General features: G+C 64.8%; 41 protein-coding genes and 1 pseudogene. 14 read left to right on the forward strand and 28 right to left on the reverse strand.

All coding sequences use genetic code 11. The features are described 5' to 3' along the window. Nucleotides 1–77 precede the first annotated feature (77 nt). The 6 genes from accC to B2790_RS08200 all read right to left on the reverse strand — a co-directional run bounded on the left by accC (nucleotide 78) and on the right by B2790_RS08200 (nucleotide 8,202). Nucleotides 78–1,433: an acetyl-CoA carboxylase biotin carboxylase subunit gene (gene accC, locus B2790_RS08175; RefSeq protein WP_003257054.1), complete on the reverse strand. Its 1,356-nt coding sequence runs from the start codon at nucleotides 1,431–1,433 to the stop codon at nucleotides 78–80. A 17-nt stretch (nucleotides 1,434–1,450) separates the two neighbouring features. After that, complete coding sequence (gene accB / locus B2790_RS08180; RefSeq protein WP_075044486.1) at nucleotides 1,451–1,912, reverse strand: acetyl-CoA carboxylase biotin carboxyl carrier protein; 462 nt, start codon at nucleotides 1,910–1,912, stop codon at nucleotides 1,451–1,453. Nucleotides 1,913–2,011: 99 nt separating this feature from the next. Then, on the reverse strand, nucleotides 2,012–2,467 hold the full coding sequence (aroQ, locus tag B2790_RS08185; RefSeq protein WP_003255330.1) for a type II 3-dehydroquinate dehydratase: 456 nt from the start codon (nucleotides 2,465–2,467) through the stop codon (nucleotides 2,012–2,014). Nucleotides 2,468–2,645: 178 nt separating this feature from the next. After that, entirely contained in the window at nucleotides 2,646–4,418 is a 1,773-nt protein-coding gene (locus B2790_RS08190; RefSeq protein WP_286918594.1) for a protein-disulfide reductase DsbD, read from the reverse strand. A gap of 219 nt (nucleotides 4,419–4,637) precedes the next feature. Beyond that, nucleotides 4,638–6,599, reverse strand: coding sequence for a methyl-accepting chemotaxis protein (locus B2790_RS08195; RefSeq protein WP_025337564.1), 1,962 nt, complete (start codon nucleotides 6,597–6,599; stop codon nucleotides 4,638–4,640). A 244-nt stretch (nucleotides 6,600–6,843) separates the two neighbouring features. Then, on the reverse strand, nucleotides 6,844–8,202 hold the full coding sequence (locus B2790_RS08200) for a diguanylate cyclase (protein WP_137162909.1): 1,359 nt from the start codon (nucleotides 8,200–8,202) through the stop codon (nucleotides 6,844–6,846). 248 nt (nucleotides 8,203–8,450) lie between these two features. Here B2790_RS08200 and B2790_RS08205 point away from each other — a divergent pair, with 248 nt between their 5' ends. From B2790_RS08205 to speA, 4 genes are all read left to right on the forward strand, one after another. After that, on the forward strand, nucleotides 8,451–9,518 hold the full coding sequence (locus B2790_RS08205; RefSeq protein WP_013970713.1) for a DUF2333 family protein: 1,068 nt from the start codon (nucleotides 8,451–8,453) through the stop codon (nucleotides 9,516–9,518). Nucleotides 9,519–9,520: 2 nt separating this feature from the next. Further along, nucleotides 9,521–10,057 (forward strand): NUDIX hydrolase, encoded by a 537-nt coding sequence (locus B2790_RS08210; protein WP_025337566.1) that lies wholly within the window; start codon nucleotides 9,521–9,523, stop codon nucleotides 10,055–10,057. Between the two features lie 297 nt (nucleotides 10,058–10,354). After that, nucleotides 10,355–10,726, forward strand: a complete 372-nt coding sequence (locus B2790_RS08215) for a translation initiation factor Sui1 (protein ID WP_003257057.1) — start codon at nucleotides 10,355–10,357, stop codon at nucleotides 10,724–10,726. Between the two features lie 152 nt (nucleotides 10,727–10,878). Then, nucleotides 10,879–12,792 (forward strand): arginine decarboxylase, encoded by a 1,914-nt coding sequence (gene speA / locus B2790_RS08220; protein WP_025337567.1) that lies wholly within the window; start codon nucleotides 10,879–10,881, stop codon nucleotides 12,790–12,792. Between the two features lie 36 nt (nucleotides 12,793–12,828). On the opposite strand, the gene B2790_RS08225 is transcribed toward speA, so the two are convergent. Beyond that, a complete protein-coding gene (locus B2790_RS08225) occupies nucleotides 12,829–13,308 on the reverse strand; it encodes a hypothetical protein (protein ID WP_286918595.1) in 480 nt (159 codons plus the stop codon). A 115-nt stretch (nucleotides 13,309–13,423) separates the two neighbouring features. Next, nucleotides 13,424–14,758 carry an MATE family efflux transporter gene (locus B2790_RS08230; protein WP_286918596.1) on the reverse strand — a complete coding sequence of 445 codons (1,335 nt, stop codon included), beginning with the start codon at nucleotides 14,756–14,758 and terminating at the stop codon, nucleotides 13,424–13,426. 258 nt (nucleotides 14,759–15,016) lie between these two features. On the opposite strand from B2790_RS08230, the gene B2790_RS08235 reads away from it, so the two are divergent. Then, the gene (locus tag B2790_RS08235) at nucleotides 15,017–19,918 is read left to right on the forward strand and encodes an alpha-2-macroglobulin family protein (protein ID WP_286918597.1); all 4,902 of its coding nucleotides are present in this window, start codon (nucleotides 15,017–15,019) and stop codon (nucleotides 19,916–19,918) included. Between the two features lie 133 nt (nucleotides 19,919–20,051). Here B2790_RS08235 and B2790_RS08240 read toward each other — a convergent pair whose 3' ends face one another. Next, nucleotides 20,052–20,345 (reverse strand): hypothetical protein, encoded by a 294-nt coding sequence (locus tag B2790_RS08240; protein ID WP_013970720.1) that lies wholly within the window; start codon nucleotides 20,343–20,345, stop codon nucleotides 20,052–20,054. 77 nt (nucleotides 20,346–20,422) lie between these two features. Between B2790_RS08240 and pbpC the strand changes: the two genes are divergently transcribed. Beyond that, nucleotides 20,423–22,777, forward strand: a complete 2,355-nt coding sequence (pbpC, locus tag B2790_RS08245; RefSeq protein ID WP_085693325.1) for a peptidoglycan glycosyltransferase PbpC — start codon at nucleotides 20,423–20,425, stop codon at nucleotides 22,775–22,777. 213 nt (nucleotides 22,778–22,990) lie between these two features. Further along, nucleotides 22,991–24,655 (forward strand): ShlB/FhaC/HecB family hemolysin secretion/activation protein, encoded by a 1,665-nt coding sequence (locus tag B2790_RS08250; RefSeq protein WP_286918598.1) that lies wholly within the window; start codon nucleotides 22,991–22,993, stop codon nucleotides 24,653–24,655. Nucleotides 24,656–24,798: 143 nt separating this feature from the next. On the opposite strand, the gene B2790_RS08255 is transcribed toward B2790_RS08250, so the two are convergent. From B2790_RS08255 to B2790_RS08290, 8 genes are all read right to left on the reverse strand, one after another. Then, nucleotides 24,799–25,575, reverse strand: coding sequence for a response regulator transcription factor (locus B2790_RS08255; protein WP_286100977.1), 777 nt, complete (start codon nucleotides 25,573–25,575; stop codon nucleotides 24,799–24,801). A gap of 119 nt (nucleotides 25,576–25,694) precedes the next feature. Then, complete coding sequence (locus B2790_RS08260) at nucleotides 25,695–26,165, reverse strand: prepilin peptidase (protein WP_075044498.1); 471 nt, start codon at nucleotides 26,163–26,165, stop codon at nucleotides 25,695–25,697. Between the two features lie 295 nt (nucleotides 26,166–26,460). Then, complete coding sequence (locus tag B2790_RS08265) at nucleotides 26,461–27,030, reverse strand: DUF4136 domain-containing protein (RefSeq protein WP_286918599.1); 570 nt, start codon at nucleotides 27,028–27,030, stop codon at nucleotides 26,461–26,463. A 19-nt stretch (nucleotides 27,031–27,049) separates the two neighbouring features. Further along, nucleotides 27,050–27,685: a DUF4136 domain-containing protein gene (locus B2790_RS08270; protein ID WP_286918600.1), complete on the reverse strand. Its 636-nt coding sequence runs from the start codon at nucleotides 27,683–27,685 to the stop codon at nucleotides 27,050–27,052. A gap of 21 nt (nucleotides 27,686–27,706) precedes the next feature. Continuing rightward, nucleotides 27,707–28,456: a methyltransferase domain-containing protein gene (locus B2790_RS08275; protein WP_015268825.1), complete on the reverse strand. Its 750-nt coding sequence runs from the start codon at nucleotides 28,454–28,456 to the stop codon at nucleotides 27,707–27,709. Continuing rightward, complete coding sequence (locus B2790_RS08280) at nucleotides 28,453–28,758, reverse strand: MazG-like family protein (protein ID WP_013970728.1); 306 nt, start codon at nucleotides 28,756–28,758, stop codon at nucleotides 28,453–28,455. The genes B2790_RS08275 and B2790_RS08280 overlap by 4 nt, the downstream gene beginning before the upstream one ends. A 157-nt stretch (nucleotides 28,759–28,915) precedes the next feature. Further along, nucleotides 28,916–29,767, reverse strand: a complete 852-nt coding sequence (locus B2790_RS08285) for a MaoC family dehydratase (RefSeq protein ID WP_286918601.1) — start codon at nucleotides 29,765–29,767, stop codon at nucleotides 28,916–28,918. Between the two features lie 2 nt (nucleotides 29,768–29,769). Next, complete coding sequence (locus tag B2790_RS08290) at nucleotides 29,770–31,122, reverse strand: 3-oxoacyl-ACP reductase (RefSeq protein WP_286918602.1); 1,353 nt, start codon at nucleotides 31,120–31,122, stop codon at nucleotides 29,770–29,772. A gap of 118 nt (nucleotides 31,123–31,240) precedes the next feature. Here B2790_RS08290 and B2790_RS08295 point away from each other — a divergent pair, with 118 nt between their 5' ends. Then, a complete protein-coding gene (locus tag B2790_RS08295; RefSeq protein WP_286918603.1) occupies nucleotides 31,241–32,518 on the forward strand; it encodes an acetyl-CoA C-acetyltransferase in 1,278 nt (425 codons plus the stop codon). A 168-nt stretch (nucleotides 32,519–32,686) separates the two neighbouring features. Beyond that, the gene (locus B2790_RS08300; RefSeq protein ID WP_286918604.1) at nucleotides 32,687–33,466 is read left to right on the forward strand and encodes an AraC family transcriptional regulator; all 780 of its coding nucleotides are present in this window, start codon (nucleotides 32,687–32,689) and stop codon (nucleotides 33,464–33,466) included. 126 nt (nucleotides 33,467–33,592) lie between these two features. Here the strand turns inward: B2790_RS08300 and B2790_RS24965 are convergent, their stop codons facing one another. From B2790_RS24965 to B2790_RS08320, 5 genes and pseudogenes are all read right to left on the reverse strand, one after another. After that, nucleotides 33,593–34,360 (reverse strand): methyl-accepting chemotaxis protein, encoded by a 768-nt coding sequence (locus B2790_RS24965; RefSeq protein WP_414708572.1) that lies wholly within the window; start codon nucleotides 34,358–34,360, stop codon nucleotides 33,593–33,595. Between the two features lie 90 nt (nucleotides 34,361–34,450). After that, nucleotides 34,451–35,536, reverse strand: a pseudogene (locus B2790_RS24970) (HAMP domain-containing protein); the annotation flags it as partial. 168 nt (nucleotides 35,537–35,704) lie between these two features. Continuing rightward, the gene (cueR, locus tag B2790_RS08310) at nucleotides 35,705–36,115 is read right to left on the reverse strand and encodes a Cu(I)-responsive transcriptional regulator (protein WP_085593413.1); all 411 of its coding nucleotides are present in this window, start codon (nucleotides 36,113–36,115) and stop codon (nucleotides 35,705–35,707) included. Further along, nucleotides 36,112–38,511, reverse strand: a complete 2,400-nt coding sequence (locus B2790_RS08315) for a heavy metal translocating P-type ATPase (protein ID WP_286918606.1) — start codon at nucleotides 38,509–38,511, stop codon at nucleotides 36,112–36,114. Before B2790_RS08315 ends, cueR begins: the two co-directional genes overlap by 4 nt. 52 nt (nucleotides 38,512–38,563) lie before the next feature. Then, a complete protein-coding gene (locus B2790_RS08320) occupies nucleotides 38,564–38,950 on the reverse strand; it encodes a hypothetical protein (RefSeq protein ID WP_046616857.1) in 387 nt (128 codons plus the stop codon). A 145-nt stretch (nucleotides 38,951–39,095) separates the two neighbouring features. On the opposite strand from B2790_RS08320, the gene B2790_RS08325 reads away from it, so the two are divergent. After that, nucleotides 39,096–39,293, forward strand: a complete 198-nt coding sequence (locus tag B2790_RS08325) for a heavy-metal-associated domain-containing protein (protein ID WP_085626073.1) — start codon at nucleotides 39,096–39,098, stop codon at nucleotides 39,291–39,293. 194 nt (nucleotides 39,294–39,487) lie between these two features. Continuing rightward, nucleotides 39,488–40,669 carry a multidrug effflux MFS transporter gene (locus B2790_RS08330; protein ID WP_075044509.1) on the forward strand — a complete coding sequence of 394 codons (1,182 nt, stop codon included), beginning with the start codon at nucleotides 39,488–39,490 and terminating at the stop codon, nucleotides 40,667–40,669. Here the strand turns inward: B2790_RS08330 and B2790_RS08335 are convergent. Then, nucleotides 40,620–40,817 carry a hypothetical protein gene (locus B2790_RS08335; protein ID WP_075044510.1) on the reverse strand — a complete coding sequence of 66 codons (198 nt, stop codon included), beginning with the start codon at nucleotides 40,815–40,817 and terminating at the stop codon, nucleotides 40,620–40,622. The two genes, B2790_RS08330 and B2790_RS08335, sit on opposite strands and share 50 nt — an antisense overlap. A 488-nt stretch (nucleotides 40,818–41,305) precedes the next feature. Here B2790_RS08335 and B2790_RS08340 point away from each other — a divergent pair, with 488 nt between their 5' ends. Continuing rightward, nucleotides 41,306–42,019: an ArsR/SmtB family transcription factor gene (locus B2790_RS08340; protein WP_013970739.1), complete on the forward strand. Its 714-nt coding sequence runs from the start codon at nucleotides 41,306–41,308 to the stop codon at nucleotides 42,017–42,019. 16 nt (nucleotides 42,020–42,035) lie between these two features. Here the strand turns inward: B2790_RS08340 and B2790_RS08345 are convergent, their stop codons facing one another. From B2790_RS08345 to B2790_RS08365, 5 genes are all read right to left on the reverse strand, one after another. Continuing rightward, nucleotides 42,036–42,983 (reverse strand): adenosine deaminase, encoded by a 948-nt coding sequence (locus B2790_RS08345; RefSeq protein WP_286918607.1) that lies wholly within the window; start codon nucleotides 42,981–42,983, stop codon nucleotides 42,036–42,038. Nucleotides 42,984–43,069: 86 nt separating this feature from the next. Continuing rightward, the gene (locus tag B2790_RS08350) at nucleotides 43,070–43,756 is read right to left on the reverse strand and encodes an SDR family oxidoreductase (RefSeq protein WP_286918608.1); all 687 of its coding nucleotides are present in this window, start codon (nucleotides 43,754–43,756) and stop codon (nucleotides 43,070–43,072) included. Nucleotides 43,757–44,125: 369 nt separating this feature from the next. Next, the gene (locus tag B2790_RS08355) at nucleotides 44,126–44,710 is read right to left on the reverse strand and encodes an IMPACT family protein (protein ID WP_016484768.1); all 585 of its coding nucleotides are present in this window, start codon (nucleotides 44,708–44,710) and stop codon (nucleotides 44,126–44,128) included. Nucleotides 44,711–44,719: 9 nt separating this feature from the next. Continuing rightward, complete coding sequence (locus tag B2790_RS08360; RefSeq protein ID WP_286918609.1) at nucleotides 44,720–45,382, reverse strand: TetR/AcrR family transcriptional regulator; 663 nt, start codon at nucleotides 45,380–45,382, stop codon at nucleotides 44,720–44,722. 90 nt (nucleotides 45,383–45,472) lie between these two features. Then, nucleotides 45,473–46,390 carry a LysR family transcriptional regulator gene (locus B2790_RS08365; RefSeq protein WP_025337589.1) on the reverse strand — a complete coding sequence of 306 codons (918 nt, stop codon included), beginning with the start codon at nucleotides 46,388–46,390 and terminating at the stop codon, nucleotides 45,473–45,475. 118 nt (nucleotides 46,391–46,508) lie between these two features. On the opposite strand from B2790_RS08365, the gene B2790_RS08370 reads away from it, so the two are divergent. Beyond that, the gene (locus B2790_RS08370; RefSeq protein ID WP_046616868.1) at nucleotides 46,509–47,855 is read left to right on the forward strand and encodes an aspartate aminotransferase family protein; all 1,347 of its coding nucleotides are present in this window, start codon (nucleotides 46,509–46,511) and stop codon (nucleotides 47,853–47,855) included. 73 nt (nucleotides 47,856–47,928) lie between these two features. After that, nucleotides 47,929–49,422: a CoA-acylating methylmalonate-semialdehyde dehydrogenase gene (locus B2790_RS08375; RefSeq protein WP_023662877.1), complete on the forward strand. Its 1,494-nt coding sequence runs from the start codon at nucleotides 47,929–47,931 to the stop codon at nucleotides 49,420–49,422. Nucleotides 49,423–49,571: the final 149 nt, after the last annotated feature.

The following is a 49,571-nucleotide window of genomic DNA, read 5'->3' on the forward strand; positions in this document are numbered from 1 at the left end:
TTGCCGGCGATGAGGCCCTGACAGGCAATAAAAAACCCCGGCACAAGTCCGGGGTTTCGGTACATCACACTACGCGATCACTCCTGGCTAGCCAGTTTGTGCTCGAGGTAGTGAATGTTGACGCCGCCTTTGCAGAAACCTTCATCACGCACCAGGTCGCGGTGCAGCGGGATGTTGGTCTTGATGCCGTCGACGACGATCTCGTCCAGGGCATTGCGCATGCGCGCCATGGCTTCGTCGCGGTCCTTGCCGTAGGTGATCAGCTTGCCGATCAGCGAGTCGTAGTTCGGCGGAACCGAGTAACCGCTGTACAGGTGCGAATCCACACGCACGCCGTTGCCGCCCGGGGCGTGGAAGTGCTTCACCTTGCCTGGGCTCGGGATGAACTTCTTCGGGTCTTCGGCGTTGATACGGCATTCCAGCGCATGGCCACGGATGACCACGTCTTCCTGGCGGAACGACAGCTTGTTGCCAGCGGCGATGCTCAGCATCTCCTTGACGATGTCGATACCGGTCACCATCTCCGACACCGGGTGCTCAACCTGCACGCGGGTGTTCATCTCGATGAAGTAGAAGCGGCCGTTCTCGTACAGGAACTCGAAAGTACCCGCACCACGGTAGCCGATCTCGATGCACGCATCGACGCAGCGCTTGAACACTTCCTGACGGGCTTTCTCGTCGATGCCCGGGGCTGGCGCTTCTTCCAGTACCTTCTGGTGACGGCGCTGCAGCGAGCAGTCACGGTCGCCCAGGTGGATGGCATTGCCCTGGCCGTCGGACAGTACCTGTACTTCCACGTGACGTGGGTTGGTCAGGAACTTCTCCAGGTAGACCATCGGGTTGCCGAAGGCTGCACCGGCTTCGGTACGGGTGAGCTTGGCCGAGGAAATCAGGTCCTCTTCCTTGTGCACCACGCGCATGCCGCGACCACCACCGCCACCGGCGGCCTTGATGATCACCGGGTAGCCGACGTCACGGGCAATCGCCAGGGCGACTTCTTCATCTTCCGGCAGCGGGCCATCGGAGCCCGGCACGGTCGGTACGCCCGACTTGATCATCGCGTCCTTGGCCGAAACCTTGTCGCCCATCAGGCGAATGGTGTCGGCTTTCGGGCCGATGAAGGCGAAACCGGATTTTTCCACCTGCTCGGCGAAGTCGGCGTTTTCCGCCAGGAAGCCGTAGCCCGGGTGAATCGCGGTGGCGCCGGTCACTTCGGCGGCAGCGATGATTGCCGGGATATGCAGGTAGGAATCCTTGGACGATGCAGGGCCGATGCAGACCGACTCGTCTGCCAGGCCCAGGTGCATCAGTTCACGGTCGGCAGTGGAGTGCACGGCGACGGTCTTGATGCCCAGCTCTTTGCAGGCACGCAGGATCCGCAGGGCAATTTCCCCGCGGTTGGCGATCAGGACTTTTTCGAGCTTCCCAGACATCGTTGGCTCTCCGCGATTCAAACGACGGTGAACAGCGGCTGGTCGAACTCAACCGGCTGGCCGTCTTCTACCAGGATGGCGTCGATGACACCGCCAACATCGGCTTCGATGTGGTTCATCATCTTCATGGCTTCGACGATGCACAGGGTGTCGCCTTTCTTCACGCTCTGGCCAACTTCAGCGAAGTTCGGCGAGGTCGGCGAAGGCTTGCGGTAGAAGGTACCTACCATCGGCGAGCGGATCACGGTGCCTTTCAGGGCCGGGGCAGCGGCAGCGGCTTCAGCGGCCGGAGCGGCAGCGGCGACCGGGGCAGCAACAGGGGCAGCGGCTACCGGAGCCGGTGCGAAGTACTGCTGGGCAGCTGGGGTCTTGCTGTGACGGCTGATACGGACCGACTCTTCGCCTTCCTTGATCTCCAGTTCGTCGATGCCAGACTCTTCCAGCAGCTCGATCAGTTTCTTGACTTTACGGATATCCATTAATCATCAACTCCCAAAGGTTCGGTCAGGGGGCGAAATACAAAAAACGTATCTGAAACGTTTCTCTCGAACCCTGGCCCACTGAGGCCAGGGTTTTCATCATTTGGGCTGTGCGTTGGCAGCCAGTTGTTCCAGCGCGGACTCCAGGGCCAGGCGATAACCGCTGGCGCCCAGGCCGCAAATCACCCCTACGGCAACATCGGAAAAGTAGGAGTGGTGGCGGAACGGTTCGCGTTTGTGCACGTTGGACAGGTGCACTTCGATGAATGGGATGCTCACCGCAAGCAATGCGTCACGTAATGCGACGCTTGTGTGGGTGAAAGCAGCCGGATTGATCAGGATGAAGTCCACACCCTCGTTGCGTGCGGCGTGAATGCGGTCGATCAGTTCGTATTCGGCGTTGCTCTGCAGGTACTGCAGATGGTGGCCTGCGGCGCGGGCACGTTGCTCCAGGTCCTGGTTGATCTGGGCCAGGGTCACGGCGCCGTAGTGGCCAGGCTCGCGGGTACCGAGCAGGTTGAGGTTGGGGCCGTGGAGCACCAGTAGCGTTGCCATCTGCGATTCCTTGGATTTGTAGGGCAATTCGACACAGCGCGGCGAGTGTGCCGTAAAGCGACGGCAAGTGTCCAGTTCCCGGCAATAGCCAGCACGATGTCCGAGGTTCGCGCGAAGTATGTGACCAAATAATTAAATTTGGTCACTGATTTCAGGATTTTTCACAGCTCGCGGGAAGTTATAGACCGACTTTGCCGCGCACGCGTGTCAGAATTTGCGCGAATTCACCGGCATTTATCTCGCCAATGACCCGATCAGCGGTTATTTCGCTACCGTTCGTGGCAAAGAACAACAGGGCGGGAGGGCCGAACAGCTGGTAGCGGTCGAGCAGGCTGCGTTGTTCGGCATTGCTTTCGGTGATGTCGAAACGCAGCAGCTTGAAGCCAGCCAGTTGCGCTTGCACCTGTGGGGCGGTGAGCACCTCGCGCTCGATCACCTTGCAGCTGATGCACCAGTCGGCGTACCAGTCCAGCAGTACCGGCTGGCCGGCCGCCTTGGCCTGGGCCAGGGCGGCGTCCAGTGCGGCGGGGGTAGTGATGGTCTGCCAGCTATCCGCCTGCACCGCCGGCCCGTTGCCGGTGGCCACAAGGGTTGCCGGCGGCAGCGGGCGCAGCGGGTCGCCGTGGCCGCTGAGGGCGCCGTACCAGCAGGCCAGGGCGTACACCAGCAAGGCCAGGCCGAGCAGTTGGGCCAGGCGCTGGCGCGCGGTCTTGACGACAAATTCGAGGGCACCGAGGAACAGCGCCACGCCAGCGGCGAGGAAACCGACCAGCAGCAAGGTCAGCGGGCCTGGCAGCACACGGCTGAGTAAGCCGATGGCCAAGCCCAGCAGCAGGACGCCGATGGCGTTCTTCACCGTGTTCAGCCAAGGGCCGCTTTTCGGCAGCCAGGCCGCGCCACCGGTAGCTACCAGCAGCAATGGTGCGCCCATGCCCAGGCCCAGGGCGAACAGCTTGAGTGCGCCGCCCAGGGCATCGCCGCTGGCGCTGATGTACAGCAACGCACCGGCCAACGGCGCCGACACACAGGGCGAAACCAGCAGGCTGGAGAGTACGCCCAGTATTGCCGCGCCCAGCAGCGAGCCGCCCCGGGTGTGGCTGGCGACATTGTTCAGGCGGTTGCTCAGGGCTTGCGGCAGTTTCAGTTCGAACAGGCCGAACATGGCCAGGGCGAACACCACGAAGAACAGCGCGAAGGGCACCAGCACCCAGGCCGACTGCAGGCGCGCCTGCAGGTTCAGGCCGGCGCCGAACAACCCCATCAGGGCGCCGAGTACCGCGAAGCTGGCTGCCATCGGCAGCACGTAGGCCAGCGACAGCGCCAGCCCGCGCAGGCCGCCGGCCTGGCCACGCAGCACCACGCCGGAGAGGATCGGCAGCATCGGCAGCACGCAGGGAGTGAACGTCAGGCCCACCCCGGCGAGGAAGAACAGCAGCAGCGACTTCCAGGTCCAGGCGTGTTCACCGCTGGCCGGGGCGCTTGCGCCGCCTTCGCCATCGATGCTCAGGCGTGCGGTTTCCGGGGGGTAGCACAGGCCTTTGTCGGCGCAGCCCTGGTAGCCCACCAGCAGGGTGAAGGCACGCGGGTCGTTGCGCGGCAGTTCGATATCGAGCACGCCGTGGTATACCTCGACATCACCGAAGAACTCATCGTGCTTGGCCTCGCCCTTGGGGATGTTTGGTGTGCCCAGGGCAATGTCGGCCGGTTCGGTGCGGAACTGGAAGCGGTGGCGATAGAGGTAGTAGCCGTCGGTAGCGACGAAGCGCAGCTTGATGGTTTGCGCATCGGCCTGGACCAGGCTGAGCTTGAAGGCCTCGTGTACCGGCAGGAAGTCGGCGTTGTTGGCCAGCGAAGCTGCGCCGAGGGTGGCGCTGGGGCGGTTGTCGAGCAGGCCCGTGGCGAAGGCAGGGCTGGCCAGCAGCAGGAACAGCAGGAAAAACAGGCGGCGCATGGCGGACTCGCGAGGTGGAACGTGCTGGGCATGATAGCGGAGTTGGTGCAGGTTGGGGCCATGCTGGTGGCATGGGCGACACATGGCCGCTGGCTCATGTGCTGCCTGTGCCGGCCTCTTCGCGGGCATGCCCGCTCCCACCTCGACCGCATGAACCTCAAGCCATGCGCTATCCCTGTGGGAGCGGGCATGCCCGCGAAGAGGCCAGCACAGGCCAGCTTAAACTCTGAAGGCCCGCACCGCCCGGTTCAGTTCACCACCCAGGCTCAGCAGCTGCTCGCCTTGCTCGCGCCCCTCGCCAATGCGCTGCAGGTTGTCCTCACCCAGCTCATGAATCCGCTCGCTGTGGTCGCGAATCTCGCTCACGGCACCACTCTGCTGCGCCGTGACATCGGCAATCCGCACCGCAGTGTCCGAAATGGTGCGAATGGCACAGACAATCTCGTCCAGCGCCCCATCCGCCGCCTGCGCCTGGTTGGCCGTGGCCTCGGCATGCTCAAGCTGCGCACGCATCCCGGCCACCGAACTTCTAGCTGCCTGCTGCAAGCGGTCGATCAGTGCCTGAATCTCTCCGGTCGCCCCGGTGGTGCGCTGTGCCAGCGAACGCACCTCATCGGCCACCACGGCGAAACCACGGCCCATCTCACCGGCGCGGGCCGCTTCGATCGCGGCATTCAGCGCCAGCAGGTTGGTCTGCTCGGCAATCGAGCGGATCACCGTCAGCACGCCGCCGATGGTGGCCGACTCCTCCGCCAGTTGTTCGATCATGCGGGCGTTGCCCTGCACCTCGTCGACCAACTCACGCAAGCCTGACAGGCTCTGGCCGATCACCGCCTGGCCCTGCTCCACTGCACGCCCGGCATCGCGGCTGGCGTCGGCTGCGGCACTGGCGTCGCCGGCCACTTGCTGGATGGTCGCTTCCAGCTCACCCAAGGCATCGCGGATCTGCCCGGTGTCGCCGGCCTGGCGTTCGGCGCCGTCATGCAGGGCGGCGCTCATGCCGGCCAGGGCGTGGCTGCTGCCAGCCACCTGCTCGGCGTTGTGGCGGATGGTGCCGACCAGCTCCACCAGGTACTGGCGCAGGCGGTTGAGCGATTCCTGGATGTCGCGCAGTTCGCGGTTGGTCCTGCCCAGGGCGATGGCCTCGGCGAAGTCACCCTCGGCCCAGCGCGACAGGGCCGGGGCCAGGCCGGTCAGGGTGCGCGCCAGGCGGCGTTGCAAGGTGTCGATCAGCAGGGCGATAAGCAGGATCAGGCCGATCATCAGGCCCTGGATGATGCGCACTTCGCCGGCAATTTTCCCATGCTGGGCGCGTACCTCGGGCTCCAGTGCTGCAATGGCCTGCTGCACGGCCTCCAGGCGTTGGCCGGTGCTGGCTGCCAGGGCGACACGGCGCTCGATCTGTTCGCGGGTGCGCTGCAGTTCCGCCGGGTAGCGGCCGAGCAGGCTCTGCAGTTCGCGCTTGAGGCCGACGGCAATGTCTTCCTGCTGGGCGCTGGCCTGGGTTTCCAGGCCCATCATCGCAGCGAAGTCGTCGGCACCGGATTCGGCGCTACGGGTTACGCCCAGCAAGGGCAAGGCGTCGATCGCCTGGGCCTGGGCACGGATCAGTTGCAGCTCGCGCTCCACTTCGTCGGCCAGCTCCGGGCGGCCGCTGCTGACCAGCTTGTCCCGGGCCAGCGACAGGCGACCGAGGTGCACGGTGGCGTCGAGCAGTGGCACTAGATAGCGGTTGGCGTCGGCGCTGCCGCTGTCGCGGGCGTAGCCGGCCAGTTGTTCGAAGTTGGCACCCAGTTCCCGCTCGGCCTGCAGCAGCAGGGCTTGCGGGTCGCCGGCCAGCTTGCCGGCGGCCAGCAGCTCCTCGGCGGTAAAGGCCTGCAGGCTGTCCAGGCTGGGGCGCAGTTTGTCGGCCAGTTCGCTGGGCCACTCGGCCAGCGCGGCCTGCAGTTGCTGGTTGGCCTCCATCGCCGCGGCGTGGCGCAGGGCATCGCCACTGCCCAGGTACGCCTGGATGTTGCGGGCCGCCTGGTTCTGGAACTGCTGGGACAGGCCCAGGTAGCGCTCCATCAACTGGTAGGGGCGCTCAAGGGCCCGCTGCGACCACCAAAGGGTGGCGCCCAGGGCGATACACACGGTTACCAGCAACAGGGTGTTGAAATTGGTCAGCCACTTCAGGCGCATAGCCGCGAGCTTCCTGCGGGGAGGGGGAGGTCGGTGGCTGAAGTTATTGCGATTTTGTGACGTGGTGATGACGACAAGGGGGTGATGCCATAAAAAAGTGGCACAGTGCCTGTATCTGTATTGCCTGTACTGGCCTATTCGCGGGCTCGCCCGCTCCCACAGGATATCTACCAGACCTGAATGCAGCGTAATCCCTGTGGGAGCGGGCAAGCCCGCGAAGAGGCCGGTACAGGCGATGAAGAACTCAGGGCTCTACACGCACCACGCAATTACGCCCGGCATGCTTGGCCCGATACAGCGCCTCGTCCGCCGCACTGGCCATGGTCAGCGCATCCAACCCCTCATCCATTTGCACCACCCCGGCACTGAAGGTGCACTGCAAGTCCCGTGGCTGCGCCGGGTAGAGAATCTCGGCAAAGCGCCGGCGGATTTCGTCCAGCACCTTGTGCGCCGCGTCCAGCGCGGTATTGGGCATGACAATGGCGAACTCTTCACCACCGTAACGGCCAATGAAATCGGTCTTGCGCAAGCGCTGCTTGAGAAACAGCGCCAGGCTCTTGATCACCCGGTCGCCCATGGGGTGGCCGTGGCGGTCGTTGATCTTCTTGAAGTGGTCGATGTCGAGCATGGCAAAGCTCAACGGCTGCTGCTCGCGACGGGCGCGGAAGCTGCAGTCTTCCAGCAGTTGCAGGATGTGGGTGTGGTTGTACAACCCGGTCAGGCTGTCGCGCACCATGCGCGCCTTCAGGTGCCGGGCGCGGGCGGCGCGGTTGCGCACGGTGGTGATCAGGTGGCGTGAGCGAAACGGCTTGGTCAGGAAGTCATCACCGCCTTCGCTCATGGCATCCAGCTGCTTGTCCAGGTCGTCCTCGGCAGACAGGTAGATGATCGGCACGCTCACATAACGGTCGCTGTGGCGGATCACCTTGGCCAGCTCAGGGCCGGTGCAGGCCGGCATGTACAGGTCGAGGATGATCAGGTCTGGCTGGAAGTCGGCCAGCTCGGCCATGGTGCGGATCGGGTCGGTCAGGCTGCGGGTGATCATGCCGGCACTGGCCAGCACGCGCTCGGTGTACAACGCCTGGGTGCGCGAGTCGTCGATGATCAGCACGCGCAACGGGTCGTGCTGGGTGGCATTGGTCAGCAGTTCGACCTTTTCCAGCAGACTGGAGGCTTCCAGGGTGCCGGTGAGGAAGTCCTGGCCACCGGCGCGCACGGCGGCCAGGCGGGTCGGGGTGTCGGTTTCGTGGTGGCTGAAGAACAGCAGCGGTATATGCCGGGCCAGCCCCTGCTGCACCTGGGCAGCCAGCAGCAGGCCTTGGCCGGCACCGTTGAAGTCGACATCCAGGATGATGGCCGAGGGCGGGTATTCGCCGATCGAGGCCTGAAACGCCGCGGCGCTGGGCAGCGCCTGCACCACCAGGCCAAAGAATTCCAGTTGCTGGGCCAGGCGCTGGGCACGTTCGTGGTCCTGCAGCAGGATATACACCGGCTTGCGCAGGGGCGGCAGCAGCACCTGGTCGAGCGGGTCGTCCTTGCGCAGGCCGCTACGCGTCAGCTGTTGGGCGGGGCACAGCGGGCTCGGCTCGGCTGCTTGGCTCATGTCCTGGCTACTTGTAGGTTGGGGTGTGCAGGGGCAATGATGGCTCTATGCTAGCAGTTCTTTTCAGGTGCGTGAGTGCGCTGCATCAACAAAGCGGTCAGAACGAATATTCAGTTGCTGACCGATTGGTCGCTTATGCGTAAGGCGGTGTCTGCTTTATAGTGCTGCCACGCGGGCTTGCCGTGGCACCCTGGCGCAGGCCTGTGGTCCAAGCCCCTGAACCGTCGTGACTGATTAAGGACAAAGCCATGCTGGACTGGAAAAACCGCGAGGCCAAAGCCGAGCCCCGCGAGCGTGTCGACGGCCGTGGCGCCGCCGCCCGTAGCTACCTTGGCGGCCTCTGGAGCCGTGCCCTGGGGACCCTGATCGGGTTGTACCTGCTGGTGTGTATCGGCCTGGGCTGGTACTGGAGCCAGGAGCCGGAGCTGTTCCCGGTGCAGCAGAACGCCCAGGCCGCAGCCGAGCGTACCGGCCAGCAGATGGTGGTGGGCTACACCACTATCGAAACCCTCAAGACCGTGGCCGGCACCTTGCTGAACAAGCCCGGTGGCTACATTTCCAACGACCGCTTCCCGCCAGGGCTGTGGATGGACAACATGCCGAGCTGGGAATATGGCGTGCTGGTCCAGGTGCGCGACCTGTCCCGTGCCCTGCGTAAGGACTTCGCCCGTTCGCAGTCGCAGTCGACCGAAGACGCCGACCTGGCCAAGGCCGAGCCGCGTTTCAACTTCGACAACAAGAGCTGGATCCTGCCGTCGAGCGAGTCGGAGTTCGAAGAGGGCATCAAGTCGCTGACCCGCTACCAGACCCGTCTGGCTGCCGGCGACAAGGGCGCAATCTTCTACACCCGTGCCGACAACCTGAACAACTGGCTGGGTGACGTGGCCACCCGCCTGGGCTCGCTGTCGCAGCGCCTGTCGGCCAGCGTTGGCCGGGTCAAGCTCAATACCACGCTGAAGACCGAGTCGCTGGTTGCCGGCCAGGCGCCGCAGGTGGACGAGGAGCTGGTAGAAACCCCATGGCTGCAGATCGACAACGTGTTCTACGAAGCCCGTGGCCAGGCCTGGGCGCTGTCGCACCTGCTGCGCGCCATCGAAGTGGACTTTGCCGACGTGCTGGCGAAGAAGAACGCCACGGTCAGCGTGCGCCAGATCATCCGTGAGCTGGAAGCCTCGCAGGAAGCCCTGTGGAGCCCGATGGTGCTTAACGGCAGCGGCTTCGGCATGTGGGCCAACCACTCGCTGGTCATGGCCAACTACATTTCCCGGGCCAACGCGGCGGTCATCGACCTGCGTCAGCTGCTGTCGCAGGGTTGACGATGGCGATCAGCCCGAACGAAGCCGCCCACCGGGCGGCTTCCGACCGAGAACTGGTCACCTGGGTGGACGAAGCCGACCAGGTGCTGGGGGCCTTGCCCCGCGCCGAACTGCGCGAGCGCGGCCTGATCGGGCGTTGCACGTTCATTCTGCTGTTCAACAGTGCCGGTGAGCTGTGCGTGCACCGGCGCACCCTGAGCAAGGCGCTGTACCCGGGGTACTGGGATGTGGCGGCAGGCGGCATGGTGACGGCCGGGGAGGCGTATGCCGATTCGGCGGCGCGGGAGCTGGCCGAGGAGCTGGGGATCGACGGTGTGGAGCTGCGTTTTCATGAGCGGTTCTACTTTGACCAGCCAGATAACCACTTATGGTGTGCGGTGTATTCGGCGGTGTCGGATGCGCCGTTGCGGTTACAGCCGGAAGAGGTGATCGAGGCGCGCTTCATTGGCCTGGAGCAGGCTGAGCAAGAAAGCCTGACCAAGCCGTATTGCCCGGACTCGTTGGCGGCGTTGCAGCGCTACAAAGCCAGCCTGGGATAGTTGTTTTGGCAGTGCCGGCCCTTTCGCGGGCACGCCCGCTCCCACAGGGACTGTGCAGTGTTCGAGAGCGGCGCCGTACCTGTGGGAGCGGGCGTGCCCGCGAATAGTCGCAAAACATTCGCAAAATGCCGCATTCCAGTACTTAGCAACAGCCGGATTTATCGTTACACTGCGCGCCCTTTTCGGGCTGCCGCAGGTCTTGCGGTGGTAGCGCCGCCCCTGCCAGAGTGGGGCTTCGCGGTCGGGCTCAACCCCCTGGGGCCGACCAGTTTTTGTCCTCAGCACAGAGGAACAAAAGTGGCCAAGAAAGCTTCTTCCTTCGCCGCCCTTGGCGGTCTCGTTTACTCCACCGACACCGGTCGGCACTGCCCCGACTGTAGCCAGCCGGTGGATGCCTGTACCTGCAAGCAGCAGGTCATCCCCGAAGGCGATGGCATTGCCCGTGTGCGCCGCGAAAGCAAGGGCCGCGGCGGCAAGACCGTGACCACCGTCACCGGCGTGCCGCTGCCGCTCGATCAGCTCAAGGAGCTGGCCTCTACCCTCAAGCGCCGCTGCGGTACCGGTGGCGCTCTGAAGGATGGGGTCATCGAAATCCAGGGCGACCATGTCGAACTGCTGATCGGTGAGCTGACCAAGCAGGGCTTCAAGGCGAAAAAGTCCGGCGGCTGATGCGGCCACGCGATTTTTTGCCCAGTGCTTTCTAAACTCGTTGCCGTGACCAGGGTCTACCCCAGGGCACGGACGAATCGTCATTTTTGGCTTTTACACTGCGCCCGCCTCCTTGCGGGGCAGTGTCTTCGACTTATCTATAGGGGACTTGAATGTCCGTACGACGCACACGCAAAGACGATGGTAGCCAATGGACCGTGGCCGACAGCCGCAGTGTTTATGGTATCCGCCATTGGGGCGCTGGTTATTTCGCCATCAATGAAGCCGGGCGCGTCGAAGTACGCCCCAACGGCCCCAAAAGCGCACCGATCGACCTGTTCGAACAGGTTGACGAATTGCGCCAGAGCGGCCTGTCGCTGCCATTGCTGGTGCGCTTCCCCGACATTCTGCAGGACCGCGTGCGCCAGCTGACCGGCGCCTTCGATGCCAACATCGCGCGCCTGGAATACCAGAGCAAGTACACCGCGCTGTACCCGATCAAGGTCAACCAGCAGGAAGCGGTGGTGGAAAACATCATCGCCACGCAGAACGTCTCCATTGGCCTGGAAGCCGGCTCCAAGCCCGAGCTGCTGGCAGTACTGGCGTTGGCGCCGAAGGGCGGCACCATCGTCTGCAACGGCTACAAGGACCGCGAGTTCATCCGCCTGGCGCTGATGGGCCAGAAGCTCGGCCACAACGTGTTCATCGTCATCGAGAAAGAGTCGGAAGTGGCCCTGGTGATCGATGAGGCTGCCGAGCTCAAGGTCAAGCCGCAGGTCGGCCTGCGCGTGCGCCTGTCGTCGCTGGCCTCGAGCAAGTGGGCCGACACCGGTGGCGAGAAGTCCAAGTTCGGCTTGTCCGCCGCCCAGCTGATCTCGGTGGTGCAGCGCTTCCGCGATGCCGGCCTGGACCAGGGTATCCGCCTGCTGCACTTCCACATGGGTTCGCAGATCGCCAACCTGGCCGACTACCAGCACGGCTTCAAGGAAGCCATCCGTTACTACGGTGAGCTGCGTGCGCTGGGCCTGCCAGTCGACCATATCGACGTTGGCGGTGGTTTGGGCGTGGACTACGACGGTACCCACTCGCGCAATGCCAGCTCGATCAATTACGACATGGACGACTACGCCGGCGTGGTGGTGGGCATGCTCAAGGAGTTCTGCGACGCGCAGGGCCTGCCGCACCCGCACATCTTCTCCGAGAGCGGCCGTTCGCTGACCGCGCACCACGCCATGCTGGTGATCCAGGTGACCGACGTCGAGAAGCACAACGACGACGTGCCGACCATCGAGAACAAGGAAGCCCTGCCCGAGACCGTGCAGTGGCTGGTCGACCTGCTCGGTCCGACCGACATCGAGATGGTGACCGAGACCTACTGGCGCGCCACCCACTACATGGGTGACGTGGCCGCGCAGTATGCCGATGGCAAGATCAGCCTGGCCGAGAAGGCCCTGGCCGAGCAGTGCTACTTTGCTGTGTGCCGCCGCCTGCACAACTCGCTGAAAGCCCGCCAGCGCTCGCACCGCCAGGTGCTGGACGAGCTGAACGACAAGCTGGCCGACAAGTACATCTGCAACTTCTCGGTGTTCCAGAGCCTGCCGGACACCTGGGCCATCGGCCAGGTACTGCCGATCATCCCGCTGCACCGACTGGACGAAGAGCCGATGCGTCGTGCCGTGCTGCAGGACCTGACCTGCGACTCCGACGGCAAGATCAACCAGTACGTCGACGAGCAGAGCATCGAGACCAGCATGCCGGTGCATGCGGTGAAGGAGGGCGAGGACTACCTGCTGGGTGTGTTCCTGGTCGGTGCCTACCAGGAAATCCTCGGTGACATGCACAACCTGTTCGGTGACACCGACTCGGTGAACATCTACCAGAACGCCGACGGTAGCGTGTACCACGCCGGTATCGAGACCCACGACACCATCGAAGACATGCTGCGCTACGTGCACCTGTCGCCGGAGGAGTTGATGACGCACTACCGTGACAAGGTGGCCAGCGCCAAGATCACTGCGCGGGAGCGGACACAGTTCCTGGATGCGTTGCGGCTTGGGTTGACGCGGTCTTCGTACTTGTCTTCCTGACAAACCAAGGGGTCGCTATGCGGCCCCTTTTGTTTTTTACTTTTGTCGAGCCGTTGCGGTGAGCTCGATTGTAACAGGCAAGACTGCGCCATCTTCTCTGAGGACTGAGTTGCTTGAATAACTGTAGACCTGTTCCTCTGTGCGAGCCGCTATTCTCAAGCCCTCAACGTACTTTACCGCTCCCGATTGCCGAGTGACGAGGAAGGGCGTAAGCCTCCGAAGGCTCTGCAATGCCTGATCATCTGGCTGTGTTTTTTCAGCTACAAAGTACAGGTAGGTCAGCGGCACCGTGGCACCGCCAGCATCGCTGAGCACTTCATAAACGGCACTTTTTTTTCCAATTGGCATTACAGATACGATCTTGGTCAGTGCTGGAGTCGAATCTGCGGAAAAAATCCATAGGGCTTGCCCAAGGGTGAGTACAAACAACCCTCCTATCAGCCATCTAGTAGCCGTGTGACTTGGCATATTCAATACCTTTCCTGATCCATTCCTGGTCTTCAGGATCATCACCATAAGGAGACTCACCCCACCATGACCCAGTTAAGGCACGCCCCCTCCATGGGTACTGCATTTATCGGCCTGAGACTTGGAGAGAGTCAACCCAACATATCTTTCATATTGTGTGTCCTTATCCACCGATCCACTCATCGTTTAGCTTCCATCCGATCCATCCCAGCGTTACTGCCCGCAACCCCATGAACCCGAGAAACGCCAACCACAACCCATGGTTGCCGAACCCCCTCATGGCCACCGCCAGTGGCAGCGCAATCACCACCGACACCAACATCGCATTACGCATCTCCCGCGCCCGTGTCGCGCCAATGAACAAGCCATCCAGCAAATAACTCCACACCGCAATCAACGGCAGCAATGCCAGGTACGGCAGGTACGGATAAGCCGCTGCCCGCACACTCTCGATGTCGGTCTGCAAATCGATGAACAGGTGCCCGCCCAGCAGGAACAACCCGGCAAACCCCAGGCTGGTGATCAGCGACCAGCCACAGGCCACCACCAGCGAGCGGCGCAATGTGTCGCGGTCGCGGGCGCCAATGGCATGGCCGCACAGGGCCTCCACCGCATGCGCCAACCCGTCGAGCGCATAGGCAGTCAGCAGCAGGCCGTTGAGCAGCAGGGCATTGGCCGCCACGGTAGCTTCGCCCAGGCGAGCGCCCTGCACGGTTATCAGCAGGAACACCAGTTGCAGCGCCAGGCTGCGCAGGAAGATGTCGCGGTTCACCGCCAGCAGCGGCCGCCAGGCCTGCCAGCGCTTGAGCGCCGCCCACACGATCTGCCCCGGGTAGGCGCGCAGGGCCGGGCGGGTCAGGGCCAGGCCGAGCAGGGCGGCGCTCCACTCGGCAATCACCGACGCCCGCGCCGAACCTAGCACGCCCCAGCCCAGGCCAAGCACGAACCACAGGTTCAAGGCGATGTTCAGCAGGTTGGTGGTCAGCAGGATGGCCAGCGGCGCCCGCGCGTTCTGGGTGCCGAGGAACCAGCCGACCAGGGCGTAGCTGGCCAGTGCCGCGGGCAGGCCGAGCAGGCGGGTATGGAAGAAGTCTTCGGTGGCTTGCTGCAGGGCCGCGCTGGGTTCCATCGCGTGCAGCGCCAACTGGCTGAAGGGCAGGGCCAGCAGGCCGATCAGCAGGGCGAAGCCTACCGCCAGCAGCAGCCCTTGTACCAGCACCTGGCGCAACGCTGCACCGTCGCCACGGCCGGCGGCCTGGGCGGCGAAGCCGGTGGAACCCATGCGCAGGAAGCCCATCAGGCCGACCATGAAGGTGAACAGCGTGGCGCCCACGGCTACGGCACCCAACTGGTGGGCGTGGGGGAGGTGGCCGATGACCGTGCTGTCGACCAGGGCTACCAGCGGCACGGAGATGTTGGACAGGATCATCGGCGCGGCCAGGGCCCAGACCTTGTGGTGGGTGGGGCGGTGCTGCCAGTCGGTGGAGAGTTGGGACATTTGCATTCCATGGGACCCTGGGGGCCGCAGCGCGCCCCTTCGCGGGCACGCCCGCTCCCACAGGATAGTGTTGTTCTTGCGGCCGGCGCCGAACCTGTGGGAGCGGGCAAGCCCGCGAAGGGGCGCGAAGCGGCCCTCCTTTTAACAAATGGCACAGTGTAACGGCCTGGCAACCAATGCGCGCAACGCCAGGTACTGCACCCGCTATTGCGCTATAGTTGCTGCCCTCACGTACACGCTGCCTAAGAGTTCTACTCCATGTTCAACAAAGGATTGTTGCTGGCCTGCGCGCTGGCTTTGCTCAGTGCTTGTGACTCTTCGACGCCGGACAAGCCGGCGCCATCCGAAAAGCCGGCGGCCACAGCGCCCGCCGCCACCGCGGCACCCCAACGCGAAGACCCGGCCGTACTCGCCAAACGCTACGAGGGCCGCGAGCTGACGGTGCTGGATGTTTCCGAAGTGCAGCTCGATGGCGCCGCGACGCTGTCGATCAGCTTCTCCGCGCCGCTGGATGCCAAGCAGGACTTCGCCAGCAAAGTGCACCTGGTCGACACCGTCAAAGGCAAGCTCGACGGCGCCTGGGAGCTCTCCGACAACCAGATGGAGCTGCGCCTGCGCCACCTGGAGCCGCAGCGCAAGCTGGTGCTGACCGTCGACAAGGGCCTGCTGGCGGTCAATGGCAAGCAACTGGACAGCGAGTCGATCAGCCGCCTGGAAACCCGCGACATGCAGCCGACCATCGGCTTCGCCAGCCGCGGTTCGCTGCTGCCCACGCGCCTGGCCGAGGGCCTGCCGGTGATCGCCCTCAACGTCGACAAGGTCGATGTCGAGTTCTTCCGCGTGAAGCCCGACATGCTCTCGACCTTCCTGGTCAACTGGGGGCGCAACAGCAGCCTGTACTACTACCAGTCCAAGGAAACCCTGGACATGGCCGAGCTTGTCTACAGCGGCCGCTTCGACCTCAACCCCGCACGCAACACCCGCGAGACCGTGCTGCTGCCGATCGCCGGCATCAAGCCGCTGCAGGAGCCAGGCGTGTACCTGGCGGTGATGCGAGCCTCGGGCACCTACGACTACTCGCAACCAGCGACGCTGTTCACTCTTAGCGACATCGGTGTGTCCGCGCATCGCTACCGCGACCGCCTCGATGTGTTCGCCCAGGCCCTGGAAGGTGGCAAGGCGATGAACGGCGTCAACCTTGAAATCCATGACGACAAGGGCAAGCTGCTGGCTCAGGCCAGCACCGATAGCGATGGCCACGCCCAGCTGCCGATCACGCCCAAGGCCGACACCCTGATCGCCACCCAGGGTGTGCACACCACCCTGCTGCGCCTGAGCAGCGCGGCGCTGGACCTGGCCGAGTTCGACATCACCGGCCCGCAGGCCAACCCGCTGCAGTTCTTCATCTTCGGCCCGCGTGACCTGTATCGCCCCGGTGAAACGGTGTTGCTCAACGGCCTGCTGCGCGACCAGGACGGCAAGCCGGTCAAGGCGCAGCCAGTGAGCGTGGAAGTGCGTCGCCCGGATGAGCAGGTCAGCCGCAAGTTCGTCTGGGAAGCCGACGGCAATGGCCTGTACCAGTACCAGCTGCAGCTGGCCAGCGAGGCCCCGACCGGCCGCTGGCAACTGCTGCTCGACCTGGGCGGCGGGCGCAAGCAGGTGTATGAATTCCTCGTCGAAGACTTCCTGCCCGAGCGCCTGGCGCTGGAACTCAAGGGCAGCAGCAAACCGTTGTCTCCGGATCAGGATGCGCGCATCCAGGTCAATGGCCGTTACCTCTACGGCGCCCCGGCTGCCGGCAACCGCCTGAGCGGCCAGGCCTATGTTCGCCCGCTGCGCGAGGCGGTACCGGCGCTGCCTGGCTACCAGTTCGGCTCGGTCACCGAAACCGAGCTGAACCAGGACCTGGAGCTGGACGAAGTCAACCTCGACCAGGCCGGCAAGGCCGTGGTCGATATCGAAAGCCGCTGGGCCGAAGCCCGCTCGCCGCTGCAACTGACCGTGCAGGCCAGCCTGCAGGAGTCCGGTGGCCGGCCGATCACCCGGCGCCTGGAACAACCCATCTGGCCGGCCGAGCGCCTGCCAGGCCTGCGTGGCCTGTTCGACGGCGAGGAAACCGACAGTGACGGGCCGGTGGAGTTCGAGTTCCTGGTGGCCGACCGCAACGGCAAGAAGCTGGCGGCCAACGACCTCAAGGTGCGGCTGGTACGCGAGCGCCGCGACTACTACTGGAACTACTCGCAGAGCGATGGCTGGAGCTACGCCTACAACGAGAAATTCCTGACCCAGAGCGAAGAGACCGTCAGCGTCAAGGCCGGCTCCACCGCCAAGCTGAGCTTCCAGGTGGAATGGGGCCCGTACCGTGTCGAGGTGGAGGATCCGGAGACGGGCCTGGTGTCCAGCGCGCGCTTCTGGGCTGGCTACCGCGCCCAGGACAACGCCGAAGGCGGCGCGGTGCGGCCGGACCAGGTCAAGCTGGCGCTGGACAAACCGGCCTACGCCGACGGTGCTACCGCCAAGGTCACCGTCACCCCGCCCGCAGCCGGCAGTGGCTACCTGATGATCGAGTCCAGCGATGGCCCGCTGTGGTGGCAGGAGATCGACGTGCCCGCCGAGGGCAAGACGTTCGACGTGCAGCTGGACAAGCAGTGGGCCCGCCACGACCTGTACATCAGCGCGCTGGTGATCCGCCCGGGTGAGCGCAAGGCCAACGCCACGCCGAAACGCGCGGTGGGCGTGCTGCACCTGCCGCTGAACCGCGCCGAGCGCAAGCTGGCGGTGAGCCTGCAGGCGCCGGAGAAAATGCGCCCGAAACAGCCGCTGACCGTGAAGGTCAAGGCTGCAAATGCCGATGGCAGCGTGCCGAAACAGGTGCATGTGCTGTTGTCGGCGGTGGACGTGGGCATCCTCAACATCACCGACTTCAAGACCCCCGACCCGTTCGCCAGCCTGTTCGGGCGCAAGGCTTACGGTGCTGACCAGCTGGATATCTACGGCCAGTTGATCGAAGCCGGCCAGGGCCGCCTGGCCAGCCTGGCATTTGGTGGTGACGCGGCGATGGCCAAGGGTGGCAAGCGCCCCAACACGACGGTGACCATCGTCGCCCAGCAGAGCCTGCCGGTGACCCTGGACGACAAGGGCGAGGGCCAGGCCACGGTCGATATCCCCGACTTCAATGGCGAACTGCGGCTGATGGCCCAGGCCTGGACCGAGGAACAGTTCGGCATGGCCGAAGGCAAGACCGTGGTCGCCGCGCCGCTGATCGCCGAGCTCTCGGCGCCGCGTTTCCTGGCCGGTGGCGACCGCACCAGCCTGGCGCTGGACCTGGCCAACCTGTCGGGCCGTGCCCAGCAGCTGAACGTTGAAATCAGCACCGAAGGGCAGCTGAGCCTGGTGGCCAACGCCGTGCAGAACGTTGCCCTGGCTGAAGGCCAGCGCTCGACGCTGATGATCCCGGTACAGGCCCAGGGAGGCCTGGGGCAGGGCAAGGTGCATGTGCGGGTCACTGGCCTGCAGTTGCCGAACGAGCCGACCGGCGCGTTCGAACGCGAGTGGACGCTGGGCGTGCGCCCGGCCTACCCGGCGATGCTCAAGCACTACCGCGTGGCCTTGAAGGACCAGCCATGGACCCTGCCTGAAGCAGACCTGGCCGCCTTCGAACCCGCCGGGCTTGAAGCCAGCCTGGCCTTGTCGAGCCGGCCACCGCTGAACCTGGCCGAGCAGATCCGTGCCCTCGAAGCCTACCCCTACGGTTGCCTGGAGCAGACCACCAGCGGCCTGTACCCGTCGCTGTATGCCGATGCCGACAGCCTCAAGCGCCTGGGCATCAAGGGTGAGCCAGCCGATGTGCGCAAGCGCAAGATCGAGATGGGTATCGAGCACCTGCTGGGCATGCAGCGTTACAACGGCAGCTTCGGCCTGTGGAGCTCGGACAGCGAAGAAGAATACTGGCTGACCGCCTATGTCACCGACTTCCTGCTGCGCGCCCGTGACCAAGGCTATGGTGTGCCGGCCGAAGCGCTGAAGAAGGCCAGCGAGCGCCTGCTGCGCTACCTGCAGGAGCGCAACCTGATCGAAGTCGACTACAGCGAGAACGCCGAACACACCCGCTTCGCCGTGCAGGCCTATGCGGCATTGGTGCTGTCGCGCAGCCAGCAGGCGCCGCTGGGTGCCCTGCGTGGCCTGTTCGAACGCCGCGCCGACGCCCGCTCTGGCCTGCCACTGGTGCAACTGGCGGTGGCGCTGGACAAGATGGGCGACAAGCCGCGTGCCGAGCAGGCCCTGCAGGCAGGCCTGGGCATCAGCCGCGGTAAAGGCTGGATGGCCGACTATGGTAGCGCCCTGCGCGACCAGGCACTGATCCTGGCGCTGCTGCAGGAAAGCAACCTGGCCAGCCGCCAGGTCGACCAGCGCCTGTTCGCCCTGTCGGATGAGCTGGCGGCCAACCGCTGGCTGTCGACCCAGGAGCGTAATGCGCTGTTCCTGGCCGGCCGTGGCCTGCTAGGCAAGCCGGAAGGCCAGTGGCAGGCGCGCCTGGACAGCGCGGGCGAAGTGCGCGAGTTCAACAATGCCGAGGCCGGCATGAAGCTCGAAGGCCCGTTGCTGGCTTCGCCATTGAGTGTGCAGAACCAAGGCAGCGAAACGCTGTACCAGCAACTGACCTTGTCGGGTTACCCACGCCAGGCGCCTGCGGCCGGTGGCAACGGCATGCAGATCCGCCGTGAGTACCTGGGCATGAATGGCCAGCCGTTGGACCTGCACAACCTGCGCAGCGGTGACCTGGTGCTGGTGCACCTGGCGCTCAAGGCCGAAGACCGGGTGCCGGATGCGCTGGTGGTGGACTTGCTACCGGCAGGCCTGGAACTGGAGAACCAGAACCTGGCGCAGAGTGCCGCCAGCCTGGACAACGCCAGCAGTGCGGTGAAGGAATGGCGCGAGTCGATGCAGAACGCCAGCGTGGTGCACCAGGAGTATCGCGATGACCGTTACGTCGCTGCGCTCAAGCTGGACAGTTACGGCACCACCCACCTGCTGTACCTGGCACGGGCAGTGACCCCGGGCACCTACCGCGTGCCGCCGCCGCAGGTCGAGTCGATGTACCGGCCAAACCTGCAGGCCGTGGGGGATGGGCAAGGGGAGATGACCGTAAAAGCCCGCTAGAATTGTGTCGCCTTTACCGGCCTCATCGCCGGCAAGCCAGCTCCCACAGGATGGAGCATGGCTTGAGGGCGACGCGGTCGAGGTGGGAGCTGGCTTGCCGGCGATTGGGCCGCAACGCGGCCCCCGGCCTTGTTCAGTGAATCACCCAGCTCATCACCCACAACCCCAGCAGCAGCCAGATGATCCCGAGGATGATCGAGGCGCGCATGAACGCGCGGATTGCCGAGTACAGCAGCACCAGCCCGATGATCAGGGCGAGGATGCTGAGCAGCGAGGTCTCCATGCCCAAGGTGCGCGCCAGGCCATCGATGAAATTGCCTCCGGCATTGGCCAGCAGGTTGAACAGCCCGCTCAATGCGTCGACGATGAAGCGGATCAACGACCCCAGCGCCTGGCCCAGCCACTCGAAAAAACCTTCTACATGCATAGTTGCTTCCTGATGAACGAATCGGCGATGTTGCCGTTCCCAAGCCTTTGGCCATCACCTGGCCAGGTCGGTTCCCGATGCCAAGCTTAACGCGGCCGCGTACCCGTGCGGGCAGGCTGTTGCGCGCCACGGTGATCGGCATGCTGGTGCTGTTCGGCCTGTTGTGGCTGGCCGACCGCCTCTGGCCGCTGCCCATGCCCGGCGACGACCTGGCCCGCGTGGTGCTGGCCGAGGACGGCACGCCGTTGTGGCGCTTTGCCGATGCCGATGGCGTGTGGCGCTACCCGGTCAGCCCCGACGAGGTTTCGCCGCTGTATCTGCAGGCGCTGCTGACCTACGAGGACCGCTGGTTCTACAGCCACCCCGGGGTCAACCCGTTGGCCCTGGCCCGCGCAGCCTGGCTGAACCTGCGTGGCGGGCGTGTGGTGTCGGGCGGCAGCACGCTGTCGATGCAGGTCGCGCGCCTGCTCGACCCGCATGAACGCACCTTGGCCGGCAAACTGCGCCAGCTGTGGCGCACGGCGCAGCTGGAATGGCATTTGTCCAAGCGCGAGATCCTGCAGATCTACCTGGACCGCGCGCCTTTCGGCGGCACCCTGCAGGGCGTGGCGGCCGCCAGTTGGGCATACCTGGGCAAGTCGCCCATGCACCTGACCCCGGCCGAAGCGGCGCTGCTGGCCGTGCTGCCCCAGGCGCCCAGCCGCCTGCGCCCGGACCGCCACCCCGAGCGTGCCCAGCGCGCCCGGGACAAGGTGCTGCAACGCCTGGCCGAATACCAGGTGTGGCCGGCCCAGCAAATCCGTGAGGCAGGTGAAGAACCGCTGGTGCTGGCGCCACGTCAGGAACCGGCCCTGGCGCCGCTGCTGGCCCGGCGCCTGAACAGCGCCGACAGCCCGCCGCTGATCCGCACTACGCTCGACGCCGCGCTGCAGCGTCGCCTCGAAGACCTGCTGCTGGGCTGGCGCGCACGGCTGCCGGAGCGCACCTCCGCCGCCATCCTGGTGGTCGATGCGCAGACCATGGCGGTGCGTGCCTACCTGGGCTCCATCGACCTGGCCGACGAGCGCCGCTTCGGGCATGTCGACATGGTGCGTTCGTTGCGCTCGCCGGGCTCCACCCTCAAGCCGTTCCTCTACGGCATGGCGCTGGATGACGGCCTGATCCATTCCGAGTCGTTGCTGCAGGATGTGCCGCGACGCTATGGCGACTATCGCCCCGGCAACTTCTCCATGGGTTTCAGCGGGCCGGTGTCGGCCAGTTCGGCGCTGGCGCTGTCGCTCAACCTGCCGGCGGTGCAGCTGCTGGAGGCCTACGGCCCGAAACGCTTTGCCGCGCAACTGCGCATGGCGGGCATGCCGCTGATACTGCCGCCCCTGGCCGAGCCCAACCTGTCGTTGATCCTGGGTGGCGCGGGCAGCCGCCTGGAGGACCTGGTGGGTGGCTACGCGGCTTTGGCGCGGGGTGGCAACAGTGCGCGGGTGCGCCTGCAACCGCAGGATCCGTTGCTGGAACGGCGCCTGCTGTCACCAGGGGCCGCGTGGATCATCCGGCGCATCCTCAGCGGCCAGGCGCGCCCCGACCGCGACCCGCATGCCGAGCTGGTGCAACGCCCGCAACTGGCCTGGAAAACCGGCACCAGCTACGGCTTTCGCGATGCCTGGTCGATCGGCGTGGGCCCGCGCTACCTGATCGGCGTATGGATCGGCCGCCCCGACGGCACACCGGTACCCGGCCAATTCGGGCTGGCTTCGGCGGCGCCGCTGATGCTGCAGGTGCACGACCTGCTGAGCAACCGTGACAGCCAGCGTGGTATCGGCGTGCCGGTGGAGCGGGTGCCGGCCAATGTCGGCGTGGCGGCGATCTGTTGGCCGCTGGGCCAGCCGATGAACAAACAGGATCGCAACTGCCGGCGTCAGCGTTTCGCCTGGACCCTGGACGGCACTACGCCGCCAACCCTGCAGGCCGCCGACCAGCCACTCGGCCTGGGCCTGCGCGAAAGCGTATGGGTCAACGACCAGGGGCTGCGCGTCGATGGCAGTTGCCCGGGCGCCAAGGCCCGCGACATCGCCCTATGGCCCGCCCCGCTGGAGCCTTGGCTGCCCCGCGTGGAACGGCGTGCGGCGCGCCTGCCGGCCATCGACCCAGCCTGTCCGCCGCAGGTGCCGGCCAGCGCGCCACCGCTTTCGATCGTGGGCGTGCGCCCGGGCGACAACCTGCGCCGCCCGGCCACCAGCAGCGAACCGTTGCAACTGTATGTGTCGGCGCTGGGCGGCGGCGGGCGGCGCTGGTGGTTCCTCAACGGCCAGCCATTGGGCGAAACCCAGGGGCAGGACAGCCTGCTGGTGCGCTTCCAACAGGTAGGCCAGGCGGAAATCAGCGCGCTGGACGAAAGCGGCGAGACGGCGCGCGTGGCGTTCCAGGTCAGCGAGTAGCTGTTCGACGAGGGCCGAGGCAGCACCTACGCTTGCAAGTAACGGGTGTTACCGGCTGGCGCCCCTGATGCCTGTCAGTCAAGCAATTTGGGGCCGCTTTGCGGCCCTTCGCGGGCACGCCCGCTCCCACAGTTCAGGAAATGCGCGATCTCGGTGGGAGCGGGCGCGCCCGCGAAGGGCTGCAACGCAGCCCCAGGGAACATGGAGCGCCCTATGCGTCCTCTGGCCGTGCCCCTGTTGTTGCTGCCTTGGGCGCTTGCGGCCCATGCCGAACCTTTGCCGGGTTTTCTCGACAGCCATGAGTACGAACGTCGCCTGCCCGGCGCCAACCTGCCGATAGACGCCTACCGCCCGGTCAGCGCTCACCTGCAGCTGGCCGGGGTGGATGGCGACAGCCCCGCGTGGGCGCCTGCGGATACCCCGCTGGTGCTGCATAAAGTGCGCTTCGAAGGCGGCACGGTGTTCCCCTTGAGCGACCTGCGCGAACACTACCAACCGCTGATCGGGCGCCAGACCACGTTGGGCGAGCTGCAGCAGTACACCGCGCGCCTGACCCAGCGCTATCGGCAGGAAGGCTACCTGTTGTCGTACGCCTACCTGCCGCCGCAGGAGGTGGCCGATGGCCGGGTCAATGTGGTGCTGGTCGAAGGCTATATCCGTGATTACCGCGTGGACGGCGATATTGGCCCGGCCGGCGCCTATCTGCACCAACTGCTGGAGCGGCTCGCCACCGAGCGCCCGCTGTCCCGGGAAACGCTGGAGCGCTACCTGGGCCTGGCCGAGCGCCTGCCGGGGGTGACGATAGATCCGCAGCTGGCCGTGGCGCAAGCCGCTGATGGTGCTGCGCGGTTGACTGTGCATGCGCAGCGCAAGCCGTTCAGCGCTGCTGTTACCGTTGCTGATGGCAACCGCGACGATGCGCAGGCGCTGATGACAGCAACCAGCCACGCCCAGACCCGATTTGCCGAACAGATCGAGGCCAGCCTGTTGCTGCCGCCGGGGGATGACCAGGTGCATTACCAGCGCCTGGCCTACAGCCAGTACCTGGACGCGGGCGGCAGCCAGCTGCTGCTGTCGGCTTCGCGCTACCGCAGCGAGCCCGGCACGCGGATTCGTCTGGACGATGGCCGTGACATCACCCGCAAGCGCAACAGCGATCGCTATGCGATCGGCCTGCGCCAGCCGGTGATCGTCAGGCCGGATGAATGGATGGTGGTGCAGGGGCAGGTGTATTCGGTCAGTGAGCACTTCGAGGACCGGGTGGATGGGGTGCCATCGGCACGGGACTACGACACCTACGTGCGTGCGCTGTCATTCGAGGGCGACTGGCGCAAGGTGGAAGAGGGCCGTTTGCGTATCGTCAGCGCTGGGGTCTATCAAGGCCTGGATTACCTGGGGGCGCGCAGCGATGCCGATTACGATCTGGATTTTCTGCGGTTGCGGCTTTCCGGTTTGCAGAGCGACAGGTTGCTCGGTAACTGGCAGGGGGTAGTGTCCGGGGCGTTGTACTGGAGTGATGACCGCTTGCCCGACAGCGAGCGTGCGGGGTTTGGCGGGCAGAGTTTCGGCCGTGGCTACCCGCGCGACCAGGCGGACGGGGACAAGGGCTGGGGTGTGGCTTACGAGGTGAATTACAGCATGCACGCCAATTGGCTGGCGTTGGTGCAGCCCTATGTGGTGTTGGATACGGCGCAGGCCTGGCATAACCGGGGGCCTGTGGAGGATGCCCACCTGGCTTCGGCGGCGCTTGGTGTGCGGTTGGGCGATGGGCGCTTGTTCAATGTGGCGCTGGAGCTGGCCAAGCCTTTGGCGGATGTGGCATTGGACAGCCTGGACCGTGGGCCTCGGCTGACCTTGACGCTTGGCGTTCAAATGTAAGGGGGCGCTGTGGGAGCGGGCGCGCCCGCGAAGAATCCAACGCGGTGCATGGCACCGGCTGCGCCGGTGTTCGCGGGCGCGCCCGCTCCCACAGGGGGCGCGATGGGCTGCAACGCAGCCGCCACAATCTTGAAGCTACCTGTTTAGTGGGTAGTAAACCGCTGATGCACCGGCGACGAACTGGGTGTCAGCGCCAGGGCCAGCTGGGTGCGGTTGTGCATGTGGGTCAGGCGCAGCACCTGCGACACATACAGCTTCACGGTGTTCTCGGTAATGCCCAGCTCACAGGCGATCTGGTAGTTGGTCTTGCCCTTGCCCACCAGGCGGGCCACCTCCAGCTGGCGTGGCGACAGCTTCTCGAACGCCGCTGGCAGCTCGCTTTCGCTTTCTTCCACATCCGTGGCACGTCGATGAGTACCTTGGCCCCGGGCCTTTTCCAAATCCTGGTAGAGCTCGTCAATCGATTCGGCCAGATCCTGCAGGCGCTGATTCAATCCGCCGAGGTCGTGGAAGTTGCGCTGGCGTTCCAGCAATGCCTCTTCCTGCCGACGTACGCCTTCAAGCAGTTCATCGAGCTCCACCGGCTTCTGGTAGTAATCGGCAAAGCCTTCGCGCAGCGCGCGGATCACATCCTGTTTCTCGGCACGCCCGGTCAACATGATGGCTTCGAACATGCGCTGGCTGCCGTCGACCTGCTTCAGGGTGCGCATCAGTTCAACGCCATCCCGTCCCGGCATGTGCAGGTCGCAGATAAGCAGACCGATGGCTGGGTCTGCCATATAGCGCTCGATGGCTTCGTCAGCAGAATGGGCCGGTACGCAAACATAGCCCTTGGTTTCGAGGAATTCACAGAGTTGTTCGACAATGACCGGTTGGTCGTCCACCACCAAAACCTTCAACTCACTCACTTGTCTGGACACGATCCACTCCCTGTTCGTATACGGCCCTGCTCCCGGGCCAGACGCTCTGGCAGTTTAAAAATAGTCGCACCAAGCGAATATGTACAAGTTTTGTACAAGGTGTCGGACCACAGGCTGGCTCATTGGACCCATACCGCTGTCAACAGAAAGCCGGCCAGCACATAGGGGACGAACGCCTGCTTGTCACCCATTTCTTCGGTCAGGGCCTGCAAACGCTTTTTCACCTTTGGGTTGAGCAAGGTCCACAGGCGCCGGCGGGTGAGCAGCCACAGCAGCACGCTGACACCGGCGCCGATGAAGGTGCCAAGCACGTATTGCGGGCTGGTGGCCAGGGCCAGTGCGCCCATCAGCTTGACGTCATCGGCGCCGAAACGGCCGAGCATGTAACCGGGCAGCGTCAGCAGCATGACGATGGCCAGCGCCCAGCCTGCATCGCTGGCATCGGCGCCGATCCAGCTGTGACCGGTGGCGAACAGCCAAGCCAGGGCGCAGGTAGCCACGCCAAGGGTGAGCATGTTGGATATCTGGCGTTGACGCACGTCCTGTTCGGAGCACAAGGCAAGCCACAGCAGGAGAACAATGCTTTGCATTGGCAGGTCGCCCTTCCCAAATGTTGAACACATCTACCTGGTCAGTCAGGTTTCCTTAAGTGAAGATAGACGGGAACCTGCGGACGAGTGGGGCGGGAAAGGCAAAAAGGCGTGGTCGGGATGGATTTTGTCGTAGCTGGCACAGGTACTTGCCGTTGAAAATCTTGCGCGATCCCTGTGGGAGCGGGCGAGCCCGCGAACACGGGCGAAGCCCGTGCCATCCACCGCGGTGCCTGCTTCGCGGGCATGCCCGCTCCCACAGGTCCGCGGCGCCCATGGAGTTTGTGTTTGAGCGTTACTTCCTGCTCCCCGGCGGGTAGTTGGCCAACACCTTGGTCACGGTGTTCTGGATCGCGCTGTTGCGTTCCTCGGGGCTTGGGGGGTAGTTGTTCATGATCTGCTCGGCACTGCCGCGCCACACCAGCTTGCTGTCACGCCCATCGAACAGGTCGATCTGGATGGTGGCGACCTTGTAGTCGACGCTGCGGGTTTCGTTGTACATCGGCCCACCCCAGTAGCCGCCCCAGTAGCCCCCCCAGCCACCGCCGTAGTTGGTGGTGATCTGTTGCTGGCGCTGCTCGACGATCAGGTACGCGCGCACTGTCAGGTCTGGCCGCGCGCCACTTTGCACCGGGCGCAGGCCGCGCTGGTCGAGTTGATTTGCGACTGCCTGGCGAATGCGCTGTTCGGTCAGGTCGCTCTTGATTCGTGGGTCGTCCGGGCGGTACTGCAGGCCCGGTTCCTGCCATGCCCAGCTGTGGTAGGCGGCAAAGTCACGGCTGGCATCGAAATCCTGCTGGACGTTATTGCTGGAGCAGGCGGCGAGCAATAACGCGAATGACAGTAGAACGAGACGGCGCAACATGATGGTTCTCCGTTGGATATCAACTGGGAGGATAGCCGTTGAGCGCCTTGTGCACAGAATCGCGCAGGGCGCTTTCGCGTTCACGCGGCGAGTCCTTGTCGCTGCCGCTTTCGGCGCTGGCACTCCATACCGGCTGGCCGCTGCGGGCGTCGTACAGGTCGATACGCACCACCATCACCTGCACCTCGTAGGTGCGCACGATGGGCACGCTGGCATAGCCACCATAGCCATGGCGGTAGCCGCCATAACCGACACCACCATAGGGGTACGGGCCGTAGTAAGGGTCGTAGGCATCGTAGTCACGTACCTGGCGCAAGCGCTTTTCCAGGCGTATGTCGGCGCTGACCAGCAAGTCGCCGGGGCCGCCCCGGGCGGGACGCAGGCCATGCTGGTCCAGCGCGCCGCTGACGGCATCGGCCAGTTGCCCCGGGTCGGTATCGACCGAGCCACTGGGCAACTGGCTGTTGCGCCAACTCCAGCTACGGTAGTGCCCGTAATCACGGGCCGGTGTCGGGTAGGCACTGGCATCGAAGGTGCTGGCCGCCTGGGCAGGCGCCGGTGGTAACGGGCGGCTGCTGGCCACATAGGGGTTGCTGCCCTGGCAGCCAGCCAGGGCAAGCGGCAGCACGGCCAGGCACAACAGACGGTACGGCATGTATTCCTCCTGGCGGGCAGGTCAGCGGGGGCGGCAGACCCAGTGCAGGTAGCGGCCGAGCCCGGCGAAGCTGGGGTGTCGACGGTAGGCCAGTTCCATTTCCAGCAGGTCGAGCAGCTCGGCCTTGCCTTGGAATTCCTTGGGCATGTAGTCGTGGAACACCCGCACGCCACTTTCGCTTTCAACCTGCCACATAGGATCAAGTTGCGCCCTGAGTTCGCGTGGATCAAGCGGTTTTTGCGGGGTCAGGCTCTGTTTTTCACCTTCCAGCCGGTTGCTGCGCAACTTGCGGAAATGGCCCTTGAGCAGGTTGCGATAGACCAGGGCGTCGCGGTTGTAGAAGGCCAGTGACAGCCACCCGGAAGGGGCCGTGAGCTGGTGCAGCACCGGCAGGATGCTTTCGGGCTCGGCCAGCCATTCCAGTACGGCGTGGCATAGCACCAGGTCGTAGGGTTCGGTCAGCTGGCCAAGCAGGTCTTGCCAGGGGGCCTGGATGAAGGTGGCCGGTTGTCCGGCTTCGGCAAAGCGCGCCCGTGCGCCGTCGAGCATGGGCGCGGCGGGTTCGGCCAGGGTCAGCTGGTGGCCGCGCTGGGCCAGCCACAAAGCCATGTGACCCAACCCGGCACCGATGTCGAGAATGCGCAGCGGGCGGTCAGGCAGGGCTTCGGCCAGGTCGGCCTGCAGCACGGCCAGGCGGATTGCGCCCTTGGCGCCGCCGTAGATCTTCTCGGCAAAGCGGGTGGCCAGCTCATCGAAATGACGGTCGTTCATCGGGCGAAGCGCCTCTCGCTGTCGGCCAGCTTGGCTCGCACCACCTGGTCCATGTCCAGGCCCAGTTCGCTGCACAGCAGCAACAGGTACAGCACCACATCGCCGATTTCCTGGCCGGCATGGGCCAGCTTGTCGGCTGGCAGCTGGCGCGATTGGTCTTCGCTCAGCCACTGGAAGATTTCCACCAGCTCGGCCATTTCGACGCTGGCGGCCATGGCCAGGTTCTTCGGGCTGTGGAAGCCACGCCAGTCGTTGTTGTCGCGGATCTGGTGCAGGCGTTGGGTGAGTTCTTGCAGGTTCATCGGGGGTCTCCTAATGCTGCATAGCTTCTGCGCAGGCCCGATGCAAAGCAAGGGGGCCGCTATGCGGCCCAATCGCCGGCAAGCCAGCTCCCACAGGATAATTACCGGCCCAAGCCTGCGCGCCCCCTGTGGGAGCTGGCTTGCCGGCGATGAGGGCTTAAAGCCGGTCCCAGCGCCCGACCATATGCAGAACCCCTCCATGCCCATCCAGCCGCAGCTCTCCCGCAGCCCCCGCCTCACTGGCACCGAGCACCACCTCCGACGGCAACCGCACCGGTTTGCGGAAATCCACCTCGAAGGCATAGCCACTGTGCGGCAGGTGCCCGCGCAGTGCCGCCAGGGCCATGGCCTTGCTCCACATGCCATGGGCAATGGCCGTGGGGAAGCCGAACAGCCGCGCACTGGCTGCGCTGAGGTGGATCGGGTTGTAGTCCCCACAGACCTTGGCATAACGCCGGCCGATATCGCTGTCGGCGTACCAGCGGGTCGCCTCTGGCAACGCTTGCGGTTCGTCCTCGGCAGGCTCACCTGCCTCGCTTTCCAGCTTCAGCCCGCGCACCAGCATGCGGCTGGTCTCGCGCCAGAGCAGGCCGATGCCGTCTTCGGCTTCGGTGACCAGGTTGAAGGTGCCGCCCTTGGCATGCGCTTGCAGATTGCCTGCATGCACCGCAAAGCGCAGCCCTTCGATACCGCCCAGTGGGCGCAGCACCTCGATGCGGTTGTGCAGGTGCACCAGCCCGAGCAGCGGAAAGGGGAAGTTTGGCGCGGTCATCAACTGCAACTGCAGCGTGAACGCCATGACATGTGGATAAGTACCCGGCAGGCGGCCATCGTCGGTGAAGTGGCACAGCCGTCGATAGGCGGCCAGGTTGCCCGGATGGACGCGGATGAAGCAGCGCAGGCCGTCGTTCGGCAGCTGGTCGCCGCTGATGCTGCGCTTGCTGGCCGCGCGCAGGTACAGGCTGGCGCGCGCAGCCGGGCTGTGCAGGTCGTGCCAGTGTCGGCTCATGTTCAGGCCCCCATCAAGGCCTGGCCGCATACCCGCAGCACCTGGCCGTTGACTGAACCGGAGCCCGGCTGGCTGAGCCAGGCGATGGCTTCGGCGACATCCTGCGGGCGGCCGCCCTGGCCAAGCGAACTCAAGCGTCGCCCGGCCTCGCGCAGGCCCATGGGCATGGCGGCGGTCATGTGGGTTTCGATGAAACCGGGTGCCACGGCATTGATGCTGCCGCCGCGCTCGGCGAGCCGGGGCGCCCACGCCTGGGCCAGGCCGATCAGTCCGGCCTTGCTCGCGGCATAGTTGGCCTGCCCGCGATTGCCGGCGATGCCGCTGACCGAGGCCAGCAGGGTGATGCGCGCGTTTTCACCCAGGGCGCCGTTGTCGTACAGCGCCTGTGTCAGCACCTGCGGTGCCTTGAGATTGACCGCCAGCACCGCGTCCCAGTATTCCGGGGTCATGTTGGCCAGGGTCTTGTCACGGGTGATACCGGCGTTGTGCACCACGATGTCGATGCCGTCGGGCAGGGCAGCTAGCAGTTGCGTTGCCGCGTCGCCGGCGCAGATGTCCAGGGGCAGCGCCTTGCCGCCCAGGCGCGCGGCCAGTGCGTCGAGGTCCTGGCTGGCTTGCGGCACATCCAGCAGCAGTACGTCGGCACCGTCCCGGGCCAGGGTTTCGGCAATGGCGGCGCCGATGCCGCGCGCGGCACCGGTTACCAGGGCGCGGCGCCCAGCCAGCGGCCGGGTCCAGTCCTCGACCTGGCTGGCGCAGGCATGCAGGCGCAGCACCTGGCCGGAGATGAAGGCGCTTTTGGGCGAGAGGAAGAAGCGCAGGGCACCTTCCAGCTGGTCTTCCGCGCCGGGGCCGACATACAGCAACTGCGCGGTCGCACCGTTGCGCAGCTCCTTGGCCAGCGAGCGGCTGAAGCCTTCCAGGGCCCGTTGGGCAATGCTGGCCAACGGGTCGTCGAGGCTTTCTGGCGCGCGGCCCAGCACCACCACATGGGCGCACGGCGCCAGGCTGCGCAGCAGTGGCTGAAAAAATTCGCGCAACTGCTTCAACGCGTCGCTGTCGGACAGGTGACTGGCATCGAATACCACGGCCTTGATCTTCGGCCCCAGGCCAGCCACCCACGCTTCGGCCTGGAGGTTGTCGGTATTGAAGCTGTAAAGCGTGTCGGTCAGGCGCGGGGCAATGGCTTCGACCTGGCTCGCCAGTGGCCCGCCACCCAGTACCAGGGCACCTTCGACCGGGCGCAGGCGGCCGGCCTGCCAGCGCTCCAGCGGCGCCGGGCGTGGCAGACCAAGGGCATCCACAAGACGGCGGCCGAGGTTGGAGTTGGCAAAGCCGAGGTAGCGATCGCTCATGAGTGGGTCTCCCGGAAGGCAAGCTTGAAAGTGTGGACCAACTTTGTGGCAAGGTCGTTCGAATGCGGTAAAAACACCTAGGCTGTACGGATCAAATTGTTTCAGGAGGAACAAGCGCATGCGTTCACTTCGCCGGGTCGCGATCCTGGGCGGCAACCGAATTCCCTTCGCCCGCTCCAATGGCGCCTACGCCACGGCCAGCAACCAGGCGATGCTCACCGTCGCCCTCGAAGGGCTGATCGAACGCTACCGCTTGCATGGGTTGCGCATGGGGGAAGTGGTGGCCGGCGCGGTGCTCAAGCACTCGCGTGACATGAACCTGACCCGTGAGTGCGTGCTGGGCTCGCGGCTGTCGCCGCAGACGCCGGCTTACGACATCCAGCAAGCCTGCGGCACCGGGCTGGAGGCAGCGCTGCTGGTGGCCAACAAGATTGCCCTGGGGCAGATCGACTGCGGCATTGCCGGCGGCGTGGACACCACTTCCGATGCGCCGATTGCGGTAAACGAAGGCCTGCGCCACATCTTGCTGCAGGCCAACCGCGGCAAAAACCTGGGCGAGCGGCTAAAGCCATTCCTCAAGCTGCGCCCTCACCACCTGAAACCCGAATTGCCGCGCAACGGCGAGCCGCGCACCGGGTTGTCGATGGGCGAGCATTGCGAACGCATGGCCCAGGCCTGGCGCATTGGCCGTGCCGAACAGGACGAGCTGGCGCTGCTCAGCCACCAGGCGCTGGCTGCCGCGTACGCCGAAGGTTGGCAGGATGACCTGCTGACGCCGTTTCTGTCGTTGACCCGTGATAACAACCTGCGCCCCGACCTGACCCTGGAGCAACTGGCCAGGCTCAAGCCGGCCTTCGATCGCAGCGGGCAGGGCACGCTGACGGCGGGCAATTCCACACCGCTGACCGATGGTGCTTCGCTGGTGTTGCTGGGCAGCGAGGAATGGGCCGAGCAGCAGGGGCTGTCGGTGCTGGCCTATCTGGTCGATGGCGAAACTGCTGCGGTGGATTTCGTCACTGGTCGCGAAGGCTTGCTGATGGCGCCGGTGTATGCGGTGCCGCGGCTGCTGGCGCGCAATGGCCTGACGCTGCAGGACTTTGACTATTACGAGATTCACGAAGCCTTTGCTGCCCAGGTGCTGTGCACGCTCAAGGCCTGGGAAGATGCCGATTATTGCCGTGAGCGGTTGGGGCTGGATGCGCCGCTCGGGGCGATCGACCGCAGCAAGCTCAACGTCAAGGGCAGTTCGCTGGCGGCCGGGCACCCGTTTGCCGCGACCGGTGGGCGGATATTGGCCAACCTGGCCAAGTTGCTGGCGAGGGCGGGGAAGGGGCGGGGGTTGATTTCGATCTGTGCGGCGGGTGGGCAGGGGGTGACCGTCATCGTCGAGCGGTGAGCACCCGGAAAATTGCATTGCCTTCTTCGCGGGCTTGCCCGCTCCCACAGGTACAGCACAGCCTTCAGACTGTGGGAGCGGGCAAGCACGCGAAGAAGGCCGCACAGATGTCACAGTCATCCCCGCTCAACTGTTAGGCTTGTCTGGTCAGAACTACAAGAAACCGCCATGCCGATCATCGGACACCCCCGCGCCATACCGGCGCTGGACTACCTGCCCAGGCCACTCTATGCCCGTGCCGAAAGCCTCGGCGCCGGCTCCTGGACCACCCGCCACCAGCACGACTGGGTGCAGTTCTCCTACGCCATCAGCGGCGTTCTCGGGGTGTATACCCACGAAGGCAGCTACTTCGCCCCGCCCCAGTGGGGCGTGTGGATACCAGCCGATGCCGAACACGAAGTGGTCACCTCTATGCAGGCCGAAATGCGCAGCCTTTACGTGCGCCGGGATGCCTGCCCGTGGGCACCGGAGCAATGCCGGGTACTGGAAGTGACCCCGCTGGCGCGCGAACTGATCAAGCAGTTCTGCCTGTTCTCGGCAGACTACCCGGAGGGTGACAGCGCCGAGGCGCGGCTGGTGGCGGTGCTGCTCGACCAGTTGCGCATGCTGCCCGAGGTCGGTTTTTCGCTGCCACTGCCACGGCACCCGAGGTTGCTGGCGCTGTGCAATGGTCTGATCGCTGCACCGGACCAGTCGCAGACCTTGCAGCAGTGGGCGCGAGAGCTGGGGTGCTCGGAGAAGACGCTGATGCGGCTGTTCCAGCGGGAGACGGGCTTGAGTTTTCGCAACTGGCGGCAACGTATGCGGCTGTTGTCGTCGCTGGCGCTGCTGGAGGCGGGGGAGAGTGTGACCGAGGCGGCGTTGGGGTGTGGGTATGACTCCACCTCGGCTTACATTGCGGCGTTCAAGCAATTGTTCGGCGCGACGCCGGGGGAATTGAGGCTTTAGTGATTGGTCGCCTGTGCCGGCCTCTTCGCGGGCGCGCCCGCTCCCACAGGATCACCGAGGCTTTGCAAGCTGTGCAGTACCTGTGGGAGCGGGCGTGCCCGCGAAGAGGCCGGCGCAGGCAACACATCAGGTACGGAACCTGCGCACCAGCGCATCCAGCTCATTGGACAACCCGGCCAGGCTCTCCGAATCCATCCGCGCCGCCTGGGCCAGTTTGGCCACCAGTTGCGCATCGCCGTGAATCTGGCTGATGTGCCGGTTGATGTCCTCGGCCACCTGGTGCTGCTCTTCGGCCGCCGTGGCAATCTGGGTGTTCATGTCGCGGATCACATCCACCGACTCGCGGATCTGCCCGAAGCTGTCACGGGCCAGGCCGATGCGGCTCACCGACTGCTGCGAAACCTCCAGGCTGGCGTGCATCTGTGCGGCCACTTCGGCAGTGCGGCTGGCCAAGTTGCCCAGCAGGCCGTCGATCTCGGCGGTGGAGTCGGCAGTGCGCTTGGCCAGAGCCCGCACCTCGTCGGCAACCACGGCAAAGCCACGGCCCTGCTCGCCGGCACGGGCCGCTTCGATGGCGGCGTTGAGCGCCAGCAGGTTGGTCTGCTCGGCAATCGAGCGGATGGTGCCGAGGATCGACTGGATGGCGTTGCTGTCACGCTCCAACTGCTGGATCGACTGCGCCGACTGCTCGATCTCCTGGCTCAGGCGGTCGACGCTATGTACCGCGGCATCGATCTGCTGCTGGCCTTCGCGGGCCTGTTGCTGGCCACTGTCGGCCGACTGCGCCGCCTGGCTGCAGGAACGTGCCACTTCGTTGGCAGTGGCGACCATTTCGTGGAAGGCGGTAGAGACCATGTCCACCGCTTCGCGCTGGCGGCCGGCGGCTTCGGCCATGTCGCTGGAAACGCGGGTCGAGCTGCTGGAGGTGCTGAGGATCTTGCTGGCGGCAGCACCGATGTGCTGGATCAGGCTGCGAATGGCACCGAGGAACTGGTTGAACCAGCTGGCCAGTTGCGCGGTTTCGTCGCGGCCACGGATCTCCAGGTTGCGGGTCAGGTCGCCCTCGCCCTGGGCGATATCTTCCAGGCCGCTGGTGACGCTGTTGATCGGGCGCACGATCAGCTTGGCGAAGGTGGCACCGACCACGGCGAACAGCGCGGCCAGTACCAGGGCCACCACGCCGATCAGCCAGGTCAGGCGGGTGGTGGTCTGCATCACTTCGCTTTGTTCGATCAGGCCGATCAAGGTCCAGCCCAGCTGTTCGTCCGGGTAGATGTTGGCCATGTAGCGCACGCCATTCAGCTCCACTTCGGCCAGCCCCTTGCCGTGCTTGGCCAGCTCGGCGTAGCCGTCGCCAAAGCTCGCCAGTTGCTTGAAGTTGTGCTTGGCGTCACGAGGGTCGACCAGTACGTTGCCGTTGTTTTCCACCAGTAGCACGTAGCCGCTTTCGCCCAGCTTGATCTGCTGGACGATCTCGGTGAGGCCTTTGAGCGAGACGTCGACGTTGACCACGCCGCCAGGGTTGCCCAATTGGTTGGCGACGGTGCGCACGGTGCTGACCAGCACGGCGTCGTCGGCAGCCCAGTAGTAGGCGCCGGTACGCAAGGTCTTGCCAGGGTTGGCCATGGCCAATTGGTACCAGGGGCGGGTGCGCGGGTCGTAATTGACGAACTTCTGCCCGGCCGGCCAGCCGACGTAACCACCGTCATTCACCCCGTAGGACAGGTACGCATAGCTGGGATGCGTGGTGGCCAGGCGGGTCATGAACTCCAGCAGCTTGCTGGCCTGGTCGCCCAGTTCATAGGACGGGGTTGCGCTCATGTACTTGTTCAGTTCGCTACCCGTGGCGGCCACCAACGGCTGCGCAGCCAGGTACTCGACGTTCTGGTTGATGCCCTGGAAGAAGATGTTCATCGCGTTGCTGACCTGGCGGATTTCCCGGCTGCTGCCATCGAGGAATCCGTCGCGGGCTTCGCCACGCAGGTTGAGGACCACCAGGGTGGCCACAAGGACGATGGGCAAGCCGGCGATGACCGCGAATGCCCAGGTCAGTTTCTGTTTGATGCTCATCGACGCTCCCGGAGTTTTTATTTTCGATACACGAGGCAGGTAACAATTGCATCGGCAGCATCCGGGTTTAATGTAGGGAAACGCCCGTATTTATTGGATAAAGTCGCAGTTGGTGACTATTCGGTCGTGTTTGGACGTATATGGCATACCAAAGGGTTGCGGGGTGGCTCAGTGACAGCAGCCGCCCGCAGCGCCATTGGCCAGGTCCTTGAGGATCGGGCAGTCCGGGCGCTCGTCTCCCTGGCAGTGCGAGACCAGTTCGCCGAGGGTGTCGCGCAGGCTCACCAGCTCTTCGATGCGCCGGTTCAGTTCAGCGATGTGCTGCGTCGCCAGCGCTTTCACATCGGCGCTGGCGCGCTGGCGGTCCTGCCACAAGGTCAGCAGCTTGCCGACCTCTTCGAGGGAAAAGCCCAGGTCGCGGGAGCGCTTGATGAAGGCCAGGCTGTGCAAGTCTTCCGCCTGGTACAGGCGATAGCCGCTGTCGCTGCGCGTGGCGGGCTTGAGCAGGCCGATGGACTCGTAATAACGGATCATCTTGGTGCTGAGCCCGCTGCGGCGGGCGGCCTGGCCGATGTTCATGGAGCCTCCTGGGTGTTGCTGGTGGGTTTCCACGCCTTGAGCCACAGCGCGTTGCTCACCACGCTGACGCTGGACAGGGCCATGGCGGCGCCGGCCAGTACCGGGTTGAGGTAACCCAGCGCGGCCAGTGGGATGCCGATCAGGTTATAGATGAACGCCCAGAACAGGTTCTGGCGGATCTTCGCGTAGGTCTTGCGGCTGATCTCCAGGGCGGCCGGTACCAGGCGTGGGTCGCCGCGCATCAGGGTGATGCCGGCGGCCTGCATGGCCACATCGGTACCGCCCCCCATGGCAATGCCGATATCGGCGGCGGCCAGCGCCGGCGCATCATTGATGCCATCACCGACCATGGCGACCACGCCATCCTGCTTGAGTGCGGCCACGGTCGCGGCCTTGTCGGCCGGCAGCACTTCGGCATGCACGTCGTCGATGCCCAGGGCATCGGCCACCACTTTGGCGCTGCCGCGGTTGTCGCCGGTCAGCAGGTGGCTGCTGATGTGTTGCGCGTGCAGGGTATCGATCGCCTGCGCGGCGCCGGGCTTGAGGCTGTCACCAAAGGCGAACAGGCCCAGCACCCGCGGCTGCGCGCCGCGTTCGATCAGCCATGACAGGGTGCGCCCCTCGGCTTCCCAGGCCTGGGCCTTGGCGGCCAGGTCGCCGGGTGGCAGGGCGCTTTCATCGAGCAGGCGGCGGTTGCCCAGGGCCAACTCGCGGCCTTCCACGCGCCCGGCGATACCACGCCCGGTCAGCGACTGGCTGTCGGCAACGCCAGGCACATCCAGGCCCTGCTCGGCACAGGCATCCAGTACCGCCTTGGCCAGTGGGTGTTCGCTGCCGCGTTGCAGGGCACCGGCCAGGCGGTGCAGGTCGGCGCTGCTGCCAACCTGCGCCTGGCTGTGGACAACGCGTGGGCTGCCGGAGGTGAGGGTGCCGGTCTTGTCGAACACCACGCGGTTGACCGCATGGGCGCGCTCCAGGGCTTCGGCGTCCTTTATCAGGATGCCATGGCGGGCGGCGACCCCGGTGCCGGCCATGATCGCAGCGGGTGTGGCCAGGCCGAGGGCGCAGGGGCAGGCGATGACCAGTACCGCGACGGCGTTGATCAGCGCGGTTTCCAGCGGCGCGCCGGCCAGCCACCAACCGACCAGGGTGATCAGCGCCAGTACCAGCACGGCCGGGACGAATACCTGGCTGACCCGGTCGACCAGCTTCTGGATCGGTGCCTTGGCCGCCTGGGCGTCTTCCACCAGGCGGATGATGCGCGCCAGCACGGTTTCGGTGCCCAGTGCCTGGGTGCGTACCAGCAGCCGGCCTTCGCCGTTGATGGCGCCACCGGTGACGCTGTCGCCTGGCTGCTTGGGCACCGGCAGGCTCTCGCCGCTGATCAAGGCTTCATCGGCATGGCTGTTGCCGTCTTCGACCACGCCATCGACCGGGAAGCGCTCGCCGGGTTTGACCAGTACCAGGTCGCCGAGGCGCAGTTGGGCAATGGCCACGTCTTCTTCCCGGCCATCGACCAGGCGCACGGCCCGTTCCGGGCGCAGGGCCTCGAGGGCACGGATGGCGCTGGCGGTCTGGCGCTTGGCACGGCTTTCCAGGTATTTGCCCAGCAGCACCAGGGCAATCACCACGGCCGAGGCTTCGAAGTACAGGTGAGGGGCCATGCCGGCGGGGGCCTGTGCCCACTGGTACAGGCTCAGGCCGTAGCCGGCGCTGGTGCCCAGGGCTACCAGCAGGTCCATGTTGCCAGTCCCGGCGCGCACGGCTTTCCAGGCGGCCACGTAGAACCGCGCGCCGAGAATGAACTGCACCGGCGTGGCCAGCAGGAACTGCACCCACGCTGGCAACATCCAGTGCACGCCAAACGGCTGCACCAGCATTGGCACCACCAACGGCAAGGCGAGCAGCAACGCTGCGCCGACCGCCAGGCGTTCGTTACGCAGGCGGTGCTGGGCAGCATTTTGGTCGTCCCTGGCGGTTTGCGGCAGGCTGGCGCTGTAGCCGGCCTTTTGCACGGCGTCGATCAGCAGGTTGTCGTCGAGGGCCGCAAGCACTTCGAGGTGCGCGCGTTCGCTGGCCAGGTTGACGCTGACCTGTTCAACCCCCGGCAGCTTGCCGAGGGCGCGCTCTACGCGGCCGACGCAACTGGCGCAGGTCATGCCGCCAATCTGCAGTTCGACGGTGCGGGTGGGCACGCCATAGCCGGCTTCGCGTACGGCGTCGACCAGCGCGGGCAAGCTGTTGGCCGGGGCCTGGACCCGGGCCTGTTCGGTGGCGAGGTTGACGCTGACCTGTTCAGCGCCGGTGACCTTGCGCAGGGCGCGCTCGACCCGGCCGGCACAGCTGGCGCAGGTCATGCCGGAGATCGGCAGGTCGTATGTGGTGGATGCGGGCATGGCTCTCCTCCTTGGACAGGCCTCCAGCATCAACCTTGCCACGCAGGTAAGGTCAATAGCCCAGGCCGGCTCGCTTCAACTCCAGCCCATATTGCCCCATGGCGATGCGGTATTTGTTGATCTGGCCCGCCTGCAGGTTCAGTCGTGTGCTGCGTTGGTCCTCGACACCCGCGGCGCAGCCAGGCATTTGCCCGGGCAGCAGGCGCAGGCGCACGTCCACCGGGCCGGGCGGCAGGTTGAACGAGGTGGACTGCTCCTGGAACACGCGCCCGGAGAGCTGGTCGTTGAGGTAGATGCCGATTTCGCAACTGGTGGCCACTTCCAGGCGCTCCCGGGAAATGATCAGCACGCTGTAGTCCGAGTTGCCCTCGGCACTGGCCGGTGGCACTGCAGCCAGCGTGCTCAATAGCCCGACGACGCCCAATGCTGCCCTGAACATGAAGAATCTCCTGCTTGCGTGATCATCAAAGGCGCAGCTTGGCCGACGCGCGCGCGGATTTCCACCCCGGCTGTTGTCGGCAGATCTTGACCTTGCCCCGATGGCAAGCTTGAGACTGGTGGAAAACCTGAAGGAGGTAACCCCCATGCAAGTGTTCAATGTACAAGGCATGACCTGCGGCCATTGCGTGAAAGCCGTGACCCGGGCGGTGCAGGAGCAGGATGCCGCGGCCAAGGTGGAGGTCGACCTGGCGGCCAGGCAGGTACGGGTGCAGAGCGAGTTGGCTCAGGAGCGGATCCTCACGGCCATTCGCGATGAGGGTTATCAGGCCGACGTAGCCTGAACACTTGCTTGTGGGAGCGGGCGTGCCCGCGAACACCGGCGCCGCCGGTGCCATCCACCGCGCGGCCTGATTCGCGGGCACGCCCGCTCCCACAGGGACCGCGGCAGCCCTTGGATTTGTTGCAAATGTTTTCATGTCGATAGGGCCCACAGCAGGTAGAATCGAGCACTTGCTTAGCCTGCTATGGATTCCTGATGAACCTGCGAATGGTGCTCATCCTGGGCGCACTCAGTGCGTTCGGGCCCTTGGCGATCGACTTCTACCTGCCCGCCTTCCCGGCCATGGCGCAGGCGTTCGCCACCGATGAAAAACACGTCCAGGCCACCTTGGCCGCCTACTTCCTTGGCCTGTCCATCGGGCAACTGGCCTACGGGCCGGTGGCCGACCGCTTTGGCCGGCGCAAGCCGCTGATGTTCGGGGTGACCCTGTTCACCCTGGCGTCACTGGCCTGTGCCTATGCCCCCAACCTCGACACCCTGGTGCTGGCGCGTTTCGTCCAGGCGTTGGGCGGTTGCGCCGGGATGGTGCTGTCGCGGGCCATCGTCAGTGACAAGTGCGACCCGGTGGCCTCGGCCAAGGTGTTCTCGCAGTTGATGCTGGTCATGGGCCTGGCGCCGATCCTGGCACCGATGCTGGGCGGGGTGCTGGTGAACGTGGCCGGCTGGCAATCGATCTTCCTCGCCCTGAGCCTGTTCAGCGCCGGCTGCCTGCTGGCGGTCAGCCTGGGCCTGCCGGAAAGCCTGCCCGAGCACATACCGCGGCAACCGCTGTCTGGCGCCTTGCGCCAGTACTTGCGCCTGTTCGCTGACCGGGTGTTCGTCGGCCATGCCCTGACCGGTGGTATCGCCATCGCCGGCATGTTTGCCTACATCGCCGGTTCACCCTTCGTGTTCATCAAGCTTTACGGCGTGCCGGCCGAGCATTACGGCTGGTTGTTCGGCACCAATGCCGCCGGCTTTATCCTGGTGGCGCAGGTGAATGCACGCTTGCTGGCCAAGCGCGGGCCGGCGTTCCTGCTCGCGCGTGCGGTGTGGTTGTACCTGGTCGCGGGCCTGGCGTTGCTGGGCGTGGCGGCACTGCGGCCAACACAGCTGTGGCCACTGCTGGTACCGCTGTTCGTCTGCATCTCCAGCCTCGGCTGCATCATCCCCAACGCCTCTGCCTGTGCCATGAGCGGGCAGGGCGCGCGGGCTGGCAGTGCCTCGGCGCTGATGGGCTGCCTGCAGTTCAGCGTCGCCGCCGGCGCAGCGGCGCTGGTCGGGCTGCTGCATGATGGCAGTGCGGTGCCGATGGCGCTGGTGATCAGCCTGTGCGGGGCGCTGGTGGTCAGTGTCGCGCTGCTGACCCGACGCTTGCCGGCCAAGGCTCCCGCATAAGCGGGTGAGGTGCCTGCAGGCGGGTTTCCAGCGTGGCGACGAAGGCACGCGCCTCGGCCTCGCTGCGGAAACTGACCACGTGTTGATCGAGCTGGACCTGCCAGGGGCAGGCGGGGTTTCGGCTCGACGCACTGACGACAATTTTCATCGCGGCATACCTCCAAAAGGGGGAGAGCGGATGAAGTGTAGCGCTGCACCTTCTGCCTGCCATGACCTGAATCAGTGTCCTGACTGACGGTCGGCAGGAACGTTTTCTACATGTTTTTTCCTGCTTGGGGTGCAATGCCCGCAAGCACGTGGAACCTTCGCTTTGGCTTGCGCTACTTGTGGAAATTGGTTGTCGGCCGCGTCCGAAGTTGCATCCGGTGTTTTTTCCGCCCGTCGTTCCCGTGCTCTTGCCATGTGTGCCGGGCTGCTTGCCCGCGCGGTCCGGGCAGCTTTCACGCACTGTTTCACTGCTTGCCATGGGTAGGCATACCCAGTGGTTTTTTACCGGTGGTGCCACTGTGCAACGCTGCCTGAATGGCGTTTTTTGCGGCTTATACTGGCGAACCAGGCCAGTGCCAGCGAGAGGCGCTTCCCTGCCAGGGGTGGCCATCGCATCCACACAGTGAACTTGCAGGGAGTTACAGGGACATGAACGCAGCCAGCAGTATCAGCCAGATTGCCAGCCTGATGGCCGACCCCAAGCGCAGTGCCATGTTGTGGGCATTGATCGATGGCACGCCGCGGCTGGCCAACGAACTCGCGGTAATGACAGGCCTGACCTCGTCATCGGCCTGCGCTCACCTTTCGTTGTTGTCATCGGCCGGTTTGCTCCGGCATGAGGCACGGGGTCGCAAGCGCTACTTCCGGCTGGCCACCCCGCAAGTCGGGGCAGCGGTGGAGGCGCTGGCCAGTGTCCAGTTGGAGAGCGCCAGGGGGGAGCGGGCCAAGGCGCCGGTATCACCGCTGCCCATGTCGATACGCAGGGCGCGTCGCTGTGGCGATCACCTGGGCGGGGAACTGGCCGGCGAGCTGTATCACCGTCTGGTGGTGGCCGGCTGGCTGGAGGGGAGTGGTCGACAGCTGATGGTAAGCGAGGAGGGGCGGACGCAGTTGGCTTTGGTCGGGGTCTACATCGATGCCTTGGCGCCGCATCAGCAACGTGGCTGTGTGATCTGTCGCTGTACCGAGTGGAACGACCAGGGGCCGCACCTGGGTGGCGTACTGGGGCAGGCCTTGTTCCGGCTGTTCCTGCAATCTGGCTGGATGCGCGAGGCCGAAGACTCGCGGGCATTGCATATCTCTGCGCTGGGTATCCAGCAGATCAATCGCATTGCCCGCGTGCCGACGTTGCAGGTCGGTTGAGTCGCGGTCAGGTCGCTCAGGCCAGCCGGGCATCCAGGCTGTTCTGGGCCAGGCGACGGGCCTGGTCTTCGGTCATGCCCAGGTGGGTGTACAGGGCGTGGAAGTTTTCGGTGACATAGCCACCGAAGTAGGCCGGGTCGTCTGAGTTGACCGTGACCTTCACGCCGCGCTCGAGCATGTCGAGGATGTTGTGCTGGCTCATGTGGTCGAACACGCACAGCTTGGTGTTCGACAGCGGGCACACCGTGAGCGGGATCTGCTCGTCGATGATGCGCTGCATCAGGCGCTCGTCCTCGATGGCGCGCACGCCGTGGTCGATACGCTTGACCTTCAGCAGGTCCAGGGCTTCCCAGATGTACTCGGGCGGGCCTTCTTCGCCGGCATGGGCAACGGCGACCAGGCCTTCACTGCGGGCGCGGTCGAACACACGCTGGAACTTGCTCGGTGGGTGGCCCATTTCCGAACTGTCCAGGCCAACGGCGATGAACGCATCGCGGAACGGCAAGGCCTGGTCGAGGGTTTTCTGCGCCTCATCTTCGCTGAGGTGGCGCAGGAAGCTGAGGATCAGGCCGCTGCTGATGCCCAGTTGCTGGCGTCCGTCCTTGAGCGCCTGGTTGATGCCGTTGAGCACCACTTCGAAGGGGATGCCGCGGTCGGTGTGGGTCTGTGGGTCGAAGAACGGTTCGGTGTGGATCACGTTCTGCGCCTTGCAGCGTTGCAGGTAGGCCCAGGTCAGGTCGTAGAAGTCCTGCTCGGTGCGCAGCACGTCGGCGCCCTGGTAATACAGGTCGAGGAACTCCTGCAGGTTGTTGAAGGCATAGGCACCGCGCAAGGTCTCCACATCGGCCCAGGGCAGGGCGATCTTGTTGCGCTCGGCCAGGGCGAACAGCAGCTCGGGCTCCAGCGAGCCTTCCAGGTGCAGGTGCAGTTCGGCCTTGGGCAGGGCGTTCAACCAGTCATACATGGTGGGTCATCTCGATCAGGTACGGTTGCCGCCATTCTACAGAGCCTGGCCGGGCATTGCGCCCGGCCAGGCTGCGACCTGGTGAATCACCAGACCAAGGGTTCGCCCTTGTAGTTGATGAAGCGCAGGCCGCCGTTGCCGCTTTGCGCCTTGATCTGTTCAAGCATGCCGCGGGTGCTGGTCAGCACGTCGATCTCGGCGTTTTCGCCGCCCATGTCGGTTTTCACCCAGCCCGGGTGCATGGCCAGCACGCACAGGTCGGGGCGTTGTTGCTCGACGACGAAGCTGTTGATCATCGAGTTCAGGGCCGCCTTGCTGGCCTTGTACAGGCAGATTTCGCCGCCATCGGGGATGGTCACGCTGCCCAGGATCGAGCTCATGAAGGCCAGCACGCCGCTACCTTCGCGTACCTGGCCGACCAGGCGGCGGGCCACGCGGATTGGCGCCACGGCGTTGGTCATGAACAGGTCGCCGATGTCCTTGTTCTGTACCGCCTCCAGGTCCTGCGGCAGGGGGCCCATGACCCCGGCGTTGACGAAAATCAAGTCGAACACTTGGCCTTGCAGGCGTTGCTTCAGGCCATCGAGCTGGGCCGTGTCGTTCATTTCCAGCTGTTCGATGTGCACGCCGGATACATCCGCCAGGGCGCCGGGCTGCTGCGGGTTGCGCACGGTGGCGGTGATGTTCCAGCCGTCTTCGTGCAGGCGTTGCACCAGGCCCAGGCCCAGCCCGCGCGAGGCCCCGATGATAAGTGCGGTTTTAGCGTTAGCCATGTCGATGCGCTCCGTGATCGGTTCGAAGAAGGGTATTGAGGATAATGCACTGTGGTGCCGGGCGCCTTGTCGTAGGTTGTACGAAAAATCACCAGTTGCCTCAGGCCCTTGTGCGGCGTGGCCTTCGGCTTGTTGGCGCACGGGTTATCCACAAGCTGGTCCACAGTTATTGTGTGCAAGCGCAGGTGGCTGTGCAGGGCTACGCAGGGTGTGAGCCTGGGGATAACGTCAGGAGCATCAACGGTTTGCGGCTGTCATCAAATGGTGATCAAAATATGATCAAGGCTCTGCAGGCCTTGAGTAATGCCGCCTGCAAGCGAGTGCCCCAAGCTTATCCACAGGCCGGCCCACAGTTGCTGTGGGCAATGTTCAGCGTGCTTCGAGCAGAATGCGCCCGCGGCTCAGGTCGGCCAACTGCTGCTGCAGTGGCGCAAGGTGGGCGTCACCCAGTGCAATCAACAGGTCCACGCCATTGGCGGTGAACTGCTCATCCAGGACCAGGCCGTCAACCTCCGCCAGGCGCAGCTTCACCAGCGCCAGTTCGCTGAAACTGCAACTGCAGGTGAATTCGCTGCGCTGCACTAGCAGCCGCTTGGGTGCCTGTTGCAGGCACTTGTTGGCACCGCCGCCATAGGCCCTGGCCAGGCCGCCGGTGCCCAGCTGGATACCGCCATACCAGCGGATCACCAGCACCACCACCTGATCGCAGTCCTGCGCTTCGATGGCCGCGAGGATTGGCCGCCCCGCGGTACCGCCAGGTTCGCCGTCATCGCTGCTGCGGTACTGGGCGCCAAGCTTCCAGGCCCAGCAGTTGTGGGTGGCGGCCAGGTCGCTGTGGCGTTCGATGAAACTCATCGCGTCGGCGGCACTGCTGATCGGCCCGGCCAGGGTGATGAAGCGGCTTTTGCGGATTTCCTCGCGGTATTCGCAGAGGTCGAGCAGGGTAGAAGGCATAAATGACGATCAGGCAGCCGGCTTGATGCCGCAGCCCTTCAGAATGATGTGGATAAGATTGTTGCTCGCGTCTTCCATGTCCTGCTTGGTCAGGCGGCTGCGGCCGGTTACCTGGCAGATCTGGGTGGCAAAGTCGGCGTAGTGCTGGGTGCTGCCCCACAGCAGGAAGATCAGGTGCACCGGGTCGACCGGGTCCATCTTGCCGGCTTCGATCCAGGCCTGGAACACCGCGGCGCGGCCGCGGAACCATTCGCGGTAGTCGGCACTGAAGTACTCGCTCAGGCAGGTGCCGCCGCTGATCATCTCCATGGCGAAGATCCGCGAGGCTTGCGGGTTGCGCCGGGAGAATTCCATCTTGGTGCGGATGTATTGGCTCAGCGCTTCACCCGGGTCGTCGTCGACGCTCAAGGCGTTGAAGGTGCTGTCCCACAACTCGATGATGTTGCTGAGCACGGCAATGTACAGGCCCAGCTTGTTGGTGAAGTAGTAATGCAGGTTGGCCTTGGGCAACCCCGCCTTGAGGGCGATGGTGTTCATGCTGGTGCCCTTGAAACCATGGCGGGCAAACTCGTCTTCGGCGGCCTGGATAATGGCCTGTTCGTTCTTCTGGCGGATGCGGCCCGCGGGCTTGCCCGAGGCGGAGAGGCGATGCGCAGGGACTTCTAGGGTCATGGACGATTCCGTACGGGTCAGTGGCTGCGGCTGTCGGACAAGATTACCTGCCTGTGCCGAAGTGACAAGCGTTTGCGGCACAGACTGGCATCAGCGTGTCGCAGCCAGGCTTTCGAGGAAGCTTTCCAGCACCAGGTTCGGCCGCCGTCCCTTGCGCGTTACCCAGCTCAGGCTCAGGTCATAGAAGCGTTGCCGGGGCTTGAGGGCACGCAAGCGACCTTGCTGCACCCAGAACGTGGCGTAGTGGTCTGGCAGGTAGCCGATGTAGCGACCGGTAAGGATGAGAAACGCCATGCCTTCGCGGTCCGAAGCACTGGCCGTGCAGTTCAGCGCCTGGTAATGCGCCTGGATTTCGGCCGGCAGGCGAAAGGTGGGGGTGATGGCTTCCTGGCTGTTGAGGCGGTCGTCGTCGATCTGCTGGTCATCGGCATAGAACAGCGGGTGGCCGACCGCGCAGTACAGCAGCGAGCGCTCGCTGTACAACGGCTGGTACTCGAGGCCCGACAGCGGGCTGGTCTGTGGCACCACGCCGACATGCAGGCTGCCATCGAGCACGCCATGCTCGACCTGGCTGGGCGCGATCATGCGGATCTGGATGCGCACATCGGGGCCGCGGTCCTTGAGCTCGGCCAGGGCATGGGTAATGCGCATGTGCGGCAAGGTCACCAGGTTGTCGGTCAGGCCAATGTTCAGCTCGCCACGCAAATGCTGGTGCAGGCCGTTGACCTCGGTGCGGAAGCTTTCCAGGGCGCTGAGCAGCTGCAGCGCCGAGTGGTAGACCTCGCGGCCTTCCTCGGTCAGCGAGAACCCGGCGCGGCCGCGCTGGCACAGGCGCAGGCCCAGGCGTTGCTCGAGGTCGTTCATCTGCTGGCTGATGGCCGAACGGCCAATGCCCAGCACGTTTTCCGCGGCCGAGAAGCCACCGCACTCGACGACACTGCGGTAGATCTTCAACAGGCGGATGTCGAAATCGCTGACTTGGGCGAGTGGATCGGGGCGTCGGCTCATTAGTTTAGTCAGGGCCTGTCTGAAGATTAGAAATGTTGGCTTTTTCAGACTTTATCGCCGTGCCAATTTAGCTGCAACAACATCCATCGTTGCCTAATCGTCTTCCGAGGAACCGCCGATGAACATGCCCGAAACCGCTACCGCCGGTATCGCCAGCCAGCTTAAGCTGGATGCCCACTGGATGCCCTACACCGCCAACCGCAACTTCCAGCGCGACCCACGCCTGATCGTGGCGGCCGAAGGCAACTATCTGGTCGACGACAAGGGGCGCAGGATCTTCGATGCCCTGTCCGGCTTGTGGACCTGCGGCGCCGGGCACACCCGCAAGGAAATCACCGAGGCGGTGGCTCGCCAGATCGGCACCCTGGACTACTCCCCGGCCTTCCAGTTCGGCCACCCGCTGTCGTTCCAGCTGGCCGAGAAGATCACCGAGCTGACCCCGGGCGACCTGAACCATGTGTTCTATACCAACTCCGGTTCCGAGTGTGCCGACACCGCGCTGAAGATGGTGCGTGCCTACTGGCGTCTGAAAGGCCAGGCCACCAAGACCAAGATCATCGGCCGTGCCCGTGGCTACCACGGCGTGAACATCGCCGGTACCAGCCTCGGTGGCGTCAACGGCAACCGCAAGCTGTTCGGTCAGCTGCTGGATGTCGACCACCTGCCTCACACCGTGCTGCCGGTGAACGCCTTCTCCAAAGGCATGCCGGAAGAGGGCGGTATCGCCCTGGCTGACGAGATGCTCAAGCTGATCGAGCTGCACGACGCCTCCAACATCGCTGCCGTGATCGTCGAGCCGCTGGCAGGTTCGGCTGGTGTACTGCCGCCGCCGAAGGGTTACCTGAAGCGCCTGCGTGAAATCTGCACCCAGCACAACATCCTGCTGATCTTCGACGAAGTGATCACCGGCTTTGGTCGCATGGGCGCGATGACCGGCTCCGAAGCCTTCGGCGTGACCCCGGACCTGATGTGCATCGCCAAGCAGGTGACCAACGGCGCCATCCCGATGGGCGCGGTGATCGCCAGCAGCGAGATCTACCAGACCTTCATGAACCAGCCGACCCCGGAGTACGCCGTGGAATTCCCGCACGGCTACACCTACTCGGCCCACCCGGTAGCCTGCGCCGCCGGCATCGCCGCGCTGGACCTGCTGCAGAAGGAAAACCTGGTGCAGGCCGCCGCCGAGCTGGCGCCACACTTCGAGAAGCTGCTGCATGGCGTGAAGGGCACCAAGAACATCGTCGATATCCGCAACTACGGCCTGGCCGGCGCGATCCAGATCGCTGCCCGCGACGGTGATGCCATCGTGCGTCCGTACGAAGCGGCGATGAAACTGTGGAAGGCAGGCTTCTATGTACGCTTCGGTGGCGACACCCTGCAGTTCGGCCCAACCTTCAACACCACGCCGCAGGAACTGGACCGCCTGTTCGACGCAGTGGGCGAAACCCTGAACCTGATCGACTGATCTTTCCGATTCTGATGCCAGGCGCGTGAACACATCGCGCGCCTGCCTCAACCTTCTTTATCTGGAGTTTTGCATGAGCATTGTTCAGCACCTGATCCACGGCGAACTGGTTACCAAGGGTGAGCGCACCGCCGATGTCTTCAACCCGTCCACCGGCCAGGCCGTGCGCAAGGTCGAGCTGGCCAGCCGCGCGACCGTGCAGGAAGCGATCGACTCGGCCAAGGCTGCCTTCCCGGCCTGGCGCAACACCCCACCGGCCAAGCGCGCCCAGGTGATGTTCCGCTTCAAGCAACTGCTGGAGCAGAACGAAGCGCGTATCTCGCAGATGATCAGCGAAGAGCACGGCAAGACCCTGGAAGATGCTGCCGGTGAACTGAAGCGTGGTATCGAGAACGTCGAGTTCGCCTGCGCCGCGCCGGAAGTGCTGAAAGGCGAGTACAGCCGCAACGTCGGCCCGAACATCGATGCCTGGTCCGACTTCCAGCCACTGGGCGTGGTTGCCGGTATCACCCCGTTCAACTTCCCGGCCATGGTGCCGCTGTGGATGTACCCACTGGCTATCGCCTGCGGCAACGCCTTCATCCTCAAGCCTTCCGAGCGCGACCCGAGCTCGACCCTGTTCATCGCCCAACTGCTGCTGGAAGCCGGCCTGCCGAAGGGCATCCTCAACGTGGTGCACGGCGACAAGGAAGCGGTGGATGCGCTGATCGAAGCGCCGGAAGTGAAGGCCCTGAGCTTCGTCGGTTCGACTCCGATCGCCGAGTACATCTACGCCGAAGGCACCAAGCGCGGCAAGCGTGTGCAGGCCCTGGGTGGTGCGAAGAACCACGCGGTGCTGATGCCGGATGCCGACCTGGACAATGCCGTGAGCGCACTGATGGGGGCTGCCTATGGTTCGTGCGGCGAGCGTTGCATGGCCATTTCGGTGGCGGTGTGCGTGGGTGACCAGGTGGCGGACGCCCTGATTGCCAAGCTGGAACCGCAGATCAAGGCCCTGAAGATTGGTGCCGGCACCTCGTGCGGCCTGGACATGGGCCCGCTGGTGACGGCTGCTGCCCGTGACAAGGTGGTGGGCTATATCGATGACGGTGTTGCTGCTGGCGCCAAGCTGGTGGTGGATGGCCGTGGTTTCCGTGTGGCCGGTAATGAGGATGGCTATTTCGTCGGTGGCACCCTGTTCGACAAGGTGACCCCGGAGATGCGCATCTATAAGGAAGAGATCTTCGGCCCGGTGCTGTGCGTAGTGCGTGTGAACAGCCTGGAGCAGGCCATGCAACTGATCAATGATCACGAGTATGGCAACGGCACCTGCATCTTCACCCGTGACGGTGAAGCGGCGCGCCTGTTCTGCGACGAGATCGAAGTGGGCATGGTCGGTGTGAACGTACCGCTGCCGGTGCCGGTGGCCTACCACAGCTTTGGTGGCTGGAAGCGTTCGCTGTTCGGTGACCTGCATGCCTATGGCCCGGACGGTGTGCGCTTCTATACCCGTCGCAAGGCGATCACCCAGCGCTGGCCGCAGCGTGCCAGCCATGAGGCTTCGCAGTTTGCCTTCCCTAGTTTGTAAGGGATGAGCAGAAGCGGGGAGGCCGACAGGCCTCCCCGCTTTGTTTTTTCAGCGATATTGAAGTTTCTTGAAATTAAGGGTTGACGGGGTTTCGAATCCCCTTATAATGCGCCCCACTTCCAGCGACGCCGGAACGACAAACTCCTTGA

Origin of the sequence: Pseudomonas sp. UBA6753 (assembly GCF_002453565.1) — a bacterium.
Taxonomy (GTDB): Bacteria; Pseudomonadota; Gammaproteobacteria; order Pseudomonadales; family Pseudomonadaceae; genus Aquipseudomonas; species Aquipseudomonas putida_Z.

Coding starts and splice junctions, on each gene's coding strand:
- accC (WP_003257054.1), bottom strand. CDS start 1,433: ATGTCTGGGAAGCTCGAAAAAGTCCTGATCGCCAACCGCGGGGAAATT.
- accB (WP_075044486.1), bottom strand. CDS start 1,912: ATGGATATCCGTAAAGTCAAGAAACTGATCGAGCTGCTGGAAGAGTCT.
- aroQ (WP_003255330.1), bottom strand. CDS start 2,467: ATGGCAACGCTACTGGTGCTCCACGGCCCCAACCTCAACCTGCTCGGT.
- B2790_RS08190 (WP_286918594.1), bottom strand. CDS start 4,418: ATGCGCCGCCTGTTTTTCCTGCTGTTCCTGCTGCTGGCCAGCCCTGCC.
- B2790_RS08195 (WP_025337564.1), bottom strand. CDS start 6,599: ATGCGCCTGAAGTGGCTGACCAATTTCAACACCCTGTTGCTGGTAACC.
- B2790_RS08200 (WP_137162909.1), bottom strand. CDS start 8,202: ATGAGCCAAGCAGCCGAGCCGAGCCCGCTGTGCCCCGCCCAACAGCTG.
- B2790_RS08205 (WP_013970713.1), top strand. CDS start 8,451: ATGCTGGACTGGAAAAACCGCGAGGCCAAAGCCGAGCCCCGCGAGCGT.
- B2790_RS08210 (WP_025337566.1), top strand. CDS start 9,521: ATGGCGATCAGCCCGAACGAAGCCGCCCACCGGGCGGCTTCCGACCGA.
- speA (WP_025337567.1), top strand. CDS start 10,879: ATGTCCGTACGACGCACACGCAAAGACGATGGTAGCCAATGGACCGTG.
- B2790_RS08225 (WP_286918595.1), bottom strand. CDS start 13,308: ATGGTGATGATCCTGAAGACCAGGAATGGATCAGGAAAGGTATTGAAT.
- B2790_RS08230 (WP_286918596.1), bottom strand. CDS start 14,758: ATGTCCCAACTCTCCACCGACTGGCAGCACCGCCCCACCCACCACAAG.
- B2790_RS08235 (WP_286918597.1), top strand. CDS start 15,017: ATGTTCAACAAAGGATTGTTGCTGGCCTGCGCGCTGGCTTTGCTCAGT.
- B2790_RS08240 (WP_013970720.1), bottom strand. CDS start 20,345: ATGCATGTAGAAGGTTTTTTCGAGTGGCTGGGCCAGGCGCTGGGGTCG.
- pbpC (WP_085693325.1), top strand. CDS start 20,423: ATGCCAAGCTTAACGCGGCCGCGTACCCGTGCGGGCAGGCTGTTGCGC.
- B2790_RS08250 (WP_286918598.1), top strand. CDS start 22,991: ATGCGTCCTCTGGCCGTGCCCCTGTTGTTGCTGCCTTGGGCGCTTGCG.
- B2790_RS08260 (WP_075044498.1), bottom strand. CDS start 26,165: ATGCAAAGCATTGTTCTCCTGCTGTGGCTTGCCTTGTGCTCCGAACAG.
- B2790_RS08265 (WP_286918599.1), bottom strand. CDS start 27,030: ATGTTGCGCCGTCTCGTTCTACTGTCATTCGCGTTATTGCTCGCCGCC.
- B2790_RS08270 (WP_286918600.1), bottom strand. CDS start 27,685: ATGCCGTACCGTCTGTTGTGCCTGGCCGTGCTGCCGCTTGCCCTGGCT.
- B2790_RS08275 (WP_015268825.1), bottom strand. CDS start 28,456: ATGAACGACCGTCATTTCGATGAGCTGGCCACCCGCTTTGCCGAGAAG.
- B2790_RS08280 (WP_013970728.1), bottom strand. CDS start 28,758: ATGAACCTGCAAGAACTCACCCAACGCCTGCACCAGATCCGCGACAAC.
- B2790_RS08285 (WP_286918601.1), bottom strand. CDS start 29,767: ATGAGCCGACACTGGCACGACCTGCACAGCCCGGCTGCGCGCGCCAGC.
- B2790_RS08290 (WP_286918602.1), bottom strand. CDS start 31,122: ATGAGCGATCGCTACCTCGGCTTTGCCAACTCCAACCTCGGCCGCCGT.
- B2790_RS08295 (WP_286918603.1), top strand. CDS start 31,241: ATGCGTTCACTTCGCCGGGTCGCGATCCTGGGCGGCAACCGAATTCCC.
- B2790_RS08300 (WP_286918604.1), top strand. CDS start 32,687: ATGCCGATCATCGGACACCCCCGCGCCATACCGGCGCTGGACTACCTG.
- B2790_RS24965 (WP_414708572.1), bottom strand. CDS start 34,360: ATGGCCGAAGCCGCCGGCCGCCAGCGCGAAGCGGTGGACATGGTCTCT.
- cueR (WP_085593413.1), bottom strand. CDS start 36,115: ATGAACATCGGCCAGGCCGCCCGCCGCAGCGGGCTCAGCACCAAGATG.
- B2790_RS08315 (WP_286918606.1), bottom strand. CDS start 38,511: ATGCCCGCATCCACCACATACGACCTGCCGATCTCCGGCATGACCTGC.
- B2790_RS08320 (WP_046616857.1), bottom strand. CDS start 38,950: ATGTTCAGGGCAGCATTGGGCGTCGTCGGGCTATTGAGCACGCTGGCT.
- B2790_RS08325 (WP_085626073.1), top strand. CDS start 39,096: ATGCAAGTGTTCAATGTACAAGGCATGACCTGCGGCCATTGCGTGAAA.
- B2790_RS08330 (WP_075044509.1), top strand. CDS start 39,488: ATGAACCTGCGAATGGTGCTCATCCTGGGCGCACTCAGTGCGTTCGGG.
- B2790_RS08335 (WP_075044510.1), bottom strand. CDS start 40,817: ATGAAAATTGTCGTCAGTGCGTCGAGCCGAAACCCCGCCTGCCCCTGG.
- B2790_RS08340 (WP_013970739.1), top strand. CDS start 41,306: ATGAACGCAGCCAGCAGTATCAGCCAGATTGCCAGCCTGATGGCCGAC.
- B2790_RS08345 (WP_286918607.1), bottom strand. CDS start 42,983: ATGTATGACTGGTTGAACGCCCTGCCCAAGGCCGAACTGCACCTGCAC.
- B2790_RS08350 (WP_286918608.1), bottom strand. CDS start 43,756: ATGGCTAACGCTAAAACCGCACTTATCATCGGGGCCTCGCGCGGGCTG.
- B2790_RS08355 (WP_016484768.1), bottom strand. CDS start 44,710: ATGCCTTCTACCCTGCTCGACCTCTGCGAATACCGCGAGGAAATCCGC.
- B2790_RS08360 (WP_286918609.1), bottom strand. CDS start 45,382: ATGACCCTAGAAGTCCCTGCGCATCGCCTCTCCGCCTCGGGCAAGCCC.
- B2790_RS08365 (WP_025337589.1), bottom strand. CDS start 46,390: ATGAGCCGACGCCCCGATCCACTCGCCCAAGTCAGCGATTTCGACATC.
- B2790_RS08370 (WP_046616868.1), top strand. CDS start 46,509: ATGAACATGCCCGAAACCGCTACCGCCGGTATCGCCAGCCAGCTTAAG.
- B2790_RS08375 (WP_023662877.1), top strand. CDS start 47,929: ATGAGCATTGTTCAGCACCTGATCCACGGCGAACTGGTTACCAAGGGT.